This is a genomic window from Corynebacterium sp. HMSC078A10, from assembly GCF_001811565.1.
Classification (GTDB): domain Bacteria; phylum Actinomycetota; class Actinomycetes; order Mycobacteriales; family Mycobacteriaceae; genus Corynebacterium; species Corynebacterium hesseae.
Genome location: NZ_KV805195.1, coordinates 228,138 through 274,818 on the forward strand (window position 1 = coordinate 228,138; position 46,681 = coordinate 274,818).

Below are 46,681 nucleotides of genomic sequence, written 5' to 3' on the forward strand. Positions count from 1 at the left end.
GCCCATCACTTGGGCGACTGCATTGGCCAAGTCCATTTCAAGGCCGATGAGCGAACCATCGGAATCCTTGAACTCGAAAGGCGCAAACGGTGGGTTTGTGCCTACGGTGAGGACCCCATCTGCGTCCTGGTACATCGCGGCGATCTCGGGTACTTCGTCCACGTTAGGCTCTGACCAGCCTTCTGGCAGCGCCGGCTCCTCGTTGGTGACGCAGCCGGAGAGGGCAACGGAGGCCAGCGCTCCGACGGCGCCCACGACGACCTTCTTCTTATTCATGCTTTAACTCTCTTGATAACTTGCGGCTTTGCGCCTATCCACGACGATGAAAATGGCGACGATGATGCCGCCGAGCGCGAACATGAGCAGGATAAGCGGTGTGGAAGCATCCTGGTCCGCGCCCCACGGCCATAATGCGCGAAGTGAGCCGAGCATAAATCCGGCCATGGCGGCCAAGGTCGGATCGCGGTGGGTATCGAGCAGGTAATTCAAAACCTTGACGAACGCGGCAAGGCCGCACACCGCGCCAAGGGCGAAGACGCCCACAACGGTCATGTCCCGGTCAGAGACCGCGCCAATGACAGGCTGGTAGAGGCCCATCGTCAGCAAGATGAGTGAGCCCGACACGCCGGGGAGAACGAGCGCGCAGACGGCCACCATGGCCGCCAAGAACACCACAATCAGGCTGGGGTCTTCGACAGGCGTTGAAGTAAAGCCGGTAACGAAGAAGATCGCGACGGTGGCGATGATGAATGCAGCTATGGACGCGGGCGTAAACCGCGACATCATGCTAATTGGAACGATGATGGACACGGCGACCATGCCGAGGAACAATGCGCGGGACAAGGACACTTGCCCTTCCACAAAGTTGTGGAGCAGCGTAGAAAAACCGAAGACGGCAAGGAACATGCCGGCGGCGACTGAGACGAGGAAGCCCCATTCAGCTTTTTTGAAACGGCCGGAAATGAGATCATTGGCGTTGTGCAAAGCGCGTTCATAGATGCCTACGATGAGCGCGACGGTGCCTCCGGAAATTCCGGGGACCAGCTCGGCCATGCCAATGAGGGCGCCGCGAATGGCGTTAAGAATATAGTGCATAAACCGAAAGTAACGTTGACAGTCTCCTCGGTGGGGATGCCGTGCCGAGGGAGAGGAATGAGCAGATGACTCCTTATTCTCTCATTGTGCGACGCGCTTATGCAAACTATTCAGCCCATAGAAGGTTATACGTTGACTACATCGGCAAGCGCTTTGCCACTTCGCCATAGATTGAGCCCAAGATGGCGAAGGCGGCGAGGCCTACGAGACCGTCGAGAAGCACGGTGTAGAAGGTATTCAATTGCGGGTCATCGGAGGAGGCTGCGGACTTGCGCAGCTCCTGGTAATAAGAGGAGCCTTCCACCTTGGAAGAAACTTCCTTGTCGGTGCTGGATTCCGCAGCGGTAGCAACAGTGGTACCGCCCAAGGTAAGGGCGGCTGCGGTGCTCAAGGCAATGATCGTGCGACGCATGATGACGGGTTCCTTTCGGTTGAAAACACTAATACCCCACAACATTCTCTGTTGCGGGGTGGAATTGTGCCCCTGGTGAGACTCGAACTCACACTACACGGGTTTTGAATCCGTTGCCTCTGCCAATTGGGCTACAGGGGCGCACAAGCAACGATACTAGCGCAGCTGACCAATGGGAACCTAATTGCCTGCCTAAGGGCAGCGTCGGTGCTGATTGGCGCAACACGTTAGGATGGGCCGGGTGACTACTTCTCAGCCCCGACTCTTGCTCATCGACGGCCACTCCATGGCCTTCCGCGCATTTTATGCACTGCCCGCGGAGAACTTTTCTACCTCGGGCGGGCAGCATACGAATGCGGTCTACGGATTCCTTTCCATGCTGGCGAATATCTTGGCGGAGGAGAAACCGGACTTCGTCGCGGTAGCCTTCGACGTGGGCCGCAAGACCTTCCGCACGGAGATGTTCCCCGCCTACAAGGCACAGCGCGAAGCCGCGCCGGAAGAGTTCCGGGGGCAGGTTGAGCTCATCCGTGAGGTTTTGGAGACGCTGGGAATCACCACGCTGTCGCGCGAGAACTTCGAGGCCGATGACATCGTGGCTACGTTGTCCACGCAGGCGGGCGCGGACTATGAGACCTTCCTGGTCACCGGTGACCGCGACTATTTGCAGCTTGTCAACGACTCCACGACCGTCCTCTATCCCATGCGCGGGGTGTCCAAGCTACATCGCTTTACCCCGGAGGCCGTGGAGGAGAAGTACGGTCTGACCCCGCAGCAATATCCGGACTTTGCTGCCCTGCGCGGAGATCCTTCCGATAACTTGCCCTCCGTGCCAAAGGTGGGGGAGAAGACCGCCACGAAATGGATTACCCAGTATGGCTCCCTCGATGGCCTTATCGAGCATGCCGAGGAGATCAAGGGAGTGGCGGGCCAGAACTTCCGCGACCGCATCGAACAGGTCAAGCTCAACCGACAGCTCACCCAAATGGTGACGGATATGGACCTGGAGGTCGGCCCGGCAGACCTGGAATTCAAGGGTGCGGTGGCCAGCGAGGTTGCGGCTCGCTTCGACGAGTTGGAATTCGGCACCAACCTGCGCGAGCGGGTCCTCAACGCCGTCCCGCACGACGCCGCCGCGGAAGCTGCTGCGGCTGAGGAAACCCCGGACGTCACGGTTACCGTGGTGGACACTCCGCTGGCTGAGTGGCTCGAGGGTAAGGAAGACGTAGCAGTCTTCGTACAAGGTGATGGGACCCCGGGCGCGGGTGATGCTGCAGCACTGGCACTGGTCGATTCCTCCTTTGAGGGCCGCCAGATTGAGTTGGCAGATCTCGATGCTAAGGACGACGCCGCGCTGGCCGCGTGGTTGTCATCAGACGCGCCGAAATACCTACACGAGGCGAAGGCCGCCTGGCACATGCTGGCCGGCCGGGGGATTGAACTGCGCGGAATTGCTCACGACACCGCCCTTGCCGCCTACCTCTTGCGTCCGGGTCAGCGCACGTATGCGTTGACGGACGTGTACCAGCGCCACCTACAGAAGTCCCTCGGCGCGGCCACGGAGCAGCTCTCCATCCTTGATGAGAACCCACTGGTGGATCAGGCCGCTGCCATTATGGAGTTAGCGGCAGAACTAACGCGTCAACTCCAGGAGATTGACTCCTTCGAGCTCTATACCGACCTAGAGTTGCCGCTGGTAGGCATCCTTGCCCGCATGGAAGCCGCCGGTATTGCGGTCGACAGAGATGTCTTAGAAACTCAGCGTGATGCCTTCATTGAGCAGGTCAATGAACAGGAACGCGCCGCCCGCGAGCTGGCCGGTGATGATTCTCTCAACCTGAATTCCCCGAAGCAGCTGCAGTCGGTGCTCTTCGATACCTTTGACATGCCGAAGACGAAGAAGACCAAGACCGGCTATTCCACCGCGGCTAAGGAAATTGAGCAGCTTGCTGCAACTCATCCGCACCCCTTCTTGGATCACCTGCTGGCCCACCGCGAGTATCAGAAGATGAAGACAACGCTGGAAGGTCTCATTAAGACCATTCAGCCGGATGGCCGCATCCACACCACGTTTAACCAAACGGTGACTTCGACGGGCCGTCTGTCTTCGACGGAACCGAACCTGCAGAATATTCCGGTGCGCACTGAGGCAGGACGCCAGATCCGTTCGGCTTTTGTGGTCGGCGAAGGCTTTGAGTCCTTGATTACGGCCGACTACTCCCAGATTGAGATGCGTGTCATGGCGCATCTCTCCGCAGACCCCGGGCTCATCGAGGCCTACCGCGAAGGCGAGGACCTGCATAACTACGTCGGATCCAAGGTTTTCGATGTACCGGTGGATGAGGTCACCTCGGAGCTGCGCCGCCGAGTCAAGGCTATGTCCTATGGCTTGGTCTATGGACTTTCCGCTTTTGGCCTATCGCAGCAGCTGGGTATCCCAGCGCGCGAGGCTAAGGAGATTATGGAGAGCTACTTTGAGCGTTTCGGCGGCGTGAAGCGCTACCTCGACGAGGTAGTGGTGCAGGCCCGAAAGGACGGTTATACCTCCACGGTCTTTGGGCGCCGCCGCTACCTGCCGGAGCTAAACTCCGATAACCGCGTGGCCCGTGAGAACGCTGAGCGCGCTGCCTTGAACGCGCCCATCCAGGGAACTGCTGCGGATATCATCAAGGTTGCCATGATCCGTGTGGATAAGGCCCTTGAAGGCATGGCCTCGCGCGTGCTGCTCCAGGTTCACGATGAGCTTGTCGTGGAGGTGGCTCCCGGAGAGGCAGAAGACGTACAGCGCATCCTAGAACGCGAAATGGACAAGGCTATCGAGTTGACTGTTCCGCTCGAGGTGTCCGTTGGCGTGGGCAAGAACTGGGATGCCGCAGCGCACTAGAGGTTAGGTCAAGCCCACCGCGCGCTCGTCCTCGGTGGGCGTGCGGCGCTCGACCAAACACCCGGCGAGGAGATCGAAGGGGGTTTGGCCCAGCACAAGGACGCTGAGGCCAAGGATGGCCAAGATGGTTGCTTCAACATAGGGGAGTCCTGTCAGCGCAACAAGAGTAAGGAGTAGCCAGCTGTTGCGAATTGCTGCGCTGGCGATTCCGGGATGCTCAGCGATGACTTCTAGCTTCAACGACCACTTGCCCAGAGAAGTCTGCTTCGTTGCCTCCGCCCACACCCGGTAGACGTAGAAGACGAGGGCGAGCGCGATGATGTCGTAGATAGCTCCTGCTCTGCCGCTCAATACTCCGTCGGTGCTGAGGTTGATTGCCCATTTGATTACCACGATGACAGCGGCGGCGAGGAAGGCGTCAATCCACCAGGCCACCGTGCGGCGCAGAAAAATCCCGAGGCGTTCTAAAAGCATGGCTGCCAGCTTAGTTCGCTGCGGGCGGCACACTCCGCACCAGGGTGGGCAGGGGTCCGGGCTATCGTGCTTCGCACACGAAGATGGCAGTGCCAGGGAAAATTTCACCTCGTTCTGGAGACCACTGGCCCCACGTGATGTCGAGGCCCTCTGGCCACTCGGGTTCGATGAGGTTGCGAATTTCGAAGGAGCCACGAACCTGTAGTGCTCGCACCCAATCACCCATCGTGCGGTGAAACTCGGCATAGCTAAGCTCACCGTTGGCATCCTGTTCGAGGTAGGCGCGCTCAAAATAGGACAGCTCTGCTGTGAGGTTCTGGGGATCGTCGGGGAAGACCCAGCGCATTGGGTGCGGCACAGAAAAGACAAAGCGTCCACGTGGGCGCAGGACACGGTGGACCTCGCGCAGCGCCGCGTCCAGGTCTCCTACGAAGGGCAAGGCTCCGAAGGCGGAGAAGACGACGTCAAAGGATTCGTCGCGATAGGGAAGCGCTAGGGCATCAGCTTGGACTAGTGGTAGCTCGGGTGCGGCATGGGAGAGCATTCCTGACGAGAGGTCAAAACCCGTCGCAAAGCGCGTGCGTCCTTGCAGCCATTGCGTGCACGGCGCAGAGCCGCAGCCGAGCTCGAGAACGGTGGCGGAGGAGACGTCACCAAGCAGCTGCGCCTCAGCCTCATGCAGCATTTCCGGGCACCAGTAGAAAGAGGATAGGTATTCGGGGTGTTCCGCGTGGTAGGAGTCGGCGTCAGTATCCCAAAAGTTGCGGTTGGCAGAGGATGCCGAAAACGATGCTGCAGACATTCTTCCTTTCCCAATTCTTTTTCCATGGCGCATTTGCCGTTTTAGCTGCGAGGATGTAGGGTTGTACGGGCGTGTCTATGACTCGGGACGCGCTGGGCTACTGTAGGAGAGCTCGGCACGGCTGCGAGTCGGGATTGAAATCCATCTTAAGCCTTGCGCATTCGCGCTGCTTAATGACGCTTTTCAAGAGACGCGTAACTGTCCAATTACGATCTCCTACGTTTATTCGGAGCATAACTACATGCCAACTTCTAACACCCCTCAGGTTGCGATCAACGACATCGGAACCGCAGAGGACTTCCTCGCAGCTGTCGACGCCACCATCAAGTACTTCAACGATGGTGACATCGTCGAGGGCACCGTGGTCAAGGTTGACCACGACGAGGTCCTGCTCGACATCGGTTACAAGACCGAGGGCGTCATCCCGTCCCGCGAGCTCTCCATCAAGCACGACGTCAACCCGGATGAGGTTGTCGAGGTCGGCGACGAGATCGACGCACTTGTTCTCACCAAGGAGGACAAGGAAGGCCGTCTGATCCTGTCCAAGAAGCGCGCACAGTACGAGCGTGCTTGGGGCGCCGTCGAAGAGCTGCACGCCAAGGAAGAGCCGGTCACCGGTACCGTCATCGAGGTTGTCAAGGGTGGTCTCATCCTGGACATCGGCCTCCGTGGCTTCCTCCCGGCATCCCTCGTTGAGATGCGCCGCGTCCGCGACCTGGAGCCGTACATCGGCCAGGAGCTCGAGGCCAAGATCATCGAGCTGGACAAGCAGCGCAACAACGTTGTTCTGTCCCGCCGTGCATACCTCGAGCAGACCCAGTCCGAGGTCCGCTCCGAGTTCCTGCACCAGCTGCAGAAGGGCCAGGTCCGCAAGGGCGTTGTCTCCTCCATCGTCAACTTCGGCGCCTTCGTCGATCTCGGCGGTGTCGACGGCCTGGTTCACGTTTCCGAGCTGTCCTGGAAGCACATCGACCACCCGTCCGAGGTTGTCACCGTGGGCGACGAGGTCACCGTCGAGGTTCTCGACGTCGACCTGGACCGCGAGCGCGTGTCCCTGTCCCTGAAGGCAACCCAGGAAGATCCGTGGCGCGTCTTCGCCCGCACCCACGCTGTGGGCCAGATCGTTCCGGGCAAGGTCACCAAGCTCGTTCCGTTCGGCGCCTTCGTTCGCGTCGAGGAGGGCATCGAGGGTCTCGTCCACATCTCCGAGCTGGCTCAGCGCCACGTGGAGGTTCCGGACCAGGTTGTCAACGTTGGCCAGGAAGTCATGGTCAAGGTCATCGACATCGACCTCGAGCGTCGCCGCATCTCCCTGTCCGTTAAGCAGGCAGACGAGGACTACACCGACGAGTTCGATCCGTCCAAGTACGGCATGGCTGACTCCTACGACGAGCAGGGCAACTACGTGTTCCCGGAGGGCTTCGACCCGGAGACCAACGAGTGGCTCGAGGGCTACGACGAGCAGCGCCAGGCTTGGGAGGCTCGCTACGCCGAGTCCGAGCGTCGCTTCAACCTGCACACCGCTCAGATCGAGCGCAACCGTGCTGCAGCCGCTGAGGCCGCCGAGTCCGCTGCCAACTCCAACTACTCTTCCGAGTCTCAGGATGCAGCTCCGGCATCCGATTCTCAGGCAGAGGTTGGCGGCTCCCTCGCTTCCGACGAGCAGCTTGCTGCTCTGCGCGACAAGCTCGCTGGCAACTAAAAGCTAAGTCCTCTCGGATAGGCTCCGCCGTTTAGTCCGAGACGATCTAGTTCTTGCAGAAAGGCCGCTTCTCTCCGCTGTGGGAGAGGCGGCCTTTCGCGTATCCTAAGCCGGTATGAAGCTCATTGGACTCACCGGCGGAATCGGCAGCGGAAAATCGACTGTGGCGCAGCTTCTCGTGCGCCACGGCTGGGAATTAGTGGATGCCGATCAGATAGCCCGGGACATTGTTGAACCGGGTCAACCAGCGCTCACAGAACTGGCGCAGGCTTTCGGGGAAGATATTCTCCAAGAAGACGGAAGTCTGGACCGGAGGTTGCTAGCTTCCCGTGCCTTCTCTAGTCGCGAGAAGACCGCTGTGCTCAACTCGATTACGCACCCGCGCATTAACGAGGAAACCCAAGCCCGCTTCGACGCAGCGCGTCAAGCCGGTGCCGATTTCGTGGTCTACGATATGCCGCTCCTCGTGGACAAAGGACTCCACAAGGATATGGACGCCACCATTGTTGTTGACGTTGACGCAGAGGAGCGTGTGCGCCGCCTGGTGGCATACCGCGGGCTGGATGAGGAGGACGCACGCCGCAGGATCGCCGCGCAGATTCCGGACGATGTGCGGCGTGCTGCCGCTGACTTCATCATTGACAACAACGGCCCCCGCGAAGCACTGGATGAGCAGGTCGAGGAGGTCGTCGAGAAGCTGCGCGCCCGCCTAGGTTAGGCACGCAGCTTCCTAGCAGCAACTTCCTGGCAGAAGCTCCTAGCGCGTTGCTACGACGTCAGAGACTGCGATGTGGTCGTTGTTCTCCATGTCCTCGCCCACGAAATCAAGGTCAGTGCGCATCAGCATGGTGTTGTAATCGTGCCACGATGTCAGCGTGTAATACAGGTGCTGGTCATCCTGGTTCGGCAACACGAAGGGCGCGTACGTGTCATTGAGTGGCTCGCCGCTGACAACCTCGGTGGTCTTCGCGCCCACGAGCATGCGGCGCGGTGACCATGGTCCTTCGGGGCTATCTGCGGTCCGCATGACGATGCCCTCTCCCTCCACTCCATACATGGTGACGTACTTGCCCAAGTAGTGGTTGTAGGCCACGGAAAGCTCGGAGACCTTGCCATCGAGCACCTCGGTGGCCCGCGCGGGATCCTTCACCCATGAGCCATCCGAGTAGTAGCTGAAGGCATCTTCGTTGGGGAATTCAGACTTCAACGCGCGGGATAAATATGCCGGGCCACGGCGGCCGTTTCCCGTGGAGTAACGGTAGATATAGTCGTCGTGCTCGATGAAGGCCGATTGCTGCAGCTTTTCGAACCCTGGGCGGTAGTTTGCGCCGCCGGGAATGGGAGCGTTCGTCCCGTGGCTAGCGTTAGTGCGTGTGGCCTCCGGTACCGCGCGCCACGTGACTCCGCCGTCGGTCGACTTCACGGTCCCACCAAAGTTGGTTGACCAGCCGGTTTTCGGGTCGTGCCAAGAGCGCACGGACATGTAGTCGATGTAGTGCACGCCGTCGACCACGATGCCCGCCGTGGGGATGGTGGTGCGCTCGCCGTTGGTATCTTGATCTCCCACCTTCTGGGAGGGGATGAACTCCTTTGCACGGCCATTGGCGGACCATCCGGAATTAGTCAGCGCCTCCTCCAGACGCAGGCCATCACCATAGTCGTGGTCGCTCGTGCGCAAGAGGAGGTTGGAACGCCACCCATCACCGTCGCTCGAACAATCCATGGAATCGCCGAAGACGTAGTAGGAGCGGCCCGCGTTGTCAGAGTAGGCAATGCCGAGGTCGGTTCCGGAAATGTCGAATTTTTGGTCGGTGCGGTTCGGGGAACCGGAACCGGTGATGAGCTGCATGATTTGGGTCGGTCCGCCGGTGATTTGGCGCTGGTTATAGTTGCTGCGCTGTGGTGCTGCGGAGTCACCTGAACTGCTCGAACGAGAGGAGCTACCCAGCAGCGCGTCGAGCCCTCCTAGCGAAGAGCCACCTCCCGGCCCGGAGGCCTCGGGCTTCGACGTGAAGCTACCGGACTTCGAATAGGCCGTACACGGAGAAGCTTGGGCGGTGGGCGTGTGGGACACGATAGCGACGGGCACGAGACCGGCGATGGTCACTGCGCTGGCGAGGGAACGAAACTTCATGCCAGCCGATTCTAAAGGAGAGCGGCAACTTTTAAAGCATATGGTGGCTAAAATTTACCTTGTGCTCGCGCACCGTTCATCTTGAGTGCTTAATCTGCCCCTCCATGGGAACCTGGGACGTTGGGCCTTTTGATAATCACGCCGCGTGCGAAGTGCTCGCGGAAATTCGTGATGGCTCCTTCGACCTCGACACGTTTAAGAAGAGCTGCGTGGATTCTCCCATCGATGTTGACGACGCCGAGGTCGTCATCGCCTTAGGCGCACTGGCGACGTCCCCGGCGGACAAACTTCCCGCTGGAGTCAGTGTCGAATCCGTTAAAGCGCTGCGCACGCCGCAGACTCGGGCCTGGCTGCGCCAGAAAATTAACACAGCGATGGAGCCCAATAATTCCCCGATTTATGCTCTGTGGGAAACCACGGGTGAGTTAGATCTGTGGCTGCGCACGACGCGTGCTGTATTGCCCTAAACCGTTCTCTCTTGCCTCACACAGTGGCTGGGTTGTTGACCTGCCGGGACCTAGCAGGTTTAGGCTTCGGCGCGTTAGACTGGTCGGCATGGCTTTTGCTGCTGAACACCCTATCCTGCCGGTCTCGGAACACCGTCCTGTCGGTGAAATCGAACGGCGCTCGGCCGATTTTCGTGTTGAATCAGAGTACCAGCCCGCCGGCGACCAACCCGCCGCCATCGCGGAACTGGATGAGCGGCTGAGTCGCGGCGAGCGCGACGTTGTGCTCATGGGTGCCACGGGTACTGGTAAGTCCGCTACTGCGGCGTGGCTCATCGAAAAACAGCAGCGCTCGACACTCGTGATGGCGCCGAATAAGACGCTGGCGGCCCAGTTGGCAAATGAGCTGCGCCAGCTCCTCCCGCACAACGCTGTTGAATACTTCGTTTCTTACTACGATTACTACCAACCGGAAGCCTATATCGCGCAGACGGATACCTACATTGAGAAGGATTCCTCCATTAATGAGGACGTGGAACGCCTGCGCCACTCCGCCACCTCGGCGCTTCTTTCCCGCCGCGACGTTGTCGTGGTGTCCTCTGTGTCCTGTATCTATGGCTTGGGCACGCCGCAGTCCTACCTCGACCGCTCTGTCGTGTTGGAGGAAGGGGAGGAGATTGACCGCGATCGCTTCCTGCGCCTGCTCGTGGATATCCAGTACGAGCGCAATGACGTGGGTTTTACCCGCGGAACCTTCCGCGTCAAGGGCGATACCGTGGATATCATCCCCGCCTATGAGGAGCGCGCGGTGCGCATCGAATTCTTCGGCGATGACGTGGATGAGCTCTACTACATCCACCCGTTGACGGGCGATGTTCTCGAGCGAGTCGACGAGGTGCGAATCTTCCCCGCGACTCATTACGTGGCGGGTCCAGAGCGCATGGCGCGGGCCATCGAGGACATCAAGGAAGAACTTGCGGAACGCCTCGCCGAGCTGGAGAACCGCGGCAAGTTGCTCGAAGCACAGCGCCTGCGAATGCGCACCGAATACGACCTCGAGATGATCGAGCAGGTGGGCTTTTGCTCCGGCATTGAGAACTATTCGCGCCACGTCGACGGGCGCCCTGCCGGTTCGGCGCCGGCGACACTCTTGGATTATTTCCCGGAGGACTTCCTTACCATCATCGATGAGTCCCACGTGACCGTCCCGCAGATCGGTGGCATGTTTGAGGGTGATATGGCCCGTAAGCGCAACCTCGTGGAGTTTGGCTTCCGTTTGCCGTCTGCCGTAGACAACCGGCCACTCACCTTTGATGAGTTTGAGGAGCGCGTGGGGCAAACCGTCTACATGTCGGCCACGCCTGGTGATTTTGAAATGACGGCCTCCGGCGGCGAGTTCGTCGAACAGGTCATTCGCCCCACCGGCCTGGTGGATCCCAAGGTGACGGTCAAACCCACCAAGGGCCAGATCGATGACCTCATCGATGAGGTCCGCGCCCGCACCGCTAAGCAGGAGCGTGTATTGGTCACCACCTTGACCAAGCGCATGGCAGAAGACCTCACTGATTACCTTCTAGAGCATGGCATCAAGGTGCGCTACCTCCACTCGGATATCGATACGCTGCAGCGCGTGGAGCTACTGCGGCAGCTGCGCTTGGGTGAATTCGATGTGCTCGTTGGTATTAACCTGCTGCGCGAGGGCCTCGACCTTCTCGAAGTCTCACTCGTCGCTATTTTGGACGCAGACAAGGAAGGCTTCCTGCGTTCCACCACTTCGCTCATCCAGACAATCGGCCGCGCCGCCCGAAACGTGTCCGGTGAGGTCATCATGTATGCGGACAAGATTACGGACTCGATGCAGGAAGCCATCGAGGAGACCGAGCGCCGCCGTGAAAAGCAGATTGCCTATAACAAGGAACACGGCATCGACCCGCAGCCATTGCGCAAGAAGATCGCTGACATTTTGGACCAGGTCTACGACAACGCCGATGAACAGGAGCAGGGGGCGGACCCCACGGCAATCGTCGAGAAGCCCGATGTGTCTTCCATGGCTGCCGACGAGGTGCAGGCGCTTATCGACGACCTGACGACCCAAATGCGCGAAGCCGCCCGAGAGCTTAAATTCGAGCTGGCGGGGCGCTTGCGCGATGAAATCGCGGACCTGAAGAAGGAGCAACGTGGACTCAAAGAGGCCGGGATTTAACAGTCTGGGCCGGCGTACTGAGACCTCGTTAGTGCACTGGGCGGGTAACACCACACTCAGTGCCGGCAGCCGTGCCATACTGTTAGGGATTAACCACTAGTTATAAGGAGAATCATGCTGAGCTACAACGTCATCGCCGTGGGAACCGATGGATCACCGACATCCCTGCGTGCCGTCCGTTCTGCCGCATCTATGGCGCGTGCTTATGATGCGACGTTGATCATCGTGTCTGCTTTCTACAACCACTCCGGTTCGATGCTCGGCGCACCGAACGCAGAGGACGCCCGCGTGCCCGTTGTCAGCGAGGAAATGTCGGAGAATTTCCTCAACAATGCCGCGGAGATCGCGCACGGCGAGGGCGCGAAGCGCATCGAGATCATCGCTAAGTCTGGCGACCCTGTGAACTCACTCATCGAGGTGGGCAAGGACTATGACGTCGACTTGTTCGTGGTGGGTAACAAGGGAATCCATTCAGTTCGCGGCCGGGTATTCGGTTCCGTTGCGACGGAGCTAACCCGTAAGGCCCACGCGGATGTTGTGGTGGTCAACACCACTGAGTAAGCGCCGGGACCCAGTCGGGTGCACAGCACACGCGCTGATCGACGCGAACACGCCAGCGTTGTTAGACTAGCGGGTGCGCAAAAGCTTTTAGAATTTTGTTTAGCGGTGGCCTCAAGGTTGGGGCCCAGCGAAGAAAGGTCATCATGAGCGATTACAACAAGATCGTGGTCGGTACCGACGGTTCCAAGTCCTCCCTGCTCGCAGTGGAGCGCGCCGCCAAGATCGCCGCAGCCTTCGATGCCACCCTCATCATCGGTTGCGCCTACTACGAGAACCAGGAGCAAGCCTCCAAGACACTGCGCCAGGATTCAGTGACAATTCTCGGTGATGAGAAGGCTCAGGCCAACCTCGCCTCCGGCAAGGAACACGCAGAGAAGTTCGGCGTGACGAAGGTGGAGACCGCTGTGCGTCCGGGCACCCCGGTTCAGGCTCTGATGTCCATCGTCAACGACAACAAGGCAGACCTGCTCATCGTTGGTAACCGCGGAATTAATTCTTTGACCGGCCGTCTGCTTGGTTCGGTTCCGGCGGATGTCGCGCGTCAGTCTGATTGTGACGTCATGATCGTCCACACCGTGAACTAAGCCTTCTCGGGCTACGGCGCGCACACGCCCCAGAAACTTCTTCGTCGGAAGTCTCTGGGGCGTGTTTGCGCGTTGTGGTGCTTTTCTAAGAGCCGAACCGAAGCTTGCGATAGGCGCGGGCGAGGGCGTTACCGTCGGCGCCTTGAATGAGCGGGATATCGAAAGAAGACTCTTTGTTGACCTTGACCAAGGGAGCAAGCGAGCCATGGGAGAGCAGCTGCTCTTGTGGCGTGAGGTTGCGTATTGCTACCGCTGCCACACGGTCGGGATGCTCCGCCGCGGCGTCGGCATAAGTCAGAGGATCGTGCTGCCCATCATCACCGATGAGAAGCCAGCGCAATTTGGGGAAAGCAATGAACAAATTGCGCAGTTGGACGCGCTTGTGTTCTTGGCCATTGCGGAAAAGACCGGTGGGCGTTGGGCCCCAGTCGGTGAGCAACAGTGGGCCACGTGGGAAGCCGTTCTCCGCCATGAAATTGACCAAGGTGTCATAGGTATTCCACGCACCGGTGGAGAGGTAGACGAAGGGAACCTCTGGGTGCTGCTGAGAGATCTCCCGGTAGAAACTGGCCATGCCTTCGACGGGGGTTCGCGTATTGGTGCGCTTTACCCAGGAATTCCACGCTGCAATCATGGCTCGCGGCAGCCAGGTCACCATGATGGTGTCATCGATATCGCTGACCACACCGAATGTCGTGTCTTTGTCCACGATGAGGACTTCCGCGCGCACCTCGTCTGCGCCTTTGGCGCGAATGGTGACGTCGTGCCAGCCAGGTTCTAGCCCGTGATCATGGACGAGGACATCGATATAGCCGTTGTCGTTCGTGGTGCCCGGCACCGTCTTACCACCAACTGTTACTTCGACCTCGTGGTGCGTGACCTGGATGGTGAAGAATTGGCGGTATCCGCGTTGGGTCCACGTATCGCGTTCCTCAGCCTTGGGATCGTGCATGAGCACGCGGCCAAGCACATGGACAAAGTCCTCGTTGCCGTAGCCGGCATAGCCAGTAATGCTGGGTTGCCAGCCTTTGCGTGCGGAGTGCTTAAGTGAGAATGCATTCGCGGTGGATTCGACTTTGCGGGCGATATCGGAAAGTGCCATGCGCACCAGACTAACCGAAAACCTCCGCGTAACGGCCGGCGATGGTCAAGGACTGCGTCGCGCGCGTGAGGGCCACGTAGAGGTTGTGCAAACCTTGCGGTGATGCTGCCACGATGTCATCCGGGTTGACTACGGTGACGTGGTCAAACTCTAGTCCCTTGGTGTGCTCAACGTTGGCCGCAGTGATCACAGCCCGCAGGCGCCCTTCATCATCCTGGAAGGTAGCTGGCTCAAGGTCGTCCGTATCATCGCGCCAGATGACGTCCACGCCGTCGCGGACAGCGATACCTGGCGTCGCTTCGGGGTTGATGGATTCCAAGAGTTGATTGGCCAATTCGGTAATTGGGCGCGGGGTGCGGTAGTTGACGCTTAACCCGTGAAGCCGAAAGCGCTGGCCGACGAACGGCTCGAGCGTGTCCGCCCAATCATCGACGCCGGCAGGGGCACCGGTCTGGGATGTGTCGCCCACGAGAGTCATCCATCGCGAGGGGCTACGGCGAAAAATCATGCGCCATTCCATCGGGGTGAGTTCTTGGGCCTCGTCGACGATGACGTGCCCGTAGGCCCACGTGTAGTCTTCACGGGCGCGCTGGGCGGTGGTGCGGGAGTCCCGAACCTCGTGGCGTCGAGCGAGGTGCTCGGCGTCGATGACGTCGTGGGCAGAGAGAATCTCTGCTTCGAACATGTCGTCATCGTTGTCGGTGGAATCGGAAGAGCTCAGGATATCGAGTGCGTCTTCTGCCTCTGCGACCTGCTCGCGCCATTCTTTTTCTTCGGCGACACGTTCTGCTTCGGGGTCGGGCATGCCGATGAGAACCGCAAGTTCGTCGAGAAGCGCGGCGTCGGAAGGCGCCCAAGCTCGGCCGTCCTCACGGTAGAGCGCACTGCGGGTTTCATCATCATAGTCGCCGGCCGCCGAATCGATGCGTTCGGTGCTGCTGAGGAGATCGGCGAGGACATCGGTGGGTGTCAGGTGGGGCCAGAACTCGTCGATGAGCTCCAGCACCTGGGGTTCTTCCGCGAGGTCGTCGTGGAGCTGATCCACATCCGCGCGGGAGAGCAGGTTGTTGCCGCCGAGAGGGTCAGCGCCAATGCGTTCAGCCATCTGCTGGGCCAGTGACTCGGTGAGGTGTTCCGCAAACGCTGCCTGGGCATCGTTGTGTGGTTTGCGCGAGCGCCGTGCACGCGTCCGTGCTGCCTTGACCATCTGTGGGTCCACGGTGAGCTCGAGCCGATCGATTTCGAGCGTGCGCGATTGTTCCGGCAGGCGCTGATAGTCCTTCACCGCGTTGCCGAGGATCTCCACCATGGCCGCGGAACCCTTGATTTCGCGCGCGAGCAGGGACTCAGGGTGAGTAGCTTCAATGCCGGGGAAGAGGGAAGAGATGGTAGAAAGCACAACGCCGGTTTCACCAAGCTCCGGAAGCACCCGGGAGATGTACTCCAGGAAGGTGGAGTTGGGACCTACGATGAGCACACCCGTGGCGGCTAGCTGTTCGCGGTAGGTGTAGAGCAAATAGGCCACACGGTGCAGTGCCACCGCCGTCTTGCCGGTTCCTGGCCCGCCTTCGACCACCATGACGCCGCGCGTGCTGTCACGGATGATTTCGTCCTGCTCCCTCTGAATGGTTTCCACAATGGAAGGCATGTGCCCAGTGCGGGCCTGTTGCATGACGTGGTGGAGGGCGGACTCACTGGCAACGTCGCTGCTGTCGGTGTGTGACTCGCCTTCGAGAACTTCGTCGCTGATTCCGGTTACCGTGCGCCCAGTAGTCCTGATGTGCCGGCGGACGTGGACTCCCTCGGGGTGCGCGGTGGTGGCAAGGTAGAAAGGTCGCGCCATCGGGGCGCGCCAATCCAGAAGGAGCGTGCGGTAATCCTCCTCGCGGGCATCGAGCCCCATGCGGCCGATATAGCGGCGGTCTAGTCCCTCCGGGGTGGGGTTATCACCGGGCGCATCAATGTCGATGCGCCCAAAAACCAGTCCGAGTTGGGCGATGTTTAGACGGTCCAGCTTGGCCTGCAACCCGTGGTACTCGGTTTCGCGGCGCACCAGCGCATCGGCATCCGGGGTATGCGGATCGACGGCAGCCTGTACCTCATTGAGGCGCTCATTTGCGGCGTGAACCTCGTTATCGAGACGCGCAAAAAGGCCATCGACGTAGGCTTGCTCACTGGCAATCTCGGTGTGCGGATCGTTTGCTTGAGCACTAGGGTTTGCGGTGCGAGGCACGGATGAAGATTCAGACACAAGGCTCCTTGGGCGCGTTTGAAGGCTTCTCCTGGGTGGAAAAGAACAACGGCCCAGCATACTAGCTGAGCCGTTGTTGTCTCCACCGCTTCCATGTATCGCGGTGCGTTGCGGGGCTATCCGCAACTTAAGGCGACGTGCTTAGAGGCGGTCACCGAACTTCTTGAAAGCCTTATCGAGCTTCTTGGATGCTTCCTTCTGCAGCTTTTCCGCGCGCTTGCGAGCCTTCTTCTGGGCGCGCTTGCTATCAAGCGAATCGGCCTTGGCCAGGGCCGCGTCAGCGCGGTCCTGCGCCTTGCCGGCGGCCTTGACTAGGCCCTTGCGAGCGGTAGCGGAGTTATCACGGGCAGCGTCGAGCCAGTCATCCTTGTTGTCCTCAATGAACTCGCGCGCGGTCTCGGCGGTGTCTTCCACGAAGGTGCGTGCGGACTCGAGGAAATCGCGTCCAGTGGACTCCCAGTCATCGCGGTTGTCCTCGACGTAATCCTTGGCGGTCTCGAACCAGTCATTGGCCTTGGCCGTGACATCAGAAGAAATCTCATTGGCGCGGGTGGAGAAGTCCTCCGCAAACTTTTGCTGCTCGGACTTGCCCGGCAGGGCCTGCTGGATCTTCTTGTTCGCGCGCTCGGAAGCCTTGGCAGCGCGCCAACGCACAGATGGCTTACCTTCGGTGTCCTGGGTAACGATGGCCAAGGCACCGAGCAGAGCGGTGTTGGTGATGAAGCCGTTGCGCTGTGCTTCCTTTTCTTCCTTGGAATCTGCGGTCCAGAAAGCATTTCCAACCAAGTTGGGGACGTGAGTCAGTGCCAGCACAGCAGCGGAGGTGCGCGGTGCCTTGCCCAGCGCCAAGCTGGTGCCCGCGGCGGTCTTTGCACCGCCGAGTGCGCGGGTAACCAACTCGGGATCGTTAGGGATGTAGCCTGCATACTCGCGCGGCAGCACCTTGCGCAGGCGCTTGAGCACGGACTCGGTGTCCGCGACGTGCTCCGAGGTGTTGCGGAGCGTATCCACACCATCCCAGATGAACACGGAGGCCAGCATAGGACGGGCAAACTTACGAATCATGACGTGCTCCATTCGATAGATCTGTAAAGACGTTCGTCACACCATAGTACGCGGGTTAAACAACTGCTGCTGTGAGGGCAGCAGTTAACACGTCGTTACCAACGCCGCTCCCACCACTCGTCCAGATGCGGGCGCTCTGTGCCGAGCGTTGTGGGCGCTCCGTGTCCTGGGCGGACGATCGCTTCGTCAGGGTAAACGTCAAAGAGCCGCTGCGTGACATCCTTGTACAGGCGCACGAAGTCACCTTCCGAGGTGGTTTTCCCTACACCGCCGGGGAAGAGGGAATCGCCGACGAAGAGGTTGGTGACACCGTCAATCTCCGCTGCAACCGCTGCACCGCCTGGGGTGTGTCCCCGCAAAATGATGACTGGTAGGTCGAAGCCGGCAAAAGGCAGGGTATCGCCATGCTCGAGCTCCACGTCGACGGGCGCGGGCAGGGCAGGGGAGTCGAGGAAAGAGGCATAGTGCACGGCGCCGGTTGTGTCCAAGACTTCTTTCAATGCACGCACGTGGTCCCAGTGGCGGTGGGTGGTAAGCACGGAGGTGATCTTTACTCCGTTATCGGCGGCTAGAGAAAGCAGCGCGGGGGCGTCAGCGGAGGCGTCGATAAGCAGCGCTTCTTCGCCCGCACACAGTAGGTAGCAATTGTTGTCCATGTCGGACACGGAAATTTTATGAAGCTCAAGCGCGTTGTTCATAAGTCCAACCATACGGGTACATTCTGATTGAGAACTCTCTGAACACACATACATTTGTGTAGGAAGGCAGCAACTAGTGGCTGATCGTTTGGTCGTACGAGGTGCGCGTGAGCACAACCTCAAGGGCGTGGATATCGATATTCCGCGCGACAAATTGGTGGTGTTTACCGGCCTATCTGGCTCGGGCAAGTCCTCGCTTGCTTTCGACACCATCTTTGCTGAGGGCCAGCGGCGCTACGTTGAGTCCTTGAGCTCCTATGCGCGCATGTTCCTTGGCCAGATGGATAAGCCGGACGTTGAGTTCATTGATGGGCTTTCTCCGGCGGTGTCCATTGACCAAAAGTCCACCAACCACAACCCGCGCTCAACAGTGGGAACCATCACCGAGATCTATGATTACCTGCGTCTGCTCTTCTCCCGCGCGGGCACGGCGCACTGCCCTCAGTGCGATGCCGTCATTGAGCGTCAAACCCCACAGCAAATCGTGGATGAGGTTTTAAGCCACGAGGAGAAGCTTAAGTTTCAGGTCCTCGCACCGGTTGTGCGCCGCCGTAAAGGCGAGTTCGTTGACCTCTTCGCGGATCTCGCGGCGCAGGGATATTCCCGCGTCCGGGTGGATGGTGAGCTCTACCAACTCAGTGATCCGCCCAAGCTGAAGAAGCAGATTAAGCATGACATCGACGTCGTCGTGGATCGCTTGCAGGTCAAGGCTTCCCAAAAGCAGAGGCTGACGGATTCCGTGGAGACTGCTCTGCGCTTGGCTGATGGCCTGGTAACCCTGGATTTCGTCGACCGGGAAGAGCTCACTCACACCTACTCGGAGAAGGCCGCCTGCCCCAACGGCCACACGCTGACCATTGAGGAATATGAGCCGCGCGCCTTCTCCTTCAACGCACCTTTCGGTTCCTGCCCGGTGTGTGACGGTTTGGGCACCCGCCTTGAGGTCGACGTTGATCTGCTGATCCCAGACCCGGATGCTCCGGCTGTGGAGGCCATCCAACCGTGGACGTCGAGTCCCAATGCGAGGTACTTCGTCAAGCTTGTCGAAGGCCTAGCGAAGGCCCTGGACTTCGATCCCCGCACACCGGTTTCTGAGTTGACTGATGAGCAGCGCCACGCCTTGATTTATGGCACTGACGTGGAAGTCAGCGTGCGCTACAAGAACCGCTATGGCCGCCAACGCAATTGGTCCGCGCCTTTTGAAGGTGCCATCGGATTCCTGGAGCGCAAGCTTGATCAGGCTGATTCCGAATCGCAGAAGGACCGCCTGCTTCAGTACACCCGTCGCGTTCCTTGTAATGCCTGCAACGGCACGCGCCTCAAGCCCGAAATCCTGGCGGTGCGCTTGGCCTCGACCGCACACGGTGAGCAGTCCATCGCGGGCCTGACGGCGCTGTCCATCGAGGAGGCCGCAGAGTTCCTCGACTCGCTCGTTCTGGGCCACCGCGAGGAGATCATCGCTGGTGCTGTACTAAAGGAAATCCAGGCGCGCTTGCGCTTTCTTCTCGACGTCGGTCTGAACTACCTCACCCTCGACCGCGGCGCCTCCACGCTGTCTGGTGGTGAAGCGCAGCGCATCCGCCTCGCCACCCAGATCGGTTCCGGCCTGGCGGGAGTTCTCTACGTGCTCGATGAGCCCTCCATCGGCCTACACCAACGCGATAACCAGCGCCTCATCGCCACGTTGAAGCGCCTGCGCGATATCGGAAACACCTTGATCGTGGTGGAACACGATGAAGACACCATTCGGGAGGCGGACTGGCTTGTCGACGTTGGACCGCGCGCCGGCGAATTCGGTGGCACCGTGGTTTACCAGGGTGAACCCGCCGGTATCGAAGCCGTGGAGGAATCGCTCACTGGGCAATACCTCTCGGGCAAGAAGAAGCTCGCTGTTCCCGATACGCGCCGTGCGATCGATCCTGAGCGCATGCTCAAGGTGGTCGGCGCCCGTGAGAATAACCTCAAGGGCATTGACGTGGAGATCCCCCTGGGCGTCCTCGTCTGCGTTACAGGCGTGTCCGGCTCTGGTAAGTCCACCGTGGTCAACCAAATTCTGGCCAAGACCCTGGCCAACAAGCTCAACCGCGCCCGCCAAGTGCCGGGGCGAGCCAAGCGCGTCGAGGGCGTGGAGCACCTAGACAAACTCGTGCAGGTGGACCAGAGCCCTATCGGGCGCACCCCGCGCTCAAATCCGGCGACGTACACAGGGGTCTTCGACAAGATCCGCAACCTCTTCGCGGAAACCCAGGAGGCCAAGGTTCGCGGCTACAAGCCGGGCCGGTTCTCCTTCAATGTCAAAGGCGGACGCTGCGAAGCGTGCCAAGGTGACGGCACCATCAAGATTGAGATGAACTTCCTGCCCGATGTCTACGTGCCCTGTGAAGTATGCGAGGGCGCACGCTATAACCGCGAGACCCTGGAGGTTCTCTATAAGGGTAAGAACATTGCTGAGGTCCTCAACATGCCGATTTCAGAGGCCGCAGAGTTCTTTGAGCCCATCACCTCGATTCACCGTTATCTCAATACCTTGGTGGAGGTGGGCCTTGGATACGTCCGCCTGGGTCAAGCCGCTACAACACTTTCCGGCGGTGAAGCACAGCGCGTGAAGCTGGCATCTGAGCTACAAAAGCGCACGAATGGGCGCACGGTCTACATCTTGGATGAGCCGACGACGGGCCTGCACTTTGAGGACATCCGCAAGCTCATGCTCGTCATCCAGGGCCTGGTGGATAAAGGCAACTCCGTTATCATCATTGAACACAATCTGGACGTCATTAAGGCTGCGGATTGGATCGTTGACATGGGCCCCGAGGGCGGCTCCGGCGGCGGTACCGTCGTGGCTCAGGGCACACCAGAAGATGTGGCACAGGTGGAAGGCTCCTATACGGGAGGGTTCCTCAAGGAGATGGTCTGATGGTAGGGCAGAAGCTCACGCACGCGGCCGCGGTGGCTCTCGGTCTTGCCGTGGCTACAACTGCGGCGGGCTGTTCTGCCCCGGATAGGGACGCAGTGCAGGAAGCTCCCGAAACATCTAGTGAGGGGGTTAAGAACAGCTACGACCTCGATGCGGAGCTGCGCTCCGTCGTCGCAGACGTCGAAAGCGAGTATGACGTTCAAGCCGGAGTGTCAGTGGCGGATCAACAGGGAACGTTCAACGCTGGACTAAGGGGTGAAGAGCCTGCATGGTCAACCGTAAAGGTGCCGATCGCCATCGCGGCTTTGCGCGACGAGGCTAGCCCTGAGCTTGTGGACCTCGCCATTAAGGAATCGGACAACGATGCCGCCTACGCACTGTGGTCCCACGTTCGTTGGACCGAGGGGGACGCGGGAAGCGCAGTCAAGGCTCTCTTGAAGGAATATGACTCATCCGGCGAATTTGAGGAACCATTTGGATATTCCACGTGGTTGCTCGAAGAGCAGGCCAAGTTTGGCGCACACCTGCCGTGTATCCCCGAAGCCGCGCAGGTTTATGACGCGATGGATGACATCGTGGAATGGCAAGACAATGGACTCGACCGCCTCCCGCATACCCGGGCCAAAGGCGGCTGGGGGCTTTCCGAGGAGGACAACGGGTATACCCACCGTCAGATTGGGGTCCCGGGAGACCGAGGGGGCCGGTAAGGATGCCGATGGCACGGTGGGATTGGCCATTGAGGTCACCATGCCCGGCGACTACGCCGAGGAGGCTATACCCGCTCTTAACTTGCTTGCCGCAGGCGTAGACCGTGTTGTCACCGAGGCGCTGGGGGAGGGCGCGCTAAAGCCCTTGGTTGGTTGTGCGTCGCCTGGCGCAGCGCCGAGGGCTGGGGAGGCGTCGGCAAGCGCAGCTTCGAAGAGGCAAGGTGCGTCGGCCGAACCAACAACTAATTCACCTGCACGCCGATTTGGTGATTGATGCATGTGGTGTTAGAGTAGTGCGCACTACCGCCCGTAGCGCCTCGTCCAGGAGGTACTTGGGCCGCAAGCGGAGTTTCTCCCACCTGAGGCCGCGTAGGAATCACCATTCCAACGCAGGATAAAGGTTAAGAGTAGGCGCCACATGGTGGTGCGTGCTTGAAAAAGAAACTCCCGGATGCCACTGGCGCCGGGATTTATTCGTTTGTGGCCTCGGTAGGCACACTACTAGCCCCACAATCGAGGAGAACCACAATCAGCGCTGAAGCTCGCATTAATGAGCGCATCCGAGTACCCGAGGTCCGTCTTGTTGGCCCCGGTGGTGAACAGGTGGGCATCGTCCGTACTGACGATGCTCGCAAGCTCGCGTACGAAGCGGATCTTGACTTGGTCGAGGTTGCACCGAACGCGAAGCCGCCCGTAGCCAAAATCATGGATTACGGCAAGTTTAAGTACGAGCAGGCCCAGAAGGCCCGCGAGTCCCGTAAGAATCAGCAGCAAACTGTGGTGAAGGAACAGAAGTTCCGTCCGAAGATTGATGATCACGATTACGAGACGAAAAAGGGCAACGTGGTGCGCTTCCTGGAGAAGGGTTCCAAGGTAAAGGTGACCATCATGTTCCGTGGCCGCGAGCAGTCGCGTCCGGAGCTGGGTTTCCGCCTGTTGGAGCGTTTGGCTGACGACGTCGCAGAGGTCGGCGTTGTGGAGTCGCGTCCCAAGCAGGATGGTCGCAACATGACCATGGTTCTTGGACCCGTCCGCAAAGGCAAGAAGTAGACCACGCTCCACTTAGGATTTAAGGATTTAATTCTCATGAAGCAGAAGACTCACAAGGGCACCGCCAAGCGCATCAAGGTGACTGGCTCCGGCAAGCTGCGCCGCGAGCAGGCTAACCGCCGCCACCTCCTGGAGGGCAAGCCGTCCAAGCGCACCCGTCGTCTGAAGGGCACCGAGGACGTCGCCAAGGCAGACACCAAGCGCGTCAAGCGCCTTCTCGGCCGCGCATAGTCAGCGCCGAAACTCCCATCCCCACACACTCACAATCAAGATAAGGAAGTATTACTGTGGCACGAGTAAAGCGCTCAGTTAACGCCAAGAAGAAGCGTCGCGCAATCCTGAAGTCCGCTAAGGGCTACCGCGGTCAGCGCTCCCGCCTTTACCGCAAGGCCAAGGAGCAGTGGCTGCACTCCATGACTTACGCTTACCGCGATCGTCGCGCCCGTAAGTCCGAGTTCCGCAAGCTGTGGATCCAGCGCATCAACGCTGCTGCTCGCATGAACGACATCACCTACAACCGCCTCATCCACGGCCTGCGCCTGGCTGAGATCGAGGTTGACCGCAAGATCCTCGCCGAACTTGCAGTTAATGACTTCGAGGCTTTCTCTGCACTGTGCGAGGCTGCTAAGGCTGCACTTCCGGAGGACGTCAACGCTCCGAAGGCTGCCTAAGTACCGCGCGTAGACGCTAGATGAACCCACCGCCCCTGATGGAGGGACGGTGGGTTTTGTCGTTGCGGGAGTAATGCCCGCAAGAACCCTCAAGCGCTGCTTCTCCCTAGGGATTGTGTTACATTGCACAGTACTGTCATGAAAGCCGCCGGCCCTTAGACCTTGGGGCTGGCAAGAGATACATGGTGTGAAGGAGAGAAGAGAAGTGACCAACCCGAACAACGCTTATCAGCCCAATGGCGGCGCTTCTAATGGAGGACAACCGCAACAGGCAAACCCCTTCGGGTCTTCGAGCGACCAGTACGGTTATAGCGCGGCCCCGTATGGTGGTTCGCAGTCGCCTCAGAATGTTCCAGCGCAGCAGGACGCTTACCAGTCACACTACGGCCAGCAGCCACAAGCCGCAGGAGAGCAAAAGTCATGGGTAGTAGCACTGCTCTTGTGCTTCTTCTTGGGTGAATTGGGAGTTCATAACTTCTACCTCGGCCGCACGAAGCGCGGTATGTGGCAGCTGGCCCTTGCCGTCGTCGGCCTTATTACTTCCTTTATCATCATTGGTATTTTCCTCGTCGCTGGATTGGTGATCTGGAAGTGGGTTGAGCTCGTGTTCATCGCCGGTGGTTTCTCCGATTACGATAAGGACGCAAACGGCGTACCGTTGAAGAAGTAACCGTCTGCAGAGAATCGCGGAGAACACTCATCCCGCTTGCCCGCCCGAACGTGGTGGGCAAGCGGGACTTTTCAATGTGAAGCTCGGTCGGTACCGTCACATACATGGATCTGGATTTCTCCTCTGCTTTTACCGAACGCACGCCGCGCGTAGTCAATGCGGCCAAGCTGCACCGCGCGGCCAACCGTCGTAAGGCGGAGCGCTTCATCATCGAGGGCGAAAACGCTGTGGACGCGGCGGTGTCCACGGGGGCGGCAACCGATGTTTTTGTGACGGAAAGAGCCGCCGAGCGCTTCGCCCACATCGTGCAAGCCTGCGGGTATATGGACGTCTATGTTCATCCCATCACGGATAAGGCGGCCAAGCACCTGTCTGATACCGCGACTAGCACCGGGCTCTTCGCCGTGTGCCGCCCCGTCCTGTGGAGCGCTGGCAAGATTCTGGCGGGCAAACCACAGCTGGTCTCAGTCCCAGTGCTGACGTCTGAGCCTGGCAACGCAGGTACCCTGATTAGGACTTCGGACGCCATGGGGGCGGACGGTGTCATCTTCGCCGGTGAGACGGTCGACCCTTTGGGCTGCAAGGTCGCGCGCGCGTCGGCGGGGTCGCTGTTCCATGTACCCGTTGCTCGCGACCCCAACATCAAGGACGTCCTGGGCAAGCTGCGCTCTTCTGGGATGCAGGTGCTAGCCACGGCTGCCGATGGTGAAGTAGATCTAGCTGAGGCAGATCTGAGCCAACCCACCGCCTGGTTGTTCGGTAACGAAGCACATGGACTGGGCGAGCTCTTGGACGAAGCCGACATGCGTGTGCGCATTCCGATTCTTGGGCGTGCAGAGTCACTCAACCTGGCTACGGCCGCCAGCATTTGTCTTTATGAATCAGCCAAGCAACAGAACAGCTAGCCCTGCTCTGTGACTAGGGCTGGTGGCCACAGTAGTCGTTAAGCACGGTAAGATAGCTCGCGTTAGTTTTTGTGCGAGAAGAAGGTAATCAAGGCACGTGTCCGATACACCTCAGATCGAATTGACCGAAGAGGCCCTGGGGGCCGCCGCGGAGAAGGCCATTGCCGCCTTCGAGGCTGCATCCAACCTCGACGAGCTCACCTCCGCCCGCCGCGAACACCTTGGTGACGGTGGCTATATTCCGCAGGCCCGCCAGTCGCTGGGCCAGTTGCCCAAGGATCAGCGCAAGGACGCCGGTCGTGCGGTAAACATGGCCCGCGGCAAGGTGGAAAAGCGCTTTGCACAGATTCGTGAAGTGCTGGAGCAGGAGGCTCGCGCCGCTCAGCTGAAGGCGGAGAAAGTCGACGTTACCGTCCCCACCACGCGGGCGCAGACTGGTGCTTTGCACCCTATTACCGCGTTGTCGGAGCGTATCGCCGACATCTTCGTGGGCATGGGCTGGGAGATTGCCGACGGCCCGGAGGTTGAGGCCGAGTACTTTAACTTTGATGCGCTGAACTTCAAGCCCGATCACCCTGCGCGTACGTTGCAGGACACTTTCCATGTGGGCAAGGAAGGCTCCAAGCAGGTCTTGCGTACGCATACCTCGCCGGTGCAGGTACGCACGATGCTTGAGCGAGACGTACCGCTGTACATCGCTTGCCCGGGTCGCGTTTTCCGCACCGACGAACTCGATGCCACCCATACTCCGGTCTTCCACCAGGTGGAGGGCCTAGCAGTGGACAAGGGGCTGACCATGGCCCACCTTCGCGGCACCCTGGAGCACCTAGCCAAGGTTCTTTTTGGCCCCGAGACCACCACCCGCATGCGCGTGAACTACTTCCCGTTCACCGAGCCCTCGGCCGAGGTCGATGTGTGGTTCCCGAATAAGAAGGGCGGCGCCGGCTGGATCGAGTGGGGCGGCTGCGGCATGGTCAACCCCAACGTTCTGCGTGCCGTGGGCATCGACCCCGAGGAGTACACAGGTTTCGCCTTCGGCATGGGCCTTGAGCGCACCTTGCAGTTCCGCAATGGTCTGACCGATATGCGTGACATGGTTGAAGGCGATGTTCGCTTCACCCTGCCCTTCGGCGTGCAGGCATAGGAACCCAGAGAAAGGATAGAGAGAAAACAATGCTTATTTCCCAAGACTGGGTTACCCGCATCCTGGGCACCGCGAATTCCGGTTGGAGCGTACCTTCCGAAGAGTTGGACTCCGGCTTTGTCCGTGTTGGTTTTGAAACTGAGGGATTTGAGGCCCTCTCAGAGACGACCGGCCCGCTGGTCATTGGCCAGGTCGTCGAGATTGAAGAGCTCACGCAGTTCAAGAAGCCAATCCGTTATTGCCAGGTCAACGTTGGCCACGCAAATGGCACCGGCGAGCTGCAGGGCATCATCTGTGGCGCCCGCAATTTCCGTCTCAATGACTATGTCGTGGTCTCTCTCCCAGGTGCTGAGCTGCCCGGCGGCTTCAAGATTGCTGCTCGCGAGACTTATGACCACATCTCCAACGGCATGATGTGCTCCGCCGCTGAGCTCGGGTTCGGCGACAAGGCCAACGGCATTATCGTTCTAGGGGACGAGGTGGCGGACAAGGTCGGCGAGGACGCCCGCCCCATCATCGGTCTGGCTGATACCGCTTTCGACGTCAACATCACCCCGGATCGCGGCTACGCCCTCTCCGCGCGCGGTTTGACCCGCGAGGTGGCTTCGGCGTTTGACCTCACCTTCCCGGACGTGGCCCAGGACCCGAGCGCGGCCGGTGTAGATATCTCTGCTGTTCCTCAGGCACAGGGCGCGCTTATCGACGTTGACCTGCGCGAGGAAACCAAAGCCCAGCGCTTTGGTCTGCGCAAGGTCAGCGGCATCGACCCCGCTGCCCGAACCCCATTTTGGATGGAGCGCGAGCTCATGTTGTCCGGCCAGCGCAGCGTCAACGTGGCCACCGACGTCACGAACTACGTCATGCTGTTGCTGGGGGCCCCGATGCACGCCTTCGATGCCAATGTGGTCAGCGGCAATCTCGTCGTGCGCAACGCCGCAGAAGGGGAGAAGTTCGAGACCCTAGATCACGTCAAGCGTGAGCTGTCGGCTGGTGACGTGGTCATCTGTGATGACAACGGCATTCAGTCCCTCGCCGGTGTCATGGGCGGTACGACCTCAGAGATTTCCGATGAGACCACGGATGTCTACTTCGAGTCCGCCATCTGGGATCCGATCACCGTGGCCCGGACCTCTCGCCGTCACAAGCTTTCCTCTGAGGCGCCCCGCCGCTTCGAGCGCGGCGTCGACCCGGCCATCGTCGAGGTCGCCCTCGACGTTGCCTGCGCGCTACTGCAGCAGATTGCTGGCGGCACCATCGAGGCTGGCAGGACGCTCGTGGGAGACGTCGCCAAGCGCGAGCCCATCACCCTGCGCACCGCCAAGCCCAGCGAATACGCCGGCGTGCAGTACTCCCGCGACACCATTATCCAGCGCCTGCGCGAGGTGGGCTGCGACGTCACCGACAACGGTGATGAGCTGCAAGTTACCCCGGCGACGTGGCGCACGGATATCTCCATGGACGTCGACCTCATTGAGGAAGTCCTGCGCCTAGAAGGGCTAGAGGACATTCCCACTGTGCTGCCGACCCCGGCAGGCGGTCGCGGTCTGACGCCGGCCCAGAAGCGCCGCCGCGCTATTGGCCACGCTTTGGCCTATGCCGGTTATGCCGAGGTCTTGCCGGCGCCGTTTATCCCGAACGACACCTTTGATACATGGGGCTTGGACAAGGAGGATCCGCGACGTAAGACGGTGGCCGTGCAGAATCCTCTCGAGTCCGACAAGGCCATTCTGTCCACGACGTTGCTCCCGAACCTTCTTGAGGCCATCGCCCGCAACGTGGCCCGTGGCCGAAGCGACCTTGCCCTTTTCGGCCTCCAGCAGGTGGCATTCAAGCGCGCTGATGTGTCGCCGATGCCTTCGGTGGAGTCCCGCCCGGAGGAGTCCGTCGTGGCTGAGCTTTTGGAGTCCCTGCCTCTGCAGCCGCTGCACGTGGCTACGGTAGCTACCGGCAACATTGAGCACGAAGGTCCGTGGGGGACCGGCCGCGCGTATAGCTATGCAGATGCGATCGAGTCTGCGCGCCAGGTGGCTCGTTCCGCTGGTGTTGACGTTGCAGTTAAGGCAGCCGAACAGCTTCCGTGGCACCCGGGTCGCTGTGCCGCAATTGTCCTCGCCGATGATGAAGAGCAGGTCGTGGGTTATGCGGGTGAGCTGCACCCGCAGGTTCTTGAGGCTTTGGAGCTTCCTGCACGCACGTGTGCCATGGAGCTCGATGTCTCAGCACTGCCGTTGGAGGAAAAGTTCCCGGCACCTGTGCTGTCCTCCTTCCCGGCCCTGCACCAAGACATCGCGTTGGTCGTCGATGATGCCACCCCGGCTGAAGAGGTTCGTAAGGTCGTTGAGGAGGGCGCCGGTGAGCTGCTGGAGTCCGTGGAGCTTTTCGACGTCTTCCGCGGCGAGCAGCTTGGTGAGGGCAAGAAATCCCTTGCTTTCCAGCTTCTTTTCCGTGCGGATGACCGCACGCTGACCGATGAGGAAGCGAACCAGCATCGTCTCGCCGCTGCGGAGCTGGCAAAGCAGCGTCTCGGCGCACAGATGCGGGCTTAGCGTATCGGCATCTATTAATTCATCAACCCGGTTCACCCTGCAGGTGGGCCGGGTTTCCCTTTGCGCAAGCGTGCGAAGGCGTGGGGAAAGATCCCCCAGCACTGATAGGTGTGTGGCTTGGCTCATAGCCTCAGAGGTGCAGCGTTTCCAACCCCCGAAAGGATTGTCTACACCATGCGTCTGTTGTCCCGTCTTACCGCCACCGCCGCCGTTGCCGGTGCACTCACGATTGCCCCGCATGCCTCCGCCGACCTGTCTCAAGGCTTCTCCAATGCCGATGGCACCGTCAACTGTGAAAGCGCGAATATCGAAGGAACCTACGTAGCATGTTTGTCCGAAGGCGCACGAGCTACCAGCCCGCAGTGCAACCCGCCGGGCCAACTGGCACCGCGTTTTATTTACCATGCAGGCCGCTCTAAAGCTGATTGCTTCAACCAAGGGCTTACGACCACGAATTTCAAGCGTCTGCAGCCAGGCCAAGTTCACCAATTCAATGAAGTCACCGCTATCGCCGATGCGCAGGGCGGCATCCACTTCGTTGGCCCACAGGGCTACCTAGGCTACGCAGGAAAGAAGGCCGTATCTGGTTCGGAAGGACTGGGGGACGTCTCTTCCCGTGTCATGTAGTCCAAATGCAGCCCTCGTTTCATAAAAGGGCCCGGAGTTAGCCGGCCCCGCGTCACTCCTATTTCCTATTCCAAAGCTCGGATTCTCGCACTGTACCGCGAGAATCCGAGCTTTGCCGTTTATGGAATGAAGAAATACGGCGGCTGTTTTTCTTGAATAACATACGGCGGACTGCATTATTTGCTAGGGTGGCTGCATGAGTATTTCAGTAGCAATCGCCGGAGCCACAGGTTATGCAGGGAGCGAAATTCTACGCCTCGTGCTGTCGCACCCAGCGTACCTTTCAGGTGATCTGCGCATTGGCGCGCTCACGGGACACTCTAATGCTGGCGGGCGAGTCTCCGAACTCATGCCGCATCTGCCGCAGTTGGCAGACCGTGTCATCGAGGACACCACCCCAGAAGTCCTCGCCGGCCATGACATCGTATTCCTCGGTTTGCCGCACGGGCATTCGGCGGAGATTGGCCGTCAGCTGGGGGAGTCCGTCACCGTCATCGATTGTGCCGCCGATTTCCGCCTCCGCAACAAAGAAGATTGGGATGCATTCTATGGCGGTGAGTATGCCGGCGCGTGGCCCTACGGGATCCCGGAAGTTCCCGGCAACCGCGAGAAGCTCCAGGGCAGCAACCGCGTCGCTGTTCCAGGGTGTTTTCCCACCACGATTACCCTGGGGGCCCTTCCTGCCGTGGCGCAAGGGCTAATTGAGCCGGACCTGTCCGTCATCGCGATTACCGGTGTATCCGGAGCCGGTAAGAAGGCCTCCGTAGCTCAGTTGGGCGCGGAGACAATGGGCAACCTCAAGGCCTACAAGCCGGGTGGCACCCACCGCCACACCCCGGAAGTACTGCAGAACCTGCACCCCTTTACTCAGGAGCCGGTGTCCGTGAGTTTTTCTCCAGTGCTTGCCCCTCTGCCGCGCGGCATTTTGGCCACGATTACGGCGCCGCTGAAGGGGGGCGTCGACAAGCGCCGTGTTGCCCAGGCTTTCCGTGAGTTCTACGCCGACGAGCCATTTTGCCTTGTGCTTCCGGAAGGCCAGCAACCGCAAACCCAGAACGTGGTGGGCAGCAACATGGTTCATATTCAGGCACACGTGGATGAGCGCGCTAACCGTCTTGTCATCACTGCGGCTTTAGACAACCTATGCAAGGGCACCGCCGGCGCGGCCGTTCAGTGCATGAACCTCACCTTGGGCTGGGAGGAAACTCTGGGCCTGCCGCAGGCAGCCGTCGCCCCCTAGATAGCCAAATACTCGCCCGCGCGTTCCTCGCGCCACCCAATCCCGCTGGAACTGTAGTTCCGCTAAGACAAGGAGAAACTAGAAATGATTACTGCACCCGCCGGCTTCCTCGCTGGCGCCACGACGGCTGGGATTAAGCCCTCCGGAAAGCCGGATATGGCCCTTGTGGTCAATCAAGGTCCCAACTTTGATGCAGCCGCAGTGTTTACCCGTAACCGCGTGGTGGCCGCTCCCGTGAAGCTTTCCCGTGCAGCAGTAGCGGACGGTGCCATCCAAGCCGTCATTTATAACTCAGGCAACGCGAATGCCTGCAACGGCGTGCAAGGGGACAAGGATGCGGCGGCGATGGTAGCCGCTGTCTCCGAGCACACAGATATCCCCGCAGCCAACATCGCGGCGTGCTCGACGGGTCTTATCGGAGAGCTGCTTCCCATGGAGAAGGCATTGGCCGGTATTGAAGCGGTTGCCGGGGATCTCGGTTCTGATGAATCGCACGGTCAGGCCGCCGCGGAGGCAATCATGACCACCGATACCGTGGTCAAAGAATCGCTCTTTAAGGCCGAGGGCTGGAGCATGGGCGCCATGGGCAAGGGTGTGGGCATGATGGCTCCCTCTCTGGCCACCATGTTGGTATGCGTGACGACGGATGCCGTGGCCTCTCCACAAGCCCTGCACTCCGCCCTGCAGACCGCTAGTGATCAGACCTTCAACACGCTTGACGTTGACGGCTCGACCTCCACCAATGACACGGTCATCATCCTGTCCTCTGGCGCTTCCGATGTTGAGCCTAGCCAGGAAGAGCTGGATGCTGCTGTTCTGGCGGTGTGTTCCGATATCGCGGATCAGCTCCAGGCAGATGCCGAGGGTGTGACCAAGCGCGTGAAGATCACGGTCGAAGGAACCTCCACCGATGAACAGGCGCTGAACGCCGCGCGCACCTTGGGGCGCGACAACCTTTTCAAGTGTGCGATGTTCGGCTCGGATCCCAACTGGGGTCGCGTGCTCGCCGCAGTTGGCATGGCAGAGGCTGATATGGATCCGGAGAACATCTCGGTGTTCTTCAATAACCAGGCTGTGTGCGTTGGGTCCACCGGCGCGCCCGGCGCGCGTGATGTTGACCTTTCCGGGGCTGACATTGACGTACGCGTTGACCTAGGTACTGGTGGAAGCGGTACCGCTTTCGTGCGCACCACCGACTTGTCCCACGACTACGTGGAAATCAACTCCGCGTACAGCTCCTAAGAGAAGCAGGGAGGAAAGATGATTCAGGGACTCAGCAATGTAGACCGCGCTACTGTGCTCGCGGAAGCCTTGCCGTGGCTGCAGCACTACCGCGACAAGATCGTCGTCGTGAAGTACGGTGGCAACGCGATGGTGGATGACTCGCTCAAGGCCGCCTTCGCCGCCGACATGGTTTTCCTGCGCACCGTGGGCGCTAAGCCCGTGGTGGTGCACGGCGGGGGCCCGCAGATCAATGAGATGCTGGGCAAGCTGGGCATTGAAGGAGAATTCAAGGGCGGTTTCCGCGTGACCACCCCGGAAATCATGGATGTGGTTCGCATGGTTCTTTTCGGCCAGGTGGGTCGCGGTCTGGTGAATCTCATCAACTCCCACGGTCCCTACGCCGTGGGAACCTCCGGTGAGGACGCGGGTCTGTTTAAAGCCCGCAAGCGGTTTGTCGACGTCGACGGCGAGCCCACCGATATCGGCATGGTGGGAGACATCGTCAGCGTCGATCCCTCCGCCGTCATGGACATCATCGAGGCTGGACGCATTCCAGTGGTCTCGACTATCGCTCCCGGAAATGACGGCGAGGTCTACAACATCAACGCGGATATCGCAGCCGGTGCATTGGCACGAGCACTGGGTGCTGAGCGCCTTGTCATCCTCACCAATGTGGAGGGCCTGTACACCGACTGGCCCAATCGCGATTCACTGGTGTCGAAAATTGAGGTCGACAAACTCAAAGCCCTGCTCCCAGGCCTGGATTCGGGCATGATTCCGAAGATGGAGTCCTGCCTTATGGCTGTCGAGGGAGATGTGAGCGCCGCCCACGTCATCGACGGGCGTATCGCCCACGCCGTGCTACTAGAGCTGCTCACTACGGGCGGCATCGGCACGATGGTGCTGCCCAATGATTACAACCGTGAGGACTACCCAGAAGGCACGATCTTTAGGAAGGACGATAAGAAATGACCGCGCAGACCACACTGACGCAACGGTGGGGAGAGGTGTTAAGCAACACCTACGGCACCCCACCCGTGGCCATCGTGTCCGGCAAGGGCGCCACGGTGACCGATGAAGACGGTAAAGAATACATCGATATGCTCGCCGGCATTGCTGTGAACTCGCTGGGCTATGCCCACCCGGCCATCGTCGAGGCGGTCAGCGCTCAGGTGGCGACCGTTGGGCATGTCTCCAACCTCTTTGCCAGCAAACCCGTCGTCGAGGCTGCGGGCAAACTCCTGGAGAAGGTGGGGGATAGCGACGCCCGTGTCTTCTTCTCCAACTCCGGAGCGGAAGCCAATGAGGCTGCCTTTAAGCTGGCGCGCTTGACCGGCCGCCGCCGCATCCTCGCCGCGCACTACGGTTTCCATGGCAGGACGATGGGCTCTCTCGCTATGACCGGGCAACCTGCCAAGCGCAAGGCCTTCGAACCTTTCCCAGGCGGAGTGGAGTTCTATACCTACGGCGACATTGACTACTTGACCACCTTGGTGGAACAGAACCCGGAGGATACCGCCGCCATCATCTTGGAGCCCATTCAGGGGGAGACTGGTGTGATACCCGCGCCCGATGGATTCCTGCGCGCCGTGCGGGAGCTCTGTACCAAGCACGGGATCCTCATGATTGTCGATGAGGTGCAAACTGGTGTGGGGCGCACCGGTGATTTCTTCGCTTTCCAGCATGAGGGCGTTCTTCCTGACGTCATCACCATGGCTAAGGGCTTGGGCGCGGGTATGCCGATCGGCGCCACCATTGCCCGTGGTCAGGCTAAGGATCTCTTCACCCCGGGTTCCCACGGCACGACCTTCGGCGGCAATCCCGTTTCCTGTGCGGCGGCAGCGACGGTGCTGGAGCTTGTCGACGCCCCCTTCCTCGCCGACGTTGCCCGAAAGGGGGAGTGGCTACGCAGTGAGGTGGCCAAAATCCCGGCGGTGCAGTCAGTCAGGGGCCGAGGGCTTATGCTAGGTGTTGTATTAAATAAATCGGTGGCTAAGGACGTTGCGGCTGCAGGCTTGGACCACGGTCTCATCCTCAACGCCCCAAGCAGCGAGGTCTTGCGCTTGACCCCGCCGTTGGTGATCACCGATGAGGAACTCACGCAAGCAATCGATCGCCTGCATAAGGTACTGGAGGAAATAGGATGAGCGTGCGCCATTTCTTGGCAGATGACGACCTCACACCGGAGGAACAAGCAGAGGTCTTGGACCTTGCCTTGAAGCTGAAGAAGGACCCCTTCTCCGAGCGTCCGCTGGAGGGCCCGAAGTCGGTCGCGGTTCTTTTTGACAAGACGTCGACGCGCACGCGCTTCTCCTTCGAGGCGGGAATTGCTCACCTGGGCGGGCATGCCATCGTCACGGAGACAAAGTCCACGCAGATGGGTAAAGGCGAGACGTACCAGGACACCGCTGCTGTTCTCTCCCGGTTTGTCGAGGCAATTGTCTGGCGCACCTACGCACACCAGAACCTGCTAGAGATGGCAGAAACCGCGACGGTACCCATCGTCAACGCTCTGTCCGATGACCTGCACCCGTGCCAGATCCTGGCGGATTTGGTGACCTGCCGCGAGAATTTCGGTGACCTGGCTGGCCGCAAGGCCGTCTACCTGGGTGATGGCAACAACAACATGGCCAACTCCTATATGTTGGGCTTTGCCACCGCGGGCATGGAGATGACGATCATTGCGCCGGAAGGTTTCCAGCCGCAGCCGGAGTTTGTGGAACGTGCCCGGAAGCGCGGCACGGTGACCGTGACTGATTCTCTCGAGGCCGTCGACGGCGCCGACGTTGTTATCACCGATACGTGGGTGTCGATGGGCCAGGAAGATGATGGCAAGGACCGCCGGACCCCGTTCCTGCCCTACCAGGTCACCCCAGAGGTTATGTCCCGTGCCAAGGAAGAAGCGATCTTCCTGCACTGCTTACCGGCCTACCGCGGCAACGAAGTGACTGCAGAGGTCATTGACGGACCACAATCCCGCGTTTTCGACGAGGCGGAGAACCGCCTCCACGCACAGAAGGCGCTACTCGTGTGGCTTCTTGCAGCTCAGGAGGAGAAGTAGACGAATGACGACGACCCCAACTACGCGCAATGCCCGCCAGGCCAAGATTCTGGAGATACTCGACCGCACTCGGGTCACGAGCCAAGTTCAGCTCTCTGAGCTTTTGCTTGATGAGGGAATTGACATCACGCAAGCTACGTTGTCGCGTGATCTCGACGAGCTGGGCGCTAAAAAGGTAAAACGCGATGGTGGCCGTTCCTTCTACGTTGTGGGCGGCGAGCTGGAGCAGTTCGAAGACCAACTCAACGGTCCGCGTGAGAAGCTACGCCGCATGCTCGATGAGCTCGTGGTGTCGCATGACTACTCCGGCAATATTGCGATGTTGCGCACCCCCGCGGGTGCCGCGCAGTATTTGGCATCTTTCATCGACCGCGTGGGCTTGCCGGATGTCGTCGGTTGCATCGCGGGCGATGACACCATCTTCGTCCTCGCCCGTGAGGGATTAGGGGGCCGGGAGCTGGCGGAGAAGCTCACCAACCGCAGCATTTAACATTTATACGTAAGTCTGTATAATATAAATCAGTTCGATTCTTAGCACCTGTTTGTCTTAAAGGAGCAAATACTATGACTGCACGCGTTGTGCTTGCCTACTCTGGCGGTCTGGATACATCCGTCGCCATTCCCTACCTGGCCAAGATGACCGGTGGCGAGGTTATCGCCGTGTCCCTTGACCTGGGTCAGGGCGGCGAGGATATGGACTCCGTGCGTCAGCGCGCTCTTGACTGCGGTGCCGTCGAGTCCATCGTGGTTGACGCTAAGGATGAGTTCGCCGAAGAGTACTGCCTGCCCACCATTAAGGCGAACGGCATGTACATGAAGCAGTACCCACTGGTGTCTGCTATTTCCCGCCCGCTCATCGTCAAGCACCTGGTCGAGGCAGCCCAGGCGCACGGTGGTACTCACGTATCCCACGGCTGCACCGGCAAGGGTAATGACCAGGTGCGTTTCGAGGTTTCCTTCCGCGCGCTGGATCCCACCCTGGAAATCATTGCTCCCGCGCGTGACTATGCCTGGACCCGCGACAAGGCCATCGCCTTTGCCGAGGAAATCAACCTTCCCATCGAGCAGTCCGCTGCCTCTCCGTTCTCCATTGACCAGAATGTCTGGGGCCGCGCGGTAGAGACCGGCTTCCTGGAGGATCTGTGGAACCCGCCGACAAAGGATCTCTACGCCTACACCGAGCAGCCGGATCTGGGCAATGCCCCGGATGAGGTGACCATCACCTTCGATAAGGGTGTGCCCACCGCCATCGACGGCAAGCCGGTTACCGTCCTGCAGGCTATCGAGGAGCTCAACCGCCGTGCCGGTGCCCAGGGCATTGGCCGCCTCGACATGGTGGAAGACCGCCTGGTGGGTATTAAGTCCCGCGAGGTCTACGAGGCACCGGGCGCCATGGTGCTCATCAAGGCCCACGAGGCACTCGAAGATGTCACTGTGGAGCGCGAGTTGGCTCGCTACAAGCGCCTTACCGACGCCCGCTGGTCCGAGGAGGTCTACGACGGCCTCTGGTTCTCTCCGCTGAAGCGCTCGTTGGATGCCTTCACCGAGTCCACCCAGGAGAACGTCACCGGCGATATCCGCATGGTTCTGCATGCTGGTACCGCCACCGTAAATGGCCGCCGTTCGGGTCAGTCCCTGTACTCCTTCGACCTGGCCACTTATGACACCGGCGATACCTTCGACCAGACCGCTGCCAAGGGCTTTGTCCAGCTGCACGGCCTGTCGACTCAAATCTCTAACCAGCGTGACCGCGACGGCGGTTTCCCCACGGGCAAGTAGAACAACTAAGCCAAGGTAAGGAATCGATGCACAAGACCAATGAGGGTGCGCTGTGGGGCGGCCGCTTTTCGGGCGGCCCCTCCGAGGCGATGTTTGCCCTGTCCGTATCTACCCACTTCGACTGGGTGCTGGCGCCCTATGACGTGCTAGCCTCCAAGGCGCATGCCAAGGTGCTGCACAAGGCGGGCCTGCTTTCCGACGCCGACTTGGACACCATGCTCTCTGGGCTCAGTGAGCTGGGGGAGAAGGTTGCCTCCGGCGAGTTTGGGCCGCTGCCGACCGACGAGGACGTGCACGGGGCCATGGAACGCGGGCTTATCGACATCGTTGGCCCCGAGGTAGGCGGGCGCTTGCGTGCCGGCCGCTCCCGTAACGACCAGGTAGCCACCCTGTTCCGGATGTGGATTCGTGACGCCATTCGCGATATCGCACTCCAGGTCACTGACTTGGTGGAGGCCTTGGCTGGTCAAGCCGAAGCTCACCCGGATGCGATCATGCCGGGTAAGACCCACTCCCAGGCAGCGCAGCCGGTCTTGTTGGCACACGAACTACTCGCTCACGCGCAGCCATTGCTGCGTGATATTGAGCGCCTCCAGGATCTGGATAAGCGCTTGGCTGTGTCACCTTATGGCTCGGGAGCGCTCGCCGGCTCTTCGCTGCACTTGGACCCGGAAGCCATTGCTGAGGAGCTCGGCTTTGATGCCTCCGCAGAGAACTCTCTGGATGGCACGGCAGCGCGTGACTTTGCTTCTGAAACGGCCTTCGTCCTTACTCAGATTGCCGTCGATATGTCCCGTCTTTCCGAGGAGATCATCTACTGGTGTACTCCAGAGTATGGCTACGTCACTCTGGACGATGCCTGGTCCACTGGCTCTTCGATCATGCCGCAAAAGAAGAATCCGGACGTTCCGGAGCTGACCCGTGGCAAGACGGGTCGTCTCATCGGCAACCTCACCGGATTGCTCTCCACGTTGAAGGCGCAGCCTCTGGCTTACAACCGTGATCTGCAGGAAGATAAGGAACCCATCGTGGATTCGGTGGCACAGCTCAACTTGCTGCTACCGGCTATGACCGGCCTTATTGAGACCCTGACCTTCCACGAGGATCGCATGCGCGAGCTCGCCCCCCGCGGCTTTACTTTGGCTACTGATTTGGCCGAGTGGATGGTGCGCCAGGGCGTTCCCTTCCGCGAAGCGCACGAGGCCTCCGGTGCTTGCGTGCAAATTGCGGAAGCTCGGGGTGTTGACTTGGTGGACCTCACGGATGAGGAGTTGGCGGGCGTCGATAAGCGCCTGCTCGCCGAGGTTCGTGAAGTTCTCACCATCGATGGGGCAGTGGCCTCACGTTCTACCAAGGGCGGCACCGCCGGTGTGCGTGTGGCGGAGCAGCGTGAAAAGGTTCGTGAGTGCGCTGCTGCCGCGCGGAAGTGGGCAGAAACTCCACTGCGCTAGTCTCAACAAGCTCTGTCACCGCATGGCCGCTTTCGGCCATGCGGTTCTTTTGTGTGCGGGGTAGGGGAGGCCGCTCGTTTTGGCTGCGTGCGTATGTGTCGTGGAGCACTGTAGGGGGTGGATGGTGATGGGGGTCTCATTAGGTTGCTATAACGTTTCATTAGGGAATGTGAAGCAAAGGCACGTTCTTAACGCGGAAAGGACTATCTCCCTGATGACTGAACTACTTCGGCCACCGAACACGGAGTCGCACGAAAAAGAGAAAGCGGTCTATGCCTCGGAAGATCACGGACTGCAGAAGGGGATGAGTAACCGTCAGCTTCAGATGATCGCCATCGGCTCAGCTATCGGCACCGGGCTCTTGCTCGGCACCGGTGGCCGGTTGCAAACGGCGGGGCCCTTCCTCGCTGTTTTGTATTTGGTGTGCGGATTCTTTGGCTATATCATCCTGCGCTCGCTCGGCGAACTCATCGCCTACCGCCCAAGTTCTGGCTCTTTCGTTTCTTATGCCCGTGAGTTCTACGGCGAGAAGACCGCTTTTATCACCGGCTGGCTCTACTGGGGAAACTGGGCTGCCACCTTGGTCGCAGATGGCACGGCCGTGGCCATCTATATCAAATGGTTTGGTCAGTACACCTCGTGGTTAGACGCCGTCCCGCAGTGGGTGCTGGCCCTGGGCGTTGTGTGCAGCATCCTCTTGTTCAACATGCTCTCGGTAAAGATCTTTGGCGAGCTGGAGTATTGGTTCTCCATGATCAAGATCATCGCCCTCTTGGTCTTCATGGCGGTGGCCATCGGGGTGGTCATTCTGGGCCACCCCAACGGTGACCCCACCGGTTTTAGCCTTATTGCTGATGCCGGTGGTTGGCTTCCTAATGGCCTGTTGCCTGCAGTAATTGTCATCCAGGGCGTTGTCTTTGCCTATGCAGGCATCGAGTTGGTAGGTACCACGTCGGGTGAGACAAAGGACGTCGAAAAGCATATTCCGCGTGCGGTGAATAGTGTTCTATTCCGTATCGTGGTCTTTTATTTCGGCAGCGTGCTGCTGCTGACCCTGGTTTTGCCCTACACCACCTACGTCACAGAAGTATCGCCATTCGTGACCTTCTTTGAGTCACTTGGCGCAGGTTATGCTGCGCCTATCTTCCAGCTGGTGGTAATCACCGCTGCGATTTCCTCATTGAATGCCGGTCTGTATTCGACGGGCCGCATCATGTACAACATGTCTACTGCTGGCTCCGGGCCCAAATTCGGTGCCCGCATGTCCAAATCTGGCGTTCCTTATGGAGGCATCGTGATGGCCGCCTTCGTCGGTCTCGCTGGTGTGTTTCTTAACTATGTGGTGCCCGAGATGGCATTCGAAATCGTGTTGAACTTGGCCGCGCTGGGCACGTTGGCGTCGTGGGCCGCCGTGGCCATGTCGCACATCAAATTTGTGCACCTGGCAAAGAAGGGGCGCTATACCCGTCCAAATTATCGCTCGCCCTTCGGCCAAGCAGGTGATTGGTCTGTGCTTGCCTTCATCGCGGTGGTCATTATCCTTATGGCTTTTGACTACCCAATCGGAACCTTCGCTCTGGCCTCTACGCTGCTTCTCATTCCGGTGTTCGCTGCCATGTGGTTTGCCTGGCGTGAGCGTATCTACACCATCGCGGCGGAGAGGAAGGCCAAGCACCTTCCTACCTCGCGCTTCCCAGCCGCGCCGCAGACGGACCTTCACCCGAAGAACTAATACAAGGATCAAGATCGGAGATTGCAATGAACCATGCTGTCAAATTCGTAGATGTAGAGAATATGGCGCGCTGGATACAGCGTGAGGGAGTAGAAAACATCATTATCGGAATGGTGGACTACCTTGAGGCGGACTACCGCGAATGGGAGCGATTCGACAAAATCGCACGCGTGGCTTCTCACACCCCGTTCGGCGTCATCGAACTCATGCCTACCTCCAATGGCAAGGAGTACTCCTTCAAGTACGTCAATGGTCATCCTTCGAACCCCGCACGTGGCTTTCAGACGGTAACTGCTTTTGGCGTGCTTGCTGACGTCGACAACGGTTACCCCACGTTCGAGGCCGAAATGACTTTGCTTACGGCACTGCGCACGGCGGCCACCTCCGCCATGGTGGCAAAGCACCTAGCCAGAAAAGACTCCAAGCGTATGGCCATGGTGGGGGCTGGCTCGCAGTCAGAGTTCCAGGCCCTTGCATTCCGCGGTGTCATGGGGATCGATGACATTGCCATTTATGACATTGACCCGAAGGCGGTAGAAAAGTTCCAGCGAAACTTGGAGCCATTGGGATTCAACATCAAAGCCTGCTCGAGTGTTGATGAAGCCGTACAGGGAGCCGACATCATCACCACCTGCACAGCTGATAAAGCCCAGAATCAAATTCTGGCCGAGCATCACGTCACACCTGGCGTGCACCTCAATGCGGTCGGCGGTGACTGTCCGGGCAAGACCGAGCTAGAGAGCTCTATCTTGGACAAGTCCAAGGTCTTTGTTGAGTTCCCAGAACAGACGCGCATCGAGGGCGAGATTCAACAGAAGTCGGCAGACTTTCCAGTGGTCGAGTTCTACCAGGTACTTACTGGGCAGGCGACGGGACGTGATAGCGATGACCAGATCACGCTTTTCGACGATGTCGGATTCGCCATCAATGACTTTTCTGCCCTTCGCTACCTTCGTGATTCTGTAAGGGGTACTGACTTGGAGTCAGAGATCGATATCATTGCCAACCCGGAGGATCCTAAGGATCTCTTCTCATTGGTCGCGAACGTCCCTTCGCTTCTTTAGCCCAATGGTCGGGACAGAGTCGCCGCCCTTTTCTCTGTCCCCGCTGTGGCCGCATTGGACTTTGCAGTTCCTATTGGGGCAATCGCTTTCGGGTAGCAACAGCGGGGGACTGCATCGGGGGTGCGCGATCGGTAAGTCGAGCACCATGGCGGAGTGCCTTTTATGATTTAGGTCATGAGTAGCGCACAGCCGGGTGGACGAAAGAAGTCAGTTATCGCAGCCCTCGCCTTCCTTGTTGTCGCTATCGTCTCCGTGGTAGTGGGGCGTGGCTGGATTTCGATGCCCAGCTTTAGCTTTCCCAGTTCGCCCTCCTCGCATCGTGACCTCCTCCACGTGAAGGGTGCCATCAGTCCGGAAGATGAGGAGTTTTTTAAAGCCGCGGAGCGGCAACAGGTATTTGCAGAGGTTGGCATCTCGGTGACGTATGACGTTTTCTCGCCCCAGAACTTGGTAGAGATTGCTAGCAAGCCCGACCCTGACTATGACTTCGTCATGCCCGTTGTGGATGGTGTGGCACGTGTTGCTGAGACGAAGGATAAATCCACGACCATCACTGGAGCTGACCCGCACTCGGTCGTTGCATTCTCTACGCCACTCATCGCACTGGTCTATACGGATTTGGTGGACGATATGGAATCTCAAGGCTTGGTGGTCGACAACGGCGGTAGCAAGTCCCTCGATCTTGCAAAATTGAACGAGATATCAAAGGAAGGCACACGCTGGCGCGATATTAGCCCGTCTTTTGGATCTCCTCGCGTTGTCGATGTTGCGGTTCCCAGCCTCCGCGAATCCAATGCAGCGTTGCAGTATGCCGCCCTGATTCGTTCCGTCGGGGGAAGAGCAGGCGGTGATGATGCCATGCAGCGACTACTCGTCGGTCAAGGGCACGGAGAGGCTAGCACGCAGGGAATTTTTGATACCTACCTGCGTCTTGGGAAGGGCGAGATGCCCATGGTGTTGGCCACCGAAGCCGAGTACGTAGCCGAACTTTTAAAGCAATCAGATTCTGAGGGCAGTACGAAGCTCAAGGACTACACTCCTTTAGCTCTCGTCCCAGGGGCAATGCTGACCTCCACCGTCGTCCCGCAAACGGAGGAAGGTGATGCTTTCGCCGCCGCCGTGAGTGACCGTTCAATTCAAGGTGTTGCCGGGATGCAGGGATACCGCACGGAGCCGACCAGCATCTTCGACAAGCTGGTCGCTGACGTGGAGTACAGCCCTCTCCCGCTGCCAACTCAACAACGTCCCACGTCTTGGCAAGACTTTGAAGCCATTCAGCAAGAGCTGGGATTAATCACGGGAAACGAACTCCCGGAAAGGATGATGTGAATGTTGCGATCCCTGAAGGCATTCGTCGCCGTGTCGTGCATTATGGCTCTTGCTGCTTGTTCCGCTGTCAGTGGAAACAGTTGGCTCGACGACTCAACCTCAAGCGAACAAGAGCAAGACGGTGACCTGAAGATTGTCGCCGCAACGGAGCTTGCACCGCTGGAGCCGGTCCTGGAACAGGCCTCCGAGGAGCTCGGCTTTGATATCACCATGACCACGGAGTCAGGCACGTTGGAGAACTCCCGTTCGCTGCAACAAGGAACCTTTGACCGTCACTATGACGCCACGTGGTTCGCCACCAACCGCTACGCCCGCATCATTGGTGCCGATAGCAAGTTGGGAAAGGAATTCAGCGTCGCGCGCTCACCTGTGGCGTTGGGCGTGCATAAGGATATCGCACGCAAGCACGGATGGGACACTACGCAGCCGACCTGGCAGGAGATTTCAGATTCAGGTATCACCTTTGGGATGACCGACCCATCAACGTCGAACTCGGGTTTCTCCGCCTTGTCTGCGGCCACCACCGCTTTCGCGGACACTGGCCGAGCGCTAACGGAGGAGGATATCTACAAGGCTTCGGACAAGGTCCAAGACCTGTTTGGTAATCAGACGCTCACCTCTGGCTCCTCGGGATGGTTGGCGGATCGCTTCCGCGAGCATCCGGAGCAAGCGGACGCGATTATTAACTACGAATCCGTGCTCTATCAGCTCCAGGACGAAGGCGCAGACCTACAAGTGGTCATTCCTTCCGATGGTGTCATTTCCGCGGATTATCCACTCACGGCCCTTCATAGCTCCCCAGACGATGACGCAGAAACTAAAGTACAGGCGCTGGCTGATTGGTTGCGTGATTCTTCCCAGCTGCTGAAGAGCTACCACCTGCGTGTGGACAATTCCGATCTGCCGGGCACCATGTTCGAGCTTCCTTATCCCGCTAACGAGAAGACTGCACAGGCGCTGGAGGCCGCATTCGCCCACGAGCTGCGCAAACCCGGCAACACGTCTCTTGTGCTGGATACCTCGGGTTCTATGGAAGGTGAGCGTATCGAGCTTCTCAAGAGCAGCTTGCGCCCGCTTATCGACGGCTCTGCGGACGGCAATACCGCAGAACAAGGCCAGGTTGCCTTCCGTAACCGCGAGCAAATCAAGCTCATGCCGTACTCGTCCGAACCTCAGCCAGTGACCCGCGCGGTGATGGATACCGAAAACATGGGCTCGGTCAAAGAACTGGCGGATCGAGTAGAGGATTTGCAGGCCGACGGAGAAACCGCCACGTTCGACTCAGTGCTTAAAGCCTTTGATGAGCTGAGCACTGGCGACGGCGATATTGGCACCGTGGTGCTCATGACCGACGGTGAGGTCACTCGCGGCCGAACCTTTGCTCAGTTCAAGGAGGCGTACGAACAGCTCCCACCGGACAAGAAGGATATCCCGGTGTTCGTCATCTTGTACGGTGAAGCCAACGTTCAAGAGATGGAGGAGCTAGCCCAACTCACCGGCGGCAAAACCTTCAACGCCATCGACGGTGATCTGGCCGGGGCCTTCGAAGAAATTCGCGCTTATCAGTAAATCACCCTCTCCATTGTCAAGGAAGGCAGGCATCCATGGACGACGTAACCCCTCGCAAGGTAATTGCCGCAGTTGTAGTGACGGTGCTCGTCGCTGCCTTGCACTTCCTCACTGGCGGCGGCCTGGGATTCCTTTGGCCAATCGTGGCGGCCAGCTGCGGCGCGGCAGCCGGATTTCTCATCCCGCCGGAGAGGCAGGGCAAGGAGCTTCCGGCCCCTCCGGTGTCTGAGGCGGACCGGCTGACCACAAGCCTGAAGAGCACTCGCTACAGCCTGCACCACCGAGACATTCCGGCGCCCGTAGATCGCGCGTGGACGGAGTTCGACGCCTCGGCAACGTGGGTGCTCAACAACTGGGACAGGCTCGATGATGCCCCAAGTCAGCAGTCCCTTGTCCGCGACATGATTGAGGAGCACTCGAGCAGTTTGGTGAAGTCCTATTTAGAAGTAACGGAACTCAACGAGCCCGCAGCGGTCAAAGAGGTAACTGAGGCGCTGGGGATACTCAATCGAGAGATGACGGAGATTCGTGACGCCATTGCCCAGAACTCGGTCCGTGGCCTGCAGGATCACTCCATGGCGCTGAAGCTGCAATTTGGTGGGACCACTCCTTCTGCAGATTCCAAGGAGGTGTAGGGTTGGCGGGTATGAGTCTTGATCCGAAGCTGCTCGACATTTTGGTGTGTCCGCAGGACAAAGGCCCGCTGAACTACCTGGAAGAAGAACAGGTACTGGTCAATGACCGGCTAGGGGTGGCCTATCCCATTGAAAACGGTATTCCCGTCATGCTGGCCGATCACGCAACACCGTGGCCGCCAACTGACGACGATGCCTAAGACGCATCCCGCGAATTTAGTGGTCTTTGCGAACACTTATCCCGTCCAGCCGGAATCGAAGTAAAAGGAGCCTCCATGAACATCATTGATGAGCTGCAGTGGCGCGGCCTCATTAACCAGTCCACAGATCTCGACGCCCTCCGCGCGGCTTGCGAGGAACCCATCACTCTATATTGCGGTTTCGACCCCACGGGTGACTCCTTGCACGCGGGCCACTTGGTGCCGATGATTATGCTGCGCCGTTTTCAAAAGGCCGGGCATCACCCAATCGCCCTCGCTGGTGGCGCTACGGGGCAAATCGGCGACCCGCGGGATGTGGGGGAGCGCTCCATGCTTTCGCAGGAGACCATCAATGAGAATATGGTGGCTATCAAGAAGCAGCTGCGCCAGTTCATTGACTTCGAGGGTGAGAACGCGGCGACCATGGTCAACAACGCGGACTGGACTTCTCAGATGTCTGTCATTGACTTCCTGCGCGACGTGGGAAAGAACTTTTCTTTGAATACGATGCTGGACCGTGACACGGTCAAGCGTCGCTTGGAGTCCGACGGAATCTCGTACACTGAGTTCTCCTACATGCTGCTTCAGTCCAACGACTACGTGCACCTGCATAACGAGCTGAATTGTGTCCTGCAGATCGGCGGTGGCGACCAGTGGGGCAACATCGTATCCGGCGTGGATCTCAACCGACGTGTCAACGGTGCGAAGGTTCACGGCCTTACCGTTCCGTTGGTTACGGACGCCCAGGGGCAGAAGTTCGGTAAATCCACCGGTGGCGGAAAGCTGTGGTTGGATCCGGAGAAGACGTCCCCGTACGCGTGGTACCAGTACTTCCTAAACGCTGGCGACTCTGTGGTCATCGACTACCTGCGTTGGTTCACCTTCCTTGATCAGGAAGAGATTGCTTCCTACGAACAGAAGGTCGCGGACGAACCATTCCGTCGTGAAGCGCAGCGCAGGTTGGCCCAGGAGATGACCACATTGGTGCACGGTGAAGAGGCTACGAAGGCTGTGGAGCTAGCAGCGCAGGCACTGTTCGGCAAAGCTGAGCTCACTGATTTGGACGAAAATACCCTGGCTGGTGCCTTGTCTGAGACCACTGTGGCAGAGATTTCCGCAGGGGAGCCGCGAACCATTGTTGATTTGTTGGTTGCCGCTGGCTTGGCCGATTCGAAGGGCGCTGCCCGACGCACCATCAAGGAAGGTGGCGCGTACGTCAACAACAAGCGCATTGAGTCTGATGAGTGGGAGCCGGACGCTACGGATCTGCTTCACGGTTCGTGGCTTGTTCTGCGACGAGGAAAGAAGAACTTCGCCGGTGCCAAGCTCAGCTAACAACCGGTCTTCTTAGTCGGAGCAGACCATGCCTATCCCGCCGCCTTGTGCGGCGGGATTCGTCGTTTTTCTAGACCTGCGATTCACAACCGGGATAAGAACTGCTCGAAAAAGCATGAATACCTGGGGATTTGTTGTTTGTTGGGGGTGTGCGTATATTTATCGAAGTCGCCGCGAGACGCTGGTGACACGGAGATTAACTCCCAGTTGACAAGGTTTAAACTTGTTTACTAGAGTGTGAACTCCAGCCGCTCAAGACGGTGAATGATAAAGATTCATTGCGCTGAGTGTGCGAACGATGTTTGAGAACTCAATAGTGTGCCAATGTACTTTTTGTGTTGGTTGGTTTTATTCATTGTGGCTGTGATACGCCGTATGCGTATCACGGTTGGTGTATGCCGGATGGCGCTTTTCC

The 46,681-nt window shown here is 59.3% G+C and carries 42 protein-coding genes and 1 tRNA gene (1 of these 43 running past the window's edge); 32 read left to right on the forward strand and 11 right to left on the reverse strand.

The features are described 5' to 3' along the window. The 4 genes from HMPREF2808_RS04750 to HMPREF2808_RS04765 all read right to left on the reverse strand — a co-directional run. A protein-coding gene (locus HMPREF2808_RS04750; RefSeq protein ID WP_070624004.1) for an ABC transporter substrate-binding protein crosses the window boundary here: on the reverse strand, positions 1–276 show its beginning. It extends 606 nt beyond the left edge of the window; 276 of the gene's 882 nt are visible here — the first part of the coding sequence; it begins with the start codon at positions 274–276; its stop codon lies off the left edge, out of view. 3 nt (positions 277–279) lie between these two features. After that, a complete protein-coding gene (locus HMPREF2808_RS04755; RefSeq protein WP_070624006.1) occupies positions 280–1,095 on the reverse strand; it encodes a DUF368 domain-containing protein in 816 nt (271 codons plus the stop codon). A gap of 136 nt (positions 1,096–1,231) precedes the next feature. Continuing rightward, a complete protein-coding gene (locus HMPREF2808_RS04760) occupies positions 1,232–1,507 on the reverse strand; it encodes a hypothetical protein (RefSeq protein WP_070529889.1) in 276 nt (91 codons plus the stop codon). 67 nt (positions 1,508–1,574) lie between these two features. Then, a tRNA-Leu gene (locus HMPREF2808_RS04765) sits at positions 1,575–1,648 on the reverse strand. Positions 1,649–1,739: 91 nt separating this feature from the next. Between HMPREF2808_RS04765 and polA the strand changes: the two genes are divergently transcribed. Next, a complete protein-coding gene (gene polA / locus HMPREF2808_RS04770; protein ID WP_070624007.1) occupies positions 1,740–4,391 on the forward strand; it encodes a DNA polymerase I in 2,652 nt (883 codons plus the stop codon). A 3-nt stretch (positions 4,392–4,394) separates the two neighbouring features. Here polA and HMPREF2808_RS04775 read toward each other — a convergent pair whose 3' ends face one another. Both HMPREF2808_RS04775 and HMPREF2808_RS04780 read right to left on the reverse strand, forming a co-directional pair. Further along, positions 4,395–4,865, reverse strand: a complete 471-nt coding sequence (locus HMPREF2808_RS04775; protein WP_070529893.1) for an RDD family protein — start codon at positions 4,863–4,865, stop codon at positions 4,395–4,397. Between the two features lie 61 nt (positions 4,866–4,926). After that, entirely contained in the window at positions 4,927–5,667 is a 741-nt protein-coding gene (locus tag HMPREF2808_RS04780) for a class I SAM-dependent methyltransferase (protein WP_070624008.1), read from the reverse strand. Between the two features lie 241 nt (positions 5,668–5,908). Between HMPREF2808_RS04780 and rpsA the strand changes: the two genes are divergently transcribed. Next, positions 5,909–7,369, forward strand: a complete 1,461-nt coding sequence (gene rpsA, locus HMPREF2808_RS04785) for a 30S ribosomal protein S1 (protein WP_010190105.1) — start codon at positions 5,909–5,911, stop codon at positions 7,367–7,369. A gap of 115 nt (positions 7,370–7,484) precedes the next feature. Beyond that, entirely contained in the window at positions 7,485–8,087 is a 603-nt protein-coding gene (gene coaE, locus HMPREF2808_RS04790; RefSeq protein ID WP_070529897.1) for a dephospho-CoA kinase, read from the forward strand. A 39-nt stretch (positions 8,088–8,126) separates the two neighbouring features. Here coaE and HMPREF2808_RS04795 read toward each other — a convergent pair whose 3' ends face one another. Further along, positions 8,127–9,503, reverse strand: coding sequence for a DUF4185 domain-containing protein (locus tag HMPREF2808_RS04795; protein WP_070624010.1), 1,377 nt, complete (start codon positions 9,501–9,503; stop codon positions 8,127–8,129). A gap of 104 nt (positions 9,504–9,607) precedes the next feature. Between HMPREF2808_RS04795 and HMPREF2808_RS04800 the strand changes: the two genes are divergently transcribed. From HMPREF2808_RS04800 to HMPREF2808_RS04815, 4 genes are all read left to right on the forward strand, one after another. Continuing rightward, on the forward strand, positions 9,608–9,970 hold the full coding sequence (locus tag HMPREF2808_RS04800; RefSeq protein WP_141746419.1) for a DUF4259 domain-containing protein: 363 nt from the start codon (positions 9,608–9,610) through the stop codon (positions 9,968–9,970). An 88-nt stretch (positions 9,971–10,058) separates the two neighbouring features. Further along, complete coding sequence (gene uvrB / locus HMPREF2808_RS04805; protein ID WP_070624013.1) at positions 10,059–12,152, forward strand: excinuclease ABC subunit UvrB; 2,094 nt, start codon at positions 10,059–10,061, stop codon at positions 12,150–12,152. 114 nt (positions 12,153–12,266) lie between these two features. After that, positions 12,267–12,713 carry a universal stress protein gene (locus HMPREF2808_RS04810; RefSeq protein WP_070523204.1) on the forward strand — a complete coding sequence of 149 codons (447 nt, stop codon included), beginning with the start codon at positions 12,267–12,269 and terminating at the stop codon, positions 12,711–12,713. A gap of 143 nt (positions 12,714–12,856) precedes the next feature. Then, positions 12,857–13,297: a universal stress protein gene (locus HMPREF2808_RS04815; protein WP_010190091.1), complete on the forward strand. Its 441-nt coding sequence runs from the start codon at positions 12,857–12,859 to the stop codon at positions 13,295–13,297. A gap of 85 nt (positions 13,298–13,382) precedes the next feature. On the opposite strand, the gene HMPREF2808_RS04820 is transcribed toward HMPREF2808_RS04815, so the two are convergent. The 4 genes from HMPREF2808_RS04820 to HMPREF2808_RS04835 form a co-directional block, all read right to left on the reverse strand. Continuing rightward, complete coding sequence (locus HMPREF2808_RS04820) at positions 13,383–14,399, reverse strand: App1 family protein (protein WP_070624015.1); 1,017 nt, start codon at positions 14,397–14,399, stop codon at positions 13,383–13,385. 10 nt (positions 14,400–14,409) lie between these two features. Further along, positions 14,410–16,650: a HelD family protein gene (locus tag HMPREF2808_RS04825; RefSeq protein WP_070523198.1), complete on the reverse strand. Its 2,241-nt coding sequence runs from the start codon at positions 16,648–16,650 to the stop codon at positions 14,410–14,412. A gap of 141 nt (positions 16,651–16,791) precedes the next feature. After that, positions 16,792–17,715, reverse strand: coding sequence for a DoxX family protein (locus tag HMPREF2808_RS04830; protein WP_070624017.1), 924 nt, complete (start codon positions 17,713–17,715; stop codon positions 16,792–16,794). 95 nt (positions 17,716–17,810) lie between these two features. Next, on the reverse strand, positions 17,811–18,413 hold the full coding sequence (locus HMPREF2808_RS04835) for an MBL fold metallo-hydrolase (protein WP_070624022.1): 603 nt from the start codon (positions 18,411–18,413) through the stop codon (positions 17,811–17,813). Positions 18,414–18,489: 76 nt separating this feature from the next. On the opposite strand from HMPREF2808_RS04835, the gene uvrA reads away from it, so the two are divergent. The 25 genes from uvrA (at position 18,490) to tyrS (ending at position 46,266) form a co-directional block, all read left to right on the forward strand. Then, positions 18,490–21,327, forward strand: a complete 2,838-nt coding sequence (gene uvrA, locus HMPREF2808_RS04840) for an excinuclease ABC subunit UvrA (protein WP_070624024.1) — start codon at positions 18,490–18,492, stop codon at positions 21,325–21,327. Next, a complete protein-coding gene (locus tag HMPREF2808_RS04845; protein ID WP_246818508.1) occupies positions 21,327–22,034 on the forward strand; it encodes a serine hydrolase in 708 nt (235 codons plus the stop codon). The genes uvrA and HMPREF2808_RS04845 overlap by 1 nt, the downstream gene beginning before the upstream one ends. Positions 22,035–22,514: 480 nt before the next feature. Further along, the gene (gene infC, locus HMPREF2808_RS04850; protein WP_083299163.1) at positions 22,515–23,084 is read left to right on the forward strand and encodes a translation initiation factor IF-3; all 570 of its coding nucleotides are present in this window, start codon (positions 22,515–22,517) and stop codon (positions 23,082–23,084) included. A 36-nt stretch (positions 23,085–23,120) separates the two neighbouring features. Further along, positions 23,121–23,315, forward strand: coding sequence for a 50S ribosomal protein L35 (rpmI, locus tag HMPREF2808_RS04855; protein WP_010190075.1), 195 nt, complete (start codon positions 23,121–23,123; stop codon positions 23,313–23,315). A 56-nt stretch (positions 23,316–23,371) separates the two neighbouring features. Next, complete coding sequence (rplT, locus tag HMPREF2808_RS04860; protein ID WP_005323264.1) at positions 23,372–23,755, forward strand: 50S ribosomal protein L20; 384 nt, start codon at positions 23,372–23,374, stop codon at positions 23,753–23,755. A 205-nt stretch (positions 23,756–23,960) separates the two neighbouring features. Beyond that, positions 23,961–24,425 carry a TM2 domain-containing protein gene (locus HMPREF2808_RS04865; protein ID WP_070624026.1) on the forward strand — a complete coding sequence of 155 codons (465 nt, stop codon included), beginning with the start codon at positions 23,961–23,963 and terminating at the stop codon, positions 24,423–24,425. 104 nt (positions 24,426–24,529) lie between these two features. Further along, positions 24,530–25,330 carry a TrmH family RNA methyltransferase gene (locus HMPREF2808_RS04870; protein WP_070624029.1) on the forward strand — a complete coding sequence of 267 codons (801 nt, stop codon included), beginning with the start codon at positions 24,530–24,532 and terminating at the stop codon, positions 25,328–25,330. 97 nt (positions 25,331–25,427) lie between these two features. Continuing rightward, the gene (gene pheS / locus HMPREF2808_RS04875) at positions 25,428–26,474 is read left to right on the forward strand and encodes a phenylalanine--tRNA ligase subunit alpha (RefSeq protein ID WP_070624032.1); all 1,047 of its coding nucleotides are present in this window, start codon (positions 25,428–25,430) and stop codon (positions 26,472–26,474) included. A 29-nt stretch (positions 26,475–26,503) separates the two neighbouring features. Further along, on the forward strand, positions 26,504–29,020 hold the full coding sequence (gene pheT / locus HMPREF2808_RS04880) for a phenylalanine--tRNA ligase subunit beta (protein WP_070624034.1): 2,517 nt from the start codon (positions 26,504–26,506) through the stop codon (positions 29,018–29,020). A 174-nt stretch (positions 29,021–29,194) separates the two neighbouring features. Continuing rightward, positions 29,195–29,647, forward strand: a complete 453-nt coding sequence (locus HMPREF2808_RS04885) for a hypothetical protein (protein ID WP_070523167.1) — start codon at positions 29,195–29,197, stop codon at positions 29,645–29,647. A 196-nt stretch (positions 29,648–29,843) separates the two neighbouring features. Then, positions 29,844–30,887, forward strand: coding sequence for an N-acetyl-gamma-glutamyl-phosphate reductase (gene argC, locus HMPREF2808_RS04890; protein WP_070624036.1), 1,044 nt, complete (start codon positions 29,844–29,846; stop codon positions 30,885–30,887). A gap of 84 nt (positions 30,888–30,971) precedes the next feature. Further along, a complete protein-coding gene (gene argJ / locus HMPREF2808_RS04895) occupies positions 30,972–32,129 on the forward strand; it encodes a bifunctional glutamate N-acetyltransferase/amino-acid acetyltransferase ArgJ (protein ID WP_070523160.1) in 1,158 nt (385 codons plus the stop codon). Positions 32,130–32,147: 18 nt separating this feature from the next. Next, positions 32,148–33,083 carry an acetylglutamate kinase gene (gene argB / locus HMPREF2808_RS04900; RefSeq protein WP_070523157.1) on the forward strand — a complete coding sequence of 312 codons (936 nt, stop codon included), beginning with the start codon at positions 32,148–32,150 and terminating at the stop codon, positions 33,081–33,083. Then, complete coding sequence (locus HMPREF2808_RS04905) at positions 33,080–34,258, forward strand: acetylornithine transaminase (protein WP_070624039.1); 1,179 nt, start codon at positions 33,080–33,082, stop codon at positions 34,256–34,258. Before argB ends, HMPREF2808_RS04905 begins: the two co-directional genes overlap by 4 nt. Next, positions 34,255–35,172: an ornithine carbamoyltransferase gene (gene argF / locus HMPREF2808_RS04910; protein WP_070624041.1), complete on the forward strand. Its 918-nt coding sequence runs from the start codon at positions 34,255–34,257 to the stop codon at positions 35,170–35,172. The genes HMPREF2808_RS04905 and argF overlap by 4 nt, the downstream gene beginning before the upstream one ends. Positions 35,173–35,176: 4 nt before the next feature. Next, complete coding sequence (locus HMPREF2808_RS04915; RefSeq protein ID WP_070529935.1) at positions 35,177–35,662, forward strand: arginine repressor; 486 nt, start codon at positions 35,177–35,179, stop codon at positions 35,660–35,662. Between the two features lie 74 nt (positions 35,663–35,736). After that, the gene (locus HMPREF2808_RS04920) at positions 35,737–36,951 is read left to right on the forward strand and encodes an argininosuccinate synthase (RefSeq protein ID WP_070529937.1); all 1,215 of its coding nucleotides are present in this window, start codon (positions 35,737–35,739) and stop codon (positions 36,949–36,951) included. A 26-nt stretch (positions 36,952–36,977) separates the two neighbouring features. After that, complete coding sequence (gene argH / locus HMPREF2808_RS04925; RefSeq protein ID WP_070624043.1) at positions 36,978–38,402, forward strand: argininosuccinate lyase; 1,425 nt, start codon at positions 36,978–36,980, stop codon at positions 38,400–38,402. Between the two features lie 214 nt (positions 38,403–38,616). Beyond that, a complete protein-coding gene (locus HMPREF2808_RS04930; protein WP_070624045.1) occupies positions 38,617–40,134 on the forward strand; it encodes an amino acid permease in 1,518 nt (505 codons plus the stop codon). Positions 40,135–40,160: 26 nt separating this feature from the next. Continuing rightward, complete coding sequence (locus HMPREF2808_RS04935; RefSeq protein WP_070624047.1) at positions 40,161–41,198, forward strand: ornithine cyclodeaminase; 1,038 nt, start codon at positions 40,161–40,163, stop codon at positions 41,196–41,198. A gap of 174 nt (positions 41,199–41,372) precedes the next feature. Beyond that, positions 41,373–42,527, forward strand: a complete 1,155-nt coding sequence (locus HMPREF2808_RS04940; RefSeq protein WP_070624049.1) for a hypothetical protein — start codon at positions 41,373–41,375, stop codon at positions 42,525–42,527. Then, positions 42,528–44,096, forward strand: coding sequence for a vWA domain-containing protein (locus HMPREF2808_RS04945; protein ID WP_070624051.1), 1,569 nt, complete (start codon positions 42,528–42,530; stop codon positions 44,094–44,096). 35 nt (positions 44,097–44,131) lie between these two features. Continuing rightward, the gene (locus tag HMPREF2808_RS04950; protein WP_070523128.1) at positions 44,132–44,731 is read left to right on the forward strand and encodes a hypothetical protein; all 600 of its coding nucleotides are present in this window, start codon (positions 44,132–44,134) and stop codon (positions 44,729–44,731) included. Positions 44,732–44,742: 11 nt separating this feature from the next. Next, on the forward strand, positions 44,743–44,931 hold the full coding sequence (locus HMPREF2808_RS04955) for a Trm112 family protein (RefSeq protein ID WP_070523125.1): 189 nt from the start codon (positions 44,743–44,745) through the stop codon (positions 44,929–44,931). A 75-nt stretch (positions 44,932–45,006) separates the two neighbouring features. After that, complete coding sequence (gene tyrS, locus HMPREF2808_RS04960) at positions 45,007–46,266, forward strand: tyrosine--tRNA ligase (RefSeq protein WP_070523122.1); 1,260 nt, start codon at positions 45,007–45,009, stop codon at positions 46,264–46,266. Positions 46,267–46,681: the final 415 nt, after the last annotated feature.

What these genes read in the sequence shown, in the direction of transcription:
- HMPREF2808_RS04755 (WP_070624006.1), bottom strand. Translation starts at nt 1,095, where the DNA reads ATGCACTATATTCTTAACGCCATTCGCGGCGCCCTCATTGGCATGGCC.
- HMPREF2808_RS04760 (WP_070529889.1), bottom strand. Translation starts at nt 1,507, where the DNA reads ATGCGTCGCACGATCATTGCCTTGAGCACCGCAGCCGCCCTTACCTTG.
- polA (WP_070624007.1), top strand. Translation starts at nt 1,740, where the DNA reads ATGGGCCGGGTGACTACTTCTCAGCCCCGACTCTTGCTCATCGACGGC.
- HMPREF2808_RS04775 (WP_070529893.1), bottom strand. Translation starts at nt 4,865, where the DNA reads ATGCTTTTAGAACGCCTCGGGATTTTTCTGCGCCGCACGGTGGCCTGG.
- HMPREF2808_RS04780 (WP_070624008.1), bottom strand. Translation starts at nt 5,667, where the DNA reads ATGTCTGCAGCATCGTTTTCGGCATCCTCTGCCAACCGCAACTTTTGG.
- rpsA (WP_010190105.1), top strand. Translation starts at nt 5,909, where the DNA reads ATGCCAACTTCTAACACCCCTCAGGTTGCGATCAACGACATCGGAACC.
- coaE (WP_070529897.1), top strand. Translation starts at nt 7,485, where the DNA reads ATGAAGCTCATTGGACTCACCGGCGGAATCGGCAGCGGAAAATCGACT.
- HMPREF2808_RS04795 (WP_070624010.1), bottom strand. Translation starts at nt 9,503, where the DNA reads ATGAAGTTTCGTTCCCTCGCCAGCGCAGTGACCATCGCCGGTCTCGTG.
- HMPREF2808_RS04800 (WP_141746419.1), top strand. Translation starts at nt 9,608, where the DNA reads ATGGGAACCTGGGACGTTGGGCCTTTTGATAATCACGCCGCGTGCGAA.
- uvrB (WP_070624013.1), top strand. Translation starts at nt 10,059, where the DNA reads ATGGCTTTTGCTGCTGAACACCCTATCCTGCCGGTCTCGGAACACCGT.
- HMPREF2808_RS04810 (WP_070523204.1), top strand. Translation starts at nt 12,267, where the DNA reads ATGCTGAGCTACAACGTCATCGCCGTGGGAACCGATGGATCACCGACA.
- HMPREF2808_RS04815 (WP_010190091.1), top strand. Translation starts at nt 12,857, where the DNA reads ATGAGCGATTACAACAAGATCGTGGTCGGTACCGACGGTTCCAAGTCC.
- HMPREF2808_RS04820 (WP_070624015.1), bottom strand. Translation starts at nt 14,399, where the DNA reads ATGGCACTTTCCGATATCGCCCGCAAAGTCGAATCCACCGCGAATGCA.
- HMPREF2808_RS04830 (WP_070624017.1), bottom strand. Translation starts at nt 17,715, where the DNA reads ATGATTCGTAAGTTTGCCCGTCCTATGCTGGCCTCCGTGTTCATCTGG.
- HMPREF2808_RS04835 (WP_070624022.1), bottom strand. Translation starts at nt 18,413, where the DNA reads ATGAACAACGCGCTTGAGCTTCATAAAATTTCCGTGTCCGACATGGAC.
- HMPREF2808_RS04845 (WP_246818508.1), top strand. Translation starts at nt 21,327, where the DNA reads ATGGTAGGGCAGAAGCTCACGCACGCGGCCGCGGTGGCTCTCGGTCTT.
- rpmI (WP_010190075.1), top strand. Translation starts at nt 23,121, where the DNA reads ATGAAGCAGAAGACTCACAAGGGCACCGCCAAGCGCATCAAGGTGACT.
- HMPREF2808_RS04870 (WP_070624029.1), top strand. Translation starts at nt 24,530, where the DNA reads ATGGATCTGGATTTCTCCTCTGCTTTTACCGAACGCACGCCGCGCGTA.
- pheT (WP_070624034.1), top strand. Translation starts at nt 26,504, where the DNA reads ATGCTTATTTCCCAAGACTGGGTTACCCGCATCCTGGGCACCGCGAAT.
- HMPREF2808_RS04885 (WP_070523167.1), top strand. Translation starts at nt 29,195, where the DNA reads ATGCGTCTGTTGTCCCGTCTTACCGCCACCGCCGCCGTTGCCGGTGCA.
- argC (WP_070624036.1), top strand. Translation starts at nt 29,844, where the DNA reads ATGAGTATTTCAGTAGCAATCGCCGGAGCCACAGGTTATGCAGGGAGC.
- argJ (WP_070523160.1), top strand. Translation starts at nt 30,972, where the DNA reads ATGATTACTGCACCCGCCGGCTTCCTCGCTGGCGCCACGACGGCTGGG.
- argB (WP_070523157.1), top strand. Translation starts at nt 32,148, where the DNA reads ATGATTCAGGGACTCAGCAATGTAGACCGCGCTACTGTGCTCGCGGAA.
- HMPREF2808_RS04905 (WP_070624039.1), top strand. Translation starts at nt 33,080, where the DNA reads ATGACCGCGCAGACCACACTGACGCAACGGTGGGGAGAGGTGTTAAGC.
- argF (WP_070624041.1), top strand. Translation starts at nt 34,255, where the DNA reads ATGAGCGTGCGCCATTTCTTGGCAGATGACGACCTCACACCGGAGGAA.
- HMPREF2808_RS04915 (WP_070529935.1), top strand. Translation starts at nt 35,177, where the DNA reads ATGACGACGACCCCAACTACGCGCAATGCCCGCCAGGCCAAGATTCTG.
- HMPREF2808_RS04920 (WP_070529937.1), top strand. Translation starts at nt 35,737, where the DNA reads ATGACTGCACGCGTTGTGCTTGCCTACTCTGGCGGTCTGGATACATCC.
- argH (WP_070624043.1), top strand. Translation starts at nt 36,978, where the DNA reads ATGCACAAGACCAATGAGGGTGCGCTGTGGGGCGGCCGCTTTTCGGGC.
- HMPREF2808_RS04930 (WP_070624045.1), top strand. Translation starts at nt 38,617, where the DNA reads ATGACTGAACTACTTCGGCCACCGAACACGGAGTCGCACGAAAAAGAG.
- HMPREF2808_RS04935 (WP_070624047.1), top strand. Translation starts at nt 40,161, where the DNA reads ATGAACCATGCTGTCAAATTCGTAGATGTAGAGAATATGGCGCGCTGG.
- HMPREF2808_RS04940 (WP_070624049.1), top strand. Translation starts at nt 41,373, where the DNA reads ATGAGTAGCGCACAGCCGGGTGGACGAAAGAAGTCAGTTATCGCAGCC.
- HMPREF2808_RS04945 (WP_070624051.1), top strand. Translation starts at nt 42,528, where the DNA reads ATGTTGCGATCCCTGAAGGCATTCGTCGCCGTGTCGTGCATTATGGCT.
- HMPREF2808_RS04950 (WP_070523128.1), top strand. Translation starts at nt 44,132, where the DNA reads ATGGACGACGTAACCCCTCGCAAGGTAATTGCCGCAGTTGTAGTGACG.
- HMPREF2808_RS04955 (WP_070523125.1), top strand. Translation starts at nt 44,743, where the DNA reads ATGAGTCTTGATCCGAAGCTGCTCGACATTTTGGTGTGTCCGCAGGAC.
- tyrS (WP_070523122.1), top strand. Translation starts at nt 45,007, where the DNA reads ATGAACATCATTGATGAGCTGCAGTGGCGCGGCCTCATTAACCAGTCC.